Annotated in this window: 43 protein-coding genes, 1 tRNA gene and 4 pseudogenes (2 of these 48 cut by a window edge); 30 read left to right on the top strand and 18 right to left on the bottom strand. The window is 63.0% G+C overall.

The window, feature by feature from the left end:
- The 6 genes from BTE28158_RS18190 to BTE28158_RS18165 all read left to right on the top strand — a co-directional run.
- Positions 1 to 1,294: the 3' portion of a hypothetical protein gene (locus tag BTE28158_RS18190; RefSeq protein ID WP_151048729.1), read on the top strand. 512 nt of this gene lie to the left of the window's left edge; the window shows 1,294 of its 1,806 coding nt (coding positions 513–1,806); its start codon lies off the left edge, out of view; its stop codon occupies positions 1,292 to 1,294.
- Between the two features lie 360 nt (positions 1,295 to 1,654).
- Positions 1,655 to 2,272, top strand: coding sequence for a hypothetical protein (locus BTE28158_RS18185; protein WP_151048728.1), 618 nt, complete (start codon positions 1,655 to 1,657; stop codon positions 2,270 to 2,272).
- Between the two features lie 192 nt (positions 2,273 to 2,464).
- On the top strand, positions 2,465 to 3,652 hold the full coding sequence (gene halA / locus BTE28158_RS18180) for an anti-phage Hailong system effector protein HalA (protein WP_151048727.1): 1,188 nt from the start codon (positions 2,465 to 2,467) through the stop codon (positions 3,650 to 3,652).
- Positions 3,652 to 4,344 (top strand): anti-phage Hailong system nucleotidyltransferase HalB, encoded by a 693-nt coding sequence (halB, locus tag BTE28158_RS18175; protein WP_151048726.1) that lies wholly within the window; start codon positions 3,652 to 3,654, stop codon positions 4,342 to 4,344. The genes halA and halB overlap by 1 nt, the downstream gene beginning before the upstream one ends.
- A 309-nt stretch (positions 4,345 to 4,653) precedes the next feature.
- Positions 4,654 to 5,769, top strand: coding sequence for a DUF262 domain-containing protein (locus BTE28158_RS18170; protein WP_151048725.1), 1,116 nt, complete (start codon positions 4,654 to 4,656; stop codon positions 5,767 to 5,769).
- Between the two features lie 35 nt (positions 5,770 to 5,804).
- Positions 5,805 to 6,251, top strand: coding sequence for a HEPN domain-containing protein (locus BTE28158_RS18165; RefSeq protein WP_151048724.1), 447 nt, complete (start codon positions 5,805 to 5,807; stop codon positions 6,249 to 6,251).
- A 40-nt stretch (positions 6,252 to 6,291) separates the two neighbouring features.
- On the opposite strand, the gene BTE28158_RS18160 is transcribed toward BTE28158_RS18165, so the two are convergent.
- Both BTE28158_RS18160 and BTE28158_RS18155 read right to left on the bottom strand, forming a co-directional pair.
- Positions 6,292 to 7,737, bottom strand: a complete 1,446-nt coding sequence (locus BTE28158_RS18160) for a tyrosine-type recombinase/integrase (RefSeq protein ID WP_151048723.1) — start codon at positions 7,735 to 7,737, stop codon at positions 6,292 to 6,294.
- An 89-nt stretch (positions 7,738 to 7,826) separates the two neighbouring features.
- Positions 7,827 to 7,901: transfer RNA gene (locus BTE28158_RS18155), tRNA-Arg, on the bottom strand.
- A gap of 205 nt (positions 7,902 to 8,106) precedes the next feature.
- Between BTE28158_RS18155 and BTE28158_RS18150 the strand changes: the two are divergent.
- The 10 genes and pseudogenes from BTE28158_RS18150 to BTE28158_RS18105 form a co-directional block, all read left to right on the top strand.
- Positions 8,107 to 8,649 (top strand): annotated as a pseudogene (locus BTE28158_RS18150) (site-specific integrase); the annotation flags it as partial.
- A gap of 329 nt (positions 8,650 to 8,978) precedes the next feature.
- Positions 8,979 to 9,554 (top strand): terminase gpA endonuclease subunit, encoded by a 576-nt coding sequence (locus BTE28158_RS18145; protein WP_311767592.1) that lies wholly within the window; start codon positions 8,979 to 8,981, stop codon positions 9,552 to 9,554.
- A gap of 9 nt (positions 9,555 to 9,563) precedes the next feature.
- Positions 9,564 to 9,770, top strand: coding sequence for a phage head-tail joining protein (locus BTE28158_RS18140; RefSeq protein ID WP_151048721.1), 207 nt, complete (start codon positions 9,564 to 9,566; stop codon positions 9,768 to 9,770).
- Positions 9,767 to 10,875: pseudogene (locus BTE28158_RS18135) on the top strand (phage portal protein); the annotation flags it as partial. The gene BTE28158_RS18140 and the pseudogene BTE28158_RS18135, both read left to right, overlap by 4 nt.
- Positions 10,871 to 11,221, top strand: a pseudogene (locus BTE28158_RS18130) (DNA adenine methylase); the annotation flags it as partial. The pseudogenes BTE28158_RS18135 and BTE28158_RS18130, both read left to right, overlap by 5 nt.
- Positions 11,222 to 11,430: 209 nt before the next feature.
- On the top strand, positions 11,431 to 20,799 hold the full coding sequence (locus tag BTE28158_RS18125) for a hemagglutinin repeat-containing protein (RefSeq protein WP_151048720.1): 9,369 nt from the start codon (positions 11,431 to 11,433) through the stop codon (positions 20,797 to 20,799).
- A gap of 5 nt (positions 20,800 to 20,804) precedes the next feature.
- Complete coding sequence (locus BTE28158_RS18120) at positions 20,805 to 21,431, top strand: Imm5 family immunity protein (protein WP_203249539.1); 627 nt, start codon at positions 20,805 to 20,807, stop codon at positions 21,429 to 21,431.
- 46 nt (positions 21,432 to 21,477) lie between these two features.
- The gene (locus tag BTE28158_RS18115; protein WP_151048718.1) at positions 21,478 to 21,720 is read left to right on the top strand and encodes a hypothetical protein; all 243 of its coding nucleotides are present in this window, start codon (positions 21,478 to 21,480) and stop codon (positions 21,718 to 21,720) included.
- 70 nt (positions 21,721 to 21,790) lie between these two features.
- Positions 21,791 to 22,456: an immunity protein Imm33 domain-containing protein gene (locus BTE28158_RS18110; RefSeq protein ID WP_151048717.1), complete on the top strand. Its 666-nt coding sequence runs from the start codon at positions 21,791 to 21,793 to the stop codon at positions 22,454 to 22,456.
- Positions 22,457 to 22,524: 68 nt separating this feature from the next.
- The gene (locus BTE28158_RS18105; RefSeq protein ID WP_151048716.1) at positions 22,525 to 24,285 is read left to right on the top strand and encodes a ShlB/FhaC/HecB family hemolysin secretion/activation protein; all 1,761 of its coding nucleotides are present in this window, start codon (positions 22,525 to 22,527) and stop codon (positions 24,283 to 24,285) included.
- Between the two features lie 299 nt (positions 24,286 to 24,584).
- Here BTE28158_RS18105 and BTE28158_RS18100 read toward each other — a convergent pair whose 3' ends face one another.
- Positions 24,585 to 24,767, bottom strand: a complete 183-nt coding sequence (locus BTE28158_RS18100; protein ID WP_006478164.1) for a rubredoxin — start codon at positions 24,765 to 24,767, stop codon at positions 24,585 to 24,587.
- Positions 24,768 to 24,964: 197 nt separating this feature from the next.
- Between BTE28158_RS18100 and BTE28158_RS18095 the strand changes: the two genes are divergently transcribed.
- The 5 genes from BTE28158_RS18095 to BTE28158_RS18075 all read left to right on the top strand — a co-directional run bounded on the left by BTE28158_RS18095 (position 24,965) and on the right by BTE28158_RS18075 (position 32,777).
- Positions 24,965 to 25,369 carry a DUF4399 domain-containing protein gene (locus BTE28158_RS18095; protein WP_059600451.1) on the top strand — a complete coding sequence of 135 codons (405 nt, stop codon included), beginning with the start codon at positions 24,965 to 24,967 and terminating at the stop codon, positions 25,367 to 25,369.
- A gap of 162 nt (positions 25,370 to 25,531) precedes the next feature.
- On the top strand, positions 25,532 to 27,481 hold the full coding sequence (locus BTE28158_RS18090; RefSeq protein WP_059600343.1) for an ATP-binding cassette domain-containing protein: 1,950 nt from the start codon (positions 25,532 to 25,534) through the stop codon (positions 27,479 to 27,481).
- 223 nt (positions 27,482 to 27,704) lie between these two features.
- Positions 27,705 to 29,687 (top strand): DNA topoisomerase IV subunit B, encoded by a 1,983-nt coding sequence (locus tag BTE28158_RS18085; protein ID WP_151048714.1) that lies wholly within the window; start codon positions 27,705 to 27,707, stop codon positions 29,685 to 29,687.
- A gap of 62 nt (positions 29,688 to 29,749) precedes the next feature.
- The gene (gene parC, locus BTE28158_RS18080; protein ID WP_151048713.1) at positions 29,750 to 32,071 is read left to right on the top strand and encodes a DNA topoisomerase IV subunit A; all 2,322 of its coding nucleotides are present in this window, start codon (positions 29,750 to 29,752) and stop codon (positions 32,069 to 32,071) included.
- A 247-nt stretch (positions 32,072 to 32,318) separates the two neighbouring features.
- Complete coding sequence (locus BTE28158_RS18075; protein WP_059600346.1) at positions 32,319 to 32,777, top strand: CopD family protein; 459 nt, start codon at positions 32,319 to 32,321, stop codon at positions 32,775 to 32,777.
- A 62-nt stretch (positions 32,778 to 32,839) separates the two neighbouring features.
- Here the strand turns inward: BTE28158_RS18075 and BTE28158_RS18070 are convergent, their stop codons facing one another.
- The gene (locus BTE28158_RS18070) at positions 32,840 to 33,724 is read right to left on the bottom strand and encodes a LysR family transcriptional regulator (protein ID WP_151049698.1); all 885 of its coding nucleotides are present in this window, start codon (positions 33,722 to 33,724) and stop codon (positions 32,840 to 32,842) included.
- Between the two features lie 112 nt (positions 33,725 to 33,836).
- Between BTE28158_RS18070 and BTE28158_RS18065 the strand changes: the two genes are divergently transcribed.
- Positions 33,837 to 34,283 (top strand): multidrug/biocide efflux PACE transporter, encoded by a 447-nt coding sequence (locus tag BTE28158_RS18065; RefSeq protein ID WP_059527391.1) that lies wholly within the window; start codon positions 33,837 to 33,839, stop codon positions 34,281 to 34,283.
- Positions 34,284 to 34,318: 35 nt separating this feature from the next.
- Here the strand turns inward: BTE28158_RS18065 and BTE28158_RS18060 are convergent, their stop codons facing one another.
- The 7 genes from BTE28158_RS18060 to BTE28158_RS18030 form a co-directional block, all read right to left on the bottom strand.
- Positions 34,319 to 35,533 carry a chromate transporter gene (locus BTE28158_RS18060; RefSeq protein ID WP_151049696.1) on the bottom strand — a complete coding sequence of 405 codons (1,215 nt, stop codon included), beginning with the start codon at positions 35,531 to 35,533 and terminating at the stop codon, positions 34,319 to 34,321.
- A gap of 210 nt (positions 35,534 to 35,743) precedes the next feature.
- Complete coding sequence (locus tag BTE28158_RS18055) at positions 35,744 to 38,083, bottom strand: bifunctional diguanylate cyclase/phosphodiesterase (RefSeq protein ID WP_151049694.1); 2,340 nt, start codon at positions 38,081 to 38,083, stop codon at positions 35,744 to 35,746.
- 216 nt (positions 38,084 to 38,299) lie between these two features.
- Positions 38,300 to 39,181, bottom strand: coding sequence for a PhzF family phenazine biosynthesis protein (locus tag BTE28158_RS18050; protein WP_151049692.1), 882 nt, complete (start codon positions 39,179 to 39,181; stop codon positions 38,300 to 38,302).
- A 13-nt stretch (positions 39,182 to 39,194) separates the two neighbouring features.
- A complete protein-coding gene (locus BTE28158_RS18045) occupies positions 39,195 to 39,653 on the bottom strand; it encodes a RidA family protein (protein ID WP_034208050.1) in 459 nt (152 codons plus the stop codon).
- A gap of 42 nt (positions 39,654 to 39,695) precedes the next feature.
- Positions 39,696 to 40,877, bottom strand: a complete 1,182-nt coding sequence (locus BTE28158_RS18040; protein ID WP_059600352.1) for an aminotransferase-like domain-containing protein — start codon at positions 40,875 to 40,877, stop codon at positions 39,696 to 39,698.
- A 152-nt stretch (positions 40,878 to 41,029) separates the two neighbouring features.
- Complete coding sequence (locus tag BTE28158_RS18035; protein ID WP_124626763.1) at positions 41,030 to 41,938, bottom strand: DMT family transporter; 909 nt, start codon at positions 41,936 to 41,938, stop codon at positions 41,030 to 41,032.
- A 58-nt stretch (positions 41,939 to 41,996) separates the two neighbouring features.
- Entirely contained in the window at positions 41,997 to 42,689 is a 693-nt protein-coding gene (locus BTE28158_RS18030) for a VOC family protein (protein WP_151049690.1), read from the bottom strand.
- A gap of 233 nt (positions 42,690 to 42,922) precedes the next feature.
- On the opposite strand from BTE28158_RS18030, the gene BTE28158_RS18025 reads away from it, so the two are divergent.
- From BTE28158_RS18025 to BTE28158_RS18010, 4 genes are all read left to right on the top strand, one after another.
- Positions 42,923 to 44,383: an aminotransferase-like domain-containing protein gene (locus BTE28158_RS18025; RefSeq protein WP_059600355.1), complete on the top strand. Its 1,461-nt coding sequence runs from the start codon at positions 42,923 to 42,925 to the stop codon at positions 44,381 to 44,383.
- Between the two features lie 158 nt (positions 44,384 to 44,541).
- Entirely contained in the window at positions 44,542 to 46,440 is a 1,899-nt protein-coding gene (gene htpG / locus BTE28158_RS18020) for a molecular chaperone HtpG (RefSeq protein WP_151049688.1), read from the top strand.
- An 8-nt stretch (positions 46,441 to 46,448) separates the two neighbouring features.
- Positions 46,449 to 47,045: a chorismate--pyruvate lyase family protein gene (locus BTE28158_RS18015; protein WP_124905514.1), complete on the top strand. Its 597-nt coding sequence runs from the start codon at positions 46,449 to 46,451 to the stop codon at positions 47,043 to 47,045.
- On the top strand, positions 47,045 to 47,521 hold the full coding sequence (locus tag BTE28158_RS18010) for a DNA-deoxyinosine glycosylase (protein ID WP_151049686.1): 477 nt from the start codon (positions 47,045 to 47,047) through the stop codon (positions 47,519 to 47,521). The genes BTE28158_RS18015 and BTE28158_RS18010 overlap by 1 nt, the downstream gene beginning before the upstream one ends.
- Before the next feature lie 42 nt (positions 47,522 to 47,563).
- Here the strand turns inward: BTE28158_RS18010 and BTE28158_RS18005 are convergent, their stop codons facing one another.
- Positions 47,564 to 48,379 carry a hypothetical protein gene (locus BTE28158_RS18005; RefSeq protein ID WP_151049684.1) on the bottom strand — a complete coding sequence of 272 codons (816 nt, stop codon included), beginning with the start codon at positions 48,377 to 48,379 and terminating at the stop codon, positions 47,564 to 47,566.
- Between the two features lie 118 nt (positions 48,380 to 48,497).
- Positions 48,498 to 48,693, bottom strand: a pseudogene (locus BTE28158_RS33095) (hypothetical protein).
- Positions 48,694 to 48,891: 198 nt separating this feature from the next.
- On the opposite strand from BTE28158_RS33095, the gene BTE28158_RS18000 reads away from it, so the two are divergent.
- The 4 genes from BTE28158_RS18000 to BTE28158_RS17985 all read left to right on the top strand — a co-directional run bounded on the left by BTE28158_RS18000 (position 48,892) and on the right by BTE28158_RS17985 (position 52,741).
- Positions 48,892 to 49,809 carry a class I SAM-dependent methyltransferase gene (locus BTE28158_RS18000; RefSeq protein WP_151049682.1) on the top strand — a complete coding sequence of 306 codons (918 nt, stop codon included), beginning with the start codon at positions 48,892 to 48,894 and terminating at the stop codon, positions 49,807 to 49,809.
- Positions 49,810 to 50,009: 200 nt separating this feature from the next.
- Complete coding sequence (locus tag BTE28158_RS17995) at positions 50,010 to 50,252, top strand: DUF3311 domain-containing protein (protein WP_059600360.1); 243 nt, start codon at positions 50,010 to 50,012, stop codon at positions 50,250 to 50,252.
- Complete coding sequence (gene mctP / locus BTE28158_RS17990; RefSeq protein WP_059600361.1) at positions 50,249 to 51,799, top strand: monocarboxylate uptake permease MctP; 1,551 nt, start codon at positions 50,249 to 50,251, stop codon at positions 51,797 to 51,799. Before BTE28158_RS17995 ends, mctP begins: the two co-directional genes overlap by 4 nt.
- Positions 51,800 to 52,228: 429 nt before the next feature.
- Positions 52,229 to 52,741 carry a hypothetical protein gene (locus BTE28158_RS17985; RefSeq protein WP_151049680.1) on the top strand — a complete coding sequence of 171 codons (513 nt, stop codon included), beginning with the start codon at positions 52,229 to 52,231 and terminating at the stop codon, positions 52,739 to 52,741.
- A 53-nt stretch (positions 52,742 to 52,794) separates the two neighbouring features.
- On the opposite strand, the gene BTE28158_RS17980 is transcribed toward BTE28158_RS17985, so the two are convergent.
- The 5 genes from BTE28158_RS17980 to BTE28158_RS17960 all read right to left on the bottom strand — a co-directional run.
- Positions 52,795 to 53,247, bottom strand: a complete 453-nt coding sequence (locus BTE28158_RS17980) for a VOC family protein (RefSeq protein ID WP_059527353.1) — start codon at positions 53,245 to 53,247, stop codon at positions 52,795 to 52,797.
- Between the two features lie 246 nt (positions 53,248 to 53,493).
- Positions 53,494 to 54,447, bottom strand: coding sequence for a transaldolase (tal, locus tag BTE28158_RS17975; RefSeq protein ID WP_124903321.1), 954 nt, complete (start codon positions 54,445 to 54,447; stop codon positions 53,494 to 53,496).
- Positions 54,448 to 54,616: 169 nt separating this feature from the next.
- The gene (locus BTE28158_RS17970) at positions 54,617 to 55,828 is read right to left on the bottom strand and encodes a benzoate/H(+) symporter BenE family transporter (RefSeq protein ID WP_059600364.1); all 1,212 of its coding nucleotides are present in this window, start codon (positions 55,826 to 55,828) and stop codon (positions 54,617 to 54,619) included.
- 57 nt (positions 55,829 to 55,885) lie between these two features.
- Positions 55,886 to 57,061 carry a vWA domain-containing protein gene (locus tag BTE28158_RS17965; RefSeq protein WP_124626783.1) on the bottom strand — a complete coding sequence of 392 codons (1,176 nt, stop codon included), beginning with the start codon at positions 57,059 to 57,061 and terminating at the stop codon, positions 55,886 to 55,888.
- 21 nt (positions 57,062 to 57,082) lie between these two features.
- Positions 57,083 to 57,671 carry the 3' portion of an AAA family ATPase gene (locus BTE28158_RS17960; RefSeq protein WP_151049678.1) on the bottom strand. 254 nt of this gene lie beyond the right edge of the window, so 589 of the gene's 843 nt are visible here — the last part of the coding sequence; its start codon lies beyond the right edge, outside the window — the gene reads right to left on this strand; its stop codon occupies positions 57,083 to 57,085.

Raw genomic sequence — 57,671 nt, 5'->3', positions numbered from 1 at the left:
TCAGGACCTTAGCGCCCTGCAGAACCGAGCGGCCCAGGGCGGGGCCAAGCTGGGAGCAGCGGATGCGAACGCACTGGCCAACGGGTACGCCCAGCAGGCCGGGGCGAATGTTCGCCAGCTCGTCAGCAACGGTATTGTCGACCAGCCAGCCGGCAATCAGTTACTAGGGGCGCTCCAGGGCGCTCGCGGTCTCAATGATGCCCAGGTCTCGGGGATTCGAAGCATGCCCGGATTGCCCCAGGGCGTGGGGGATGCGGTAGCGGACGCGATCCAGCAGAAGCAACGAACCCTTGCGATGACGGCAGCGGTCTCGGTGTCGAGCAACCCGCTCCTTAGCGTGGCACGGATGGCCGTTGATAACGGGGCGCTGCATTTCATTCCCGGTATCGGCCCGCTCCTGGACCTCAAGTCGATCCGCGAGGGAATCACCGGACTCCTCGGGGGCCGCGAGAATCGCACGGCGAACATCGCCAGCGCAATCGGGCAGGCAGACAACGCGGGAGCGTTCCTGGCCCAGCAGGGGCACGGGCAGGCGGTCCAGAGTGCTGCGGGACTGGCACAGATGGCCCGGAGCGCCCAAGCAGCCCGAGCAACGGCCCAAGCAGCGCAACAAGCAGCGGCGGTCAACGGGCAGGCCAGCGCGTTTATCGGTCGAGGTATGCAGGCAGCCCAGCAGCAGCGGGCGACCCTTGCCCAAGGACCCGCACAGCAGCTCGCAGCGGCCCAAGGAGCGGCCCAGGCAGCAGCGGCCCAGCAGCAACGGAACACGCTCCAAGCTGCTACCCGGATGCCGCTTGGCGGCGGATACCAGACCCTCCTCCAGGGCGGGCAGTCCGGTCTCAACCTGACGCCGCAGCAGGCCAACGCGGGGCTTCGGATCCTCTCGAATCACCCGGTGCTTGGTCCCATCGCTAACGAGATGCGGCAGACGGGCGGTGTCGCTGATCCGACGCGGTTCTACGCGCTGCAGAACGGGCTAAGGGGTCTCCAGGGCAACGGAGCAATCCCGCAGGCCGCGTCCCCGGCACTCCAGGCCGCACAGCAAGCCCAAGCCTCTACGGTCCGCAACCCGGCAGCCTACGCCGCAGCCGTGACCCGCAACCAGAAGATGGTCGACACAGCCGTGACCAACGCCCCGAGTCCTCGGTTGGCCCTGGTTGCGCATCAGATGGGAGGCACGGCCTCCGCGACCACGAAACAGCAGGCGCTTGATACTGTGATGAAGACCGCCAGCCTGAGCGAACAGAAGTACCTACAGACGTTCGTGCAGCCGTTGGTCAAGTACGGGACCTGAAGCCTGACCAGCTACAGACATCGATGCAGACCATCAACAGTGGTCAGCACTGTAGGTCTGTCGTGGCACTTCCCAGCGAACCCCGAGACCAGTCCATGTCATTGTGCTGACTCGGAGATGCTTTGGACTGCATAGCTTTTGTTAAGTGTGAATCCGATAACGGTCAATCACTTATGGGTGGTCTCTTGCCTGGGACATGGAATTCCCAGGGTTCCCGTGGGGTCTGTGGTCTCCCTAGTCTCTCCCGTTACCTGGGTGCCCCCTTTCTTATCTTATAGACGAAACATCGGAGAGGCCCGTCCCGTAAGGGTTGGGCCTTTTGAGAATTGCTGTTTAACAGCGAAATTTGAGAATTTTTGAATGAAGATCGACAACGAAGAATTACAGGCGGTAAGTGCCGTAGCAATGGAGACTCCCCCCTACGCCGCGCCACGATATGCGGCAATCGGGGGTGAATACAAGGCGGTCCCCAAGGAGCGCCTACGGGCGGCAGGCTGGAAGATCACGAAGACCATGCCGCCCGTTACCCAGGTTGTGCCAGATACTTGGGTTGACATGGAGACCGGCGAAATCATTACCAAGCTGGAAGCGCGGAAGCGTGGCATCAAGCTTCCGGGGGCGCGGTCGACCTCTGAAAAGGCCCTGGCACTTGGCGAACGCTTGGCAGGCTGCACGCCGAGCGAACGCCCATTTGTCCGCTACCTGCTGGAGATGCGCAACCATCGCGGCGGATTGATCCGACCTCTGAGGGACCTACTGGACCTCTGGATTGCCCGGGAATGCCCCGGCATCCGGTCGACCGACAAGGCTCGCAAGCAGAAGCAACTGCAGTCCATCATTGAGCGCCGGAAACTGATGGTCAGTGATGTGACGATGGCGAAGGACCTCCAAGTTTTGAATCCGAATATTACGAAACAGGGGATTCTGGAGGAGGGAGCGACGGCCTACGCAAAGTGGGCAGCGAGACCGAGGCCCTGAGCCGCATGCGTTCGCTACGCTGAGGTTACCGGCCATACCTTTGGCGCGACGGCACGCGGGGAGTTTGCACGAATCCCGTGATGGGCTGAGCGGTGCCTAGGCGGCAATGTTCGCGTAAGGTGGTAGCCGAAGACGAAGAGGTAGAATCCCAAGCTTCGAGGCAGACCAACAACAAGTCGAGAGATTTGCAGAATGACAACCCCGAACACCCAGCCAGCAGGCAAAACGGGAACCAAGGCGAACGCTGCTGCCGGTAAGTCCGCACGTCCGCGAAACAACAGTAAGGCAAATGGCGGGCAAAAAGGGCGCGTCAGTAACAAACGACGCAACAGCTTTTGGGACCCGCTTTATTCCCCTCAATTCCGCGGAACAGATAGTGACTTCGATTGGGATACAACGAATATTAGTGGGATAAAATATTCGGAATGTACGGCCGACGCGCTTGCTGAGACCATGCGCGATAAGACTAGGACGAGATGGGCCGTGAAGGGCTTTGCCTTCGAAAATTGCGACTTTCGCGGAAATTTTGTTTCAATGGGGCTGTCATTTAACGAGTGTCGTTTTTCTGCTTGCGACCTCGGTGGGTCGACTTGGAAAGACGTCAAATTTTCAAAGTGTGTCTTTTCTCGCAGCTCTTTTTCGTTGGCGACATTTGATCAATGTCAGTTCATTGATTGCACATGGGAAGACATCGGCATATCAGGTACGGAATCGAAATTCTTTAATACCATAATAACGAATCCTTGGGATTTTATTATGGCTGCTTGCACCAATACAGATAGAGGTGTGTTGGAGCAGCGAGGTAATACAACGCCTGCATACCAAACTATGCGTCTCGAAGAGACTAAGGTTAAAATTGCGAGGGTGATTCTCTCTAACAGTGAAGGTAACGGCGATGATAGTGTTTATTACAACGCCGTTAAGACGTATCTCACGCAATCGCTGATTTCTAGGCGAACGCGTGCCATGTACGAAATGCAGACGAATAGATCACTACCTAGGCGGATCAGTTCGGCCGGATCGTTTCTGTTGGCTGCAATAGAACTCAGTATCTTGAGATTGTCTGGGGCGATCAATGCCTGGGGCTTCAGTCTTGCGCGTCCCGCGCTTGTAGGTTTGGCTATTATTTTATTGTTTGCGGCGATCTATCGATTGACCGGAATAACATGCGATAGCAGTGACGTCGTTATGGCATGTACGAACAAATTGGCACTTATGACGTCGTTTGATGTGTCTCTCCTTGTGGGATACACAAAACACGCAGGTGAAAAAACTACGTGGCTGGCGCAGTTGGTTTATGGGTGCAACGCGTTAATTGGCCTCTGGTGGTATGCTGTTTTTGTTCCTACGGTAATAAATCGGATTAGTAGGGTGCGCTGATGTCGATTTTAGCGTTGGCTCTTTATGGTAGTCGTGCTCGCGAGGATCAGCAGCCGGAATCGGACGTCGATCTTTTTGCGGTAACTGCTGATGCTGACTATCGGATGATTGTGCAAAACAACATTAATATTGCCTGCTATCCGCGTGCGCTTGCAATCAATCGTGCGTCGACGGGGGACTTGTTTATGCTTCACATCGTGCGCGAGGCAAAGACGTTGCTCGACACGGGTGGGGAAATGGACGTTCTACGGCAGTCCTTCAAATATCGGGATAATTACAAGCCTGAGATTATTCACGCCTCGGATGTTGCATGGTTTATGCTGGATAATGCTGGGAGTTTTAGGAATTACGCTTTTTTCAATAAGCGCGTTGCGTGGTGCGTTCGCACAATTTTGATTGCCCTGTCGGCGGAAGCTCGAAATCCGGTATTTTCGGCCAAGCTGCTTGGTGAGTTTTCCGAGTCACATGATGCATTTCAACTAATTTGCGCGAAGAGTAGTGCCCAATATAACCCAGCCTGCCTGCAATCCCTGGCATTGTTTCTTCGGAGGTTTGGGCATCCTAATCCAGTGGCCGATACCTGGAGGGACGCGACAGGTTACGCTCTACATTTCTCGCGAACAAATAACGTTATGGGATTGAAAACGGTGGCTGCGATTCGGGGCTCCGCCTCAGCAGAAGAATACCGATAGCGCCTCGAATCACTAGTCTCCTGATGACTGGCAAGTCGTTTTCTGCCTCGGGAAGGCGGATGTCATCAGCGTACCGGTTCTGTAGCCTTCCCGAGTCATCCAGCCAGCATCTCAAGCGAGTACCCCTTGCCGTAGGTTGCGTCTACCCCGGGAGTCGTATGCCCGAGAAGCTGAGCCTGAACGAGTAGCACGACAGGCCCGGCCCTTTGAGGCCGTATCACGTGACCCGCCGACGAGTGAAGGTACGCTTTGCGCATTTGATAGGTGTGCGGCAAGCTACAATGTGGTCCCTGTCGGAGAAAAAAGCGAATGTCGAACGATCTTTTCCAGCCTCTCCAGTCGGAGGAGGAAGTCGAAGACCTTGACGAGATCAACGAGGTCATCCCAACCACGTACACCATCACCTCGTACGGTGCCGACTACCCTGTTGACGGGCTAGTGAAGCGCCTCGAGCAAGGCGACATCGTTGTCCCGCTATTCAACATCCCAGCGGGGCCTGGCCAGCAAGCGGTTGGTTTCCAGCGAGAGTTCGTGTGGACGCGCCCCCAATGCGATCGTTTCATTGAGTCCCTGCTGCTGGGGCTTCCGGTACCAGGAATCTTCCTGGTTAAGGAGCCGAGTGGGAGGCTCCTGGTACTGGACGGCCAGCAGCGTCTCCGGACGCTCCAGTATTTCTGCGGCGGACTAATCCAGGGTAAGGAGTTCGTCTTGGAAAACGTACAGGAGAAGTGGCGTGGGCGAACGTATAAAACGCTTGAAGTCGATGACAGGCGCAGGCTCGATGACAGCATCATTCACGCTACTATCGTGCGGCAGGATGAGCCGTCAGACGACCTGAGTAGTATCTATATGATATTCGAGCGCCTCAACTCGGGGGGGACGTTCCTGCAACCTCAAGAGATTCGGGTGGCGCTGTATCACGGGGAGCTAGCCACGTTACTCAGTTCACTCAACGAAAACGAGTCGTGGAGAGCACTCTACGGGAAGAAAAGCGCACGCCTCAAAGACTTGGAACTGATCCTTCGGTTTTTTGCGCTGTACTATCACGCGAAGTCTTACAAACGCCCGATGAAGGAGTTCTTGAACCGGTACATGGCGTCCAACCTCAATCTCCAAAATGTCGGAGAGGAGACGCTGCGCCCGCTCTTCGTGGCGACGACGGAAGCCATTCACAAGTCCATCGGAGTACGCGCCTTCCGTCTAAAAGCGGCCATCAATGCGGCTGTGGCTGACTCGATAATGGTTGGCGTTGCCCGTCGATTGGCGTCGGGTCCAATTTCCAATCCGGATGACTTCAACGCCGCATACGAGTCGTTGCTCCAAGACGCTGAGTACCTGAAGACTATTGGCAGATCGACCGCAGATGAGGAGTTTGTCCGGCTTCGGCTGGAACGCTCTACCAACGCTTTCGCGAAGGTCAGATGAGCGGACGAGGGGAGGTTCACCGCCTCAGAACTCGCTTGGACGCGACTTTTGCACGCGCCCCTGATCCAACAGCCGATCCTGAATTTCAGGCTGACTTCGCCAAATATCTTTGCGTGTTGGTATCGGGCTACCTCGAGAGCGCACTTTGCGCGTTGCTTCTAGGTTACGCGCAGACGCGGAGTTCCCGGGAGGTGGCGTCATTTGTGGAGCGTCAGCTCGGCCCGTGGACAAATCCGAAGGCCGAGAAAATCATCGACTTGTTCGGGGCCTTTAATCAAGATTGGCGCGATAACCTGACGGCCTATCTTGTCGATCAGCGGAAGGACAGTGTCAACAGTTTGGTAGCTCTTCGGCACAAAATCGCGCATGGTGAGTCTGTCGGCACGAGCCTTTCGCAGATCAGATTCCATTACCGGAATGCCAACGAAGTTATTGACCACGTGGCGGATCTGGTTGATCCCAAGGGTGCAGCGGGGGCGTAACGCCCTTAGCTCGAGCGTTTGCATCCATTGGCGTCGGGTCCTAGTCACGCAGCGTCGAGGTTGCCTTGTTCAACCAATCCGCCAACATTTCCAGAGGATAGCCCTCGCCGTAGTTCGCACCCATACCGGGGGTCTTGTGACCGGTTATCTGGTCCCGGACCGAACCTGGGCAACCAACGGCGCGGAGGAGGTCTTCCATGCCGTGCCGGAGCGAGTGATTCCCTAGCTTGGTGCCCTTGAGGCCATCGCGGTTACGCACCCACTTGACCAACGAGGCGCTTACGGAGTCGGCTTTGCACTGGTCGGCGTTGGTGTACGCCGGAAACAGGAAGGGGGAGTCGCCTGCGAGCCGCAGCGCCGCTTGTACGGCTTCCTGTGCCCGGGGCGTCAACGGTACCTCCCGCACTGAACTGTCGTTCTTCAGCGTGCGCCACGGATGCTTGCGGAGGTCTAGATAGGGAACGGCGGCGCTCAGGCGCACGTCGGTACCAGCCATACCCACAATCTCGGCCAACCGGGCACCGGTCTCAGCCACCAGCGTCAGAATGCAGCGGAGTTGGTCGGGGCCTTTCGTGGCAGTGTGGTTGTCGATAGCGCGGTAGAGGTGCCGGTACTGGTCGACCGTGAATGTCTCCCGCTTCTCCACGTCCTCGCCCGCCTTGGGGATCTCGACATTGGAGAACACGTTGTCACCACCTAACTCGTTCTCCCGGATCGCCAGATTAAACGCGGCGGTGAGCGTGCGTAGGTAGCGCTCAACGGTAGAGGTGCGAATCGGCTTTCCAGCTCTGGAATGCTTGCCAGCGAGCAACCAAGCCACGAATGCGTTTGAATCTGACCGTCTGATGCTCCGCATATCGCGACCCTCTACACTTGCCCTAGGCGTACCCGAGCGTTCCCCCAGGAAAGCGAAGAGGTAGTTAAACACCAACCGGGCATCCGCTTCCGTATCGGGACGCGTCTTGACGTATTGGTCGAGGCAGTCGGCAAGGGTGACCCTGAGTCGGCCCTGCCTCATCTGGAAAGCGGCGGCGTGGACCGGCGACAGGTATTGGTCTAGTTGTCGACCTTCGGTGATGTGTTCACTCTCCAGGACCGATTGGGGTACCTGCGCCTCTATGAGGTCCTCAAAGGCCCATAGTGCACCCTCGGGGGTGTCCTCAAGGTTGGCCGGATCGATGCCGTACTGCGTCAGCAACTCGCGGGCTTCCTGCAGGTGCCCCGCCCGAGTGGGATTGCGCAATCGCTCCCAATCTTCGTCAGTCTCCTTGACCAACTGGGCGACCTTTGGCGCTGCGACTCGAGGGTCAGCGGTTTGCAACGAGACCACGTAGTGAGTCTTACCCGCGTATTTAGATCCAGCGGGGAGCAGCGGCTTGATGTCGTTAGGGATCCGGCGCTTGAAGAGCAGCAGGGAGCTACCCGTCTTGGGCCGAGTGTATTTGAGCTTCACGGAGACAATAGAGGAGAGACGCAGCAACGACATGTAGTACCCATTGTAGCAACCAATGTAGTACCTACAAACGACCTTGAAAGCCCGTCAGGCAAGCCAGATAAGGCTTTGCTGGGGAGCTCTGGTCCCCCCGACAGGAATCGAACCTGTATCTAGCGCTTAGGAGGCGCTTGTTCTATCCATTGAACTACGGGGAGCGGATAGTTTGAGCGGGATGGACTGAACCCTTATAGATCAGGCTCTTGCCCTTGTCCCGTGTGCCTTTCCGGGATTTTCGTCGTCGTGCTCGTGACGCGAAATGACTGGATGTGAAGCATAGTTTAACGCCCTGCCTGCTACAAATCGACCCTGTAGCAGCGTACGTGGATGACGCATTGCTACAGTCCACAGACGGGGTGTTTCATGGCTTCGATCCTCAAGATCGGCGACCGCTGGCGTGCTCAAATCCGCCGGCGGGGACAGAGTATAGCAAAGACGTTTCGAACCAAGGGCGCGGCCGAAGCATGGGCGCGAGAGATCGAGGGCGGTATCGACAAGGGGCAAGCCGCCGTCGACGAGCAGACAATCACGGTCGGCGAGTTGGTGCGTTTGTATCGAAACGCTCGCAACGATTCCGGCCGGCCGGTCGCCGAGAAGTCGAACGAAGACTACATGCTGAAGCGGCTGGAAAGTCACTTTGACGATGAGGTAGCGGCGAAGCTATCGACCAAGCGGCTGGTCAAGTTTGCCCAGGAGCGCAAGAAAGAGGGCGCGGGGCAGTACACGATCGACATGGACATATCCAAGCTCGGGACGGTGTACAAACACATGGCGTCGCTACTGGATCTGCGGTTGCCGCATGCTCCGAGCATCGCGCGGCCGACGCTCGATCACCTGCAGCTCATCGGGCCGGGGAAGCATCGCGACCGGCGGCCGACGCGTGAAGAGATCGTGAAGATCTTCGAGTGATTTGCTGAAGGGTCGGGCATCGCATACAGCTTATCGAGCCATTTGCGTACGCTGTCAGTTTCCTTGGCCTTGGACATGGCAGTGCTTGTCTCGATGCGTCGGGTCAAGTCGCGGACGGCCCCGCGAATTGCCTGAACGCGGGTCGGATAGGTCGCCATGCCCTCGTGATAAGAGCACGGTGAAGCGCCGCCGGCAGTACCAATGGTGTAATCGATCCCGTAGATCCAAACGCCTTCGGCAATCAGCGCGACCCGAATTTCTGCGGGGCTTCGACTGGTGCGTTGTTGCTTCGGCGCGGACACGATGTCCGTCGGTGTATAGACGCCGTGCCGAAGGCGTCGATCGACTCGACGCGTAACAACAGCAAGGCCGCGAAATACGGCCTGCGACCGTTCATGGTCGGAGTCAGCAAGGCGAAAGACCTGATCCTGGACAACCGGCTGAAGCTGGACGGCGACGGGCCGGGGCGGATGCACTGGTACGTCGGCGTGCGGTCCGATTACCTCTCGCAGGTCACGGCGGAAGTGAAGGTGCCCGGGCGCGTCGGCGGCAAGCGGGTCTGGCAGAAGAAGGCTGGCGCACGTAACGAAGCGCTCGACTGCGAAGTGTATGCACTGCACGCGGCGCGTAGTGTGAAAACCCACCTGCTGACCGAACAGCACTGGTTGCTGGAACAGCATCGTATCTCGCAGGTGACGTTGTTCGACGCAGCGCCGGTGATCGAAGCGTTACCGCTCGCACAACCGTTCGAGCAACCCCCGGATCCGCCGAACGAATCGGCCGCCGAGCCGACGGCGGTCGTCATGACGGCACCAAAACCAACCGAAGCCCCGCCTCTGAGCGGGGTTTCGCGCATTCAGGGCCGGCGTGTCGGTCGCTCGACGTACCTGAAACGCCGATAGGAGAAACACATGGCTTACACGATGGCGGACCTGCAACGCATCCAGTTGGCGATCGCGAAGGGCGAGCTGGAGGTCCAGTACGCGGATCGCAAGGTGCGCTACCGGTCGATTGCCGAGCTGCGCGATGCGCAGACCGAGATCATTCGGGCGCTTGACGGCGCGACCGGCCGCTCGCGGCTCATTCGCCCGCGCCATGCCGGCAAGGGGGTGCGATGAGCCGCGCGTATCCGGTTCTCGCGCAGCGCGGCTTTGTCGTGCCGACCCGAATGCATCGGTCGTGCAGAACCTGCCGCTGATGCGTCACCGCGCGCGGGACGCGATCCGGAATGATCCGTGGGCGAAGACCGCGATCGCCCGGTTGGTGTCGAACGCCATTGGCACCGGCATTCAGGCACATCCGCGGCATCCGGACGCGGACGTGCGTCGTGCGCAAAAGCAACTTTGGGACGACAGCTCGAGCGAGCTGGACCCGAACGGCGACCATGATTTGTACGGATTGCAAACGCTCGCAGCGCGGGCATTTTTCAGCGACGGCGAGGTGCTGGTGCGTCGCCGTTTACGCCCTCCGAATGCCGGGCTGGCGGTGCCGATGCAGATCCAACTGTTCGAAGGGGACATGCTGCCGGTCACGAAAAACGAGCCGATTCCAGGCGGCGAGATCATCAACGGTGTCGAGTTCAACGAAGACGGCGAGCGCGTCGCGTATCACCTGCTTCGCCGGCATCCGGGTGAGTACAACCGGTTTGCCGGCGATGCGGTGCAGACCGTGCGCGTGCCGGCCGACGAGATCGCGCACGTGTTCCACGCGCTGCGGCCCGGTCAGGTGCGTGGCGTGCCGGAACTATCGACGGTGCTGCTGCGGCTGCATTCGCTGGACAACTTCGACGACGCGGTGCTGTTCCGGCAGGAGGTGAGCAATCTCTTTGCCGGCTTCATCGTGGAGCCGCAGGCGGAAGTCGGTCCGCTCGGCGATCCGGTCTCAGGTGCGCCGATCGACTTCGACGTCGACGGCTTCTCGCCGGTTGTGTCGCTGGAGCCGGGCGCAATGCAGGAGCTGGCACCCGGCGAGGACGTGCGATTCGCAACGCCGCCCGGCGCAGGTGCCGACTATGCGCCGTTCATGCGTCAACAGCTGATGGCCGCAGCGGCATCGGTCGGCATGCCCTATGAGGTGCTGACGGGCGACCTGCGCGATGTCAGCGACCGCGTTCTGCGCGTGTTGCTCAACGAGTTCCGGCGCTCGATCGAGCAGCTGCAGCAGAACGTGTTCATCCACCAGTTCTGTCGGCGGATCTGGTGCTGGTGGGTCGACGCCTGTGCGGCTCGCGAACACATTCGTCGAGCGGCTCGATTGGGCCGCATGCATCGAGCGATACGACCGGGCACACACGCTGTTCTATCTCGATCCGCCGTATTACGAGACGGAAGGGTATGGCGTCGCGTTTCCGTTTGCCGAGTACGAGAAGATGGCCGCGAAACTGCGTTCGATCAAGGGACGTGCGATCGTAAGCCTGAACGACCATCCCGACATTCGGCGCGTATTCGATGGATTCCATATCGAAACCGTGCCGATTCAGTACACGGTCGGCGGAGGCAAGGGTGTCGAGAGAAACGAGCTGATTATCTTCAGTTGGGGCGACGCGGCGCAGCCGGCTGGGCTCTTCTAATCGCGGGCCATCGTGTCGAAAGACGCGATGGCCAATTGCTCAAAAATTCTAATTGCAAGCGCGTCCGTGCCCCGATCATTGTCGCGTTTACCCGACGTTTGACAATTGTTGACCCGCTCGCCGAGACGCGGCTGCGTGGGTTGCGAGAAGATGCCGCCATCCGATAATCCGTAGGGCGCAGTCGCTCAAGTTGCGAGTAGACCAGAAAAATGAATCAAAATAACTACCGTTTGGTGTACAGCCGTGTACGCGGCATGTTGATTGCCGTCGAAGAGACAGCCAATGCGTCGGGCAACGCGGGTCGTGGCGAGACGCGTGGGGCGGCGGTTGAGCGCGAATCGATTGTGCGATTTGCCCTCCGGAGCATCGCATTGGCATCCCTGATTGCGGTCGGCGCGACGCCGATATGGGCTGATGCGCAAATTGTCGGTGGCGGTGTGCATGCGCCCTCGGTGATCCAGACGCAAAATGGATTGCCACAAGTCAATATTAATAAGCCGGGAAGTTCAGGTGTTTCTTTAAACACCTATAATCAGTTCGACGTGCAGAAACCCGGCGCGATACTCAATAATTCGCCGACGATCGTCAACACGCAACAAGCGGGATATATCAACGGGAACCCGAATTTCGGACCCAACGATTCTGCGCGGATTATTGTTAATCAGGTTAATAGCAATAATCCCTCGGTTCTCAGGGGGTATGTTGAGATAGCGGGCCCCAAAGCCGAGATTATCTTATCGAATTCCGCTGGCCTCCTGGTCGACGGTGGCGGTTTTATTAATACCTCGCGCGCTGTCTTGACAACCGGGGTGCCGTATTACGGTGCTGACGGTTCGGTAGCTGGCTTTAATGTAAATCGCGGCCTCGTCACCGTGTCCGGCGCGGGTTTGAATGCGGCCAATGTCGATCAAGTTGACATTATCGCCCGTGCGGTTCAGGCAAATGCGGCGATTTACGCGAAAAATCTGAACGTAATCGCCGGTCCGAACCAAGTCAATCACGATACGCTCGCCACGACGCCGATTCAGGACGGCAGCCCTGCACCGGCAATCGCAATTGACGTTGGTCAATTGGGCGGAATGTACGCCAATAGGGTGTTTCTTGTCGCTAATCAGAATGGTGTCGGCGTGGCGAACGCCGGCACGATTGCCGCGCAGGCCGGGGATCTGACGCTCCAGTCGAACGGGCAGCTTGTGCTGTCCGGCAAGACGATCGCAAGCGGCAATCTTACGGCGAACGGTAGCGATGTCCAGAATACGGGGACGACCTACGCGCAGCAGAGCGCGAACGTAGCGGCCAGCGGGACGCTGTCTAATAGCGGCACGCTCGCAGCGCAGCAGAATACGACGATCAGCGCCGCAACCGTCAGTTCAACCGGCGCACTCGGCGCAGGTGTGAACAACGACGGTTCCGTGAGCCACAGCGGCGATCTGAGCATTACCGCGTCCGGCCAACTGAACGCGACGGGCCAGAATCTTGCCGGCGGCAACGCGACGCTCACTGGCAGCAGTGTGAACCTTGCAGGCGGCCAGACGGCCGCTAACGGCGGCATGACGCTGAACGCCAATGCCGGCGACCTCAACCTTTCCAGCGCAACGACGAGTGCGCAGGGCGCGCTCAACGCGAGCGCCGCCGGGGCGCTTATCAACGACCACGGCAATCTTTTGAGCCAGAGCAGCGCGACGTTGACGGCAGGCAGCGTTTCGAACCAAGGCGGCACGGTATCGTCCCAGGGGCCGTTGTCGGTGCAGTCGGCCGGACAGATCGCAAATCAAGCCGGCACACTGGTGTCGCAAAGCACGGCGGACGTCCACGGTGGTGCGATCCTGAACCAACAGGGCATCATCCAGAGCGCGGGCCGGATGAGCGTCGGCGGCGCATCCTTGGATAACTCGGCCGGGCGCGTGACGTCCCTCAATGGCGACGGCCTGTCCATCGCAACGAGCGGCCAGCTCACGAACGCTGCGGGTACGACAGCGAACGGCGCACAAGGCGGTGTGATCGGTGGTGACGGCTCTGTCACGATTCAGGCGGGCAGCCTCGCGAACCATGGATCAATCAGCGCGAACACCGATTTGGCTGTCGGTGCGCAATCGGTCGACAACGGCAACGGTTCGCTGGCGGCAGGCCAGAATGCGACGATCGATGCCGGCACAGCGCTCACTAATGCAGCAGGCAGCATTTCCGCAGGTGCGTTGGCAAACGTTCGCGCGGCCAGTCTGGACAACAGTGCAGGGGCAATTCAGGCCAGCCAGTTGTCGCTGACGGCGACCAATCTCAAAAATCAGTCGGGCTCGATCACGCAGACCGGCTCGGGACCGGCAACGATCGCGGTTTCGGGCACGCTGGACAATAGCTCGGGAACCGTTCAAACGAACAGTACCGACCTCAGCCTGACGCCGGCCGCATTGATCAACGACCACGGCAAGATCGCGCATGCCGGCAGCGGCACGTTGACCGTCGGCACGGGTGCTGTCTCGAACCAAGGCGGCATGATCGCGACCAATGGCGCGATGAAGCTGACGGCCGCCGCCGTGTCGAATCAAGCGGGTGTGCTGTCGGCTCAGCGGCAGGCCGCGCTCGATGTGCAGTCGCTCGACAACAGTGCGGGCGGCTATATCGGCGCAGACAGCCTTGTGCTGAAAGCGCAATCGGCGATTAACAATCGCGCCGGCACGGTCGAAGCCAGTAACGGTCTCAGGGTGTCCGGTGACAGCCTGTCGAACGACGGCGGCTCAATTAAGCAACTCGGCTCAGGCGCGTTGTCGGTCACGGCGACGAACGCGTTGACCAATACGGCGAACGGCACGATCGGCGGTAACGGCGACGTCTCGGTCAACGCTGGCAGCGTCGACAATTCCGGCGGCTCGCTGCTCGCATCGCAGTCGTTGTCGGTGCAGTCGAATGGCGCGCTCGCGAACGCGGCGGGCCTGATCCAGTCGAACGGGAATCTGAAAGTCCGCGCGCAAGGTGCGGTGAACAACCATGCGGGTCAAATCGAAGCGAATGGCGTGACGTCGACGCTCGACCTGTCTGGAGCCAGCATCGACAATAGTGACGCGCGCATCGCCAACATCGGCAGCGGGGCAACGACGATCGACGGCGGTGCATCGATTACGAACACGAATGCGTCCGGTACAGCGGGTGCCGGTACGATCGGCGGCAACGGTGACGTCACGCTGACTACGCAGGCTCTCACGAACGCGCAGGGCGCCCAAACGCTCGCCGGCCATGATCTGACACTGAACGTCGGCAGCAGCGCGAACAACAATGCGGGTGTCCTGTCGGCAGGGAACAACCTGAACTTTGTTGGTCCGAACGCTACGCTGTCGAACCAGAATGGCTCGGTTCGCGCAAATGGTGTCCTTTTGGTGCAAGCCGCATCGGTCGACAATACGTCGGGCAAACTCGGCAATGACGCGGGTAGCGGCGGCAGCGTATCGATTCAAACCGGCGCTCTGTCGAACCAGGGTGGTGCGATTGGTAGCGATCAGGATCTGTCGTTGACGAGTGGCACGTTGACCGGTGACGGGTCGATCGTCGCGGGCCGCAACGGTGTAGTGACGCTTGGCAGCGACTATACGCAGACGGCAGCGAACAGGCTGCACGCGAATGGCGACCTGACGTTTTCCACGTCGGGCAAGCTGACGAACCAAGGCGTGATGGACGCCAATGGTGCGCTCACGGTGAATGCTGCGAACGTCGACAACCAGAGCGGCGCGGACCTGAATTCCGCGAACACGACGGTCAACGCCAACGGCGGCACGATCAATAACGCGGGCCGCATTGAAGGCGATGCGGTCACGACCAACAGCGCAGCGCTCAACAATACTGGAACCGTGATCGGTGGCAACGTCACGTCGAACGCGGCCACGATCACCAACACCGGCGCCGCTGCTGTCTTCGCCGCTGCGAACCAGCTGAATCTGTATGCGACGAATCAGTTGTCGAACACCGGCGGCGCAAACCTGTACAGCGTCGGCGATATCAATATCGCGGCGAACGGTCAGCGTGATGCAAATGGTTTCCTCGCGAACCGCACGCAAAACGTGCTGAACGACCAGTCCACGATCGAAGCGCAGGGCAACATTGAACTGGCTGCCGGCACGTTCACCAATACGCGTCCCGCACCGACGGTCACGACCGAAACGACGAGCACGTCTAGCAAGCACGAAACCAAGCGCCAGAAGTACATCGTATGCGCGACGATGAATGCAGATCCGAACGGGGGCTGCTCGCAGGCGATGTGGGTGAATGGCTACAAGACGCCGTTGACTTCAACCTATAGTCCTTCGCAAGTCGTGTCGCAAACGTCCGGGCCGAACGCGACCGACAAGGTGCTCGTCGTGAACGTGAACGGGCAGCAGCAGACGATCTACTACAACACGCTGACGACGAATGCGGACGGGACGGTTACGGTCAATTATTGGGATGCGTATGACCCGCACGTGAACTATGTGCCGGATTCGGAGTATGTGACCCGCAGCGACGGCCATAACGGCTATCAACGAGTCGAGATCTGGCGCGATACGACGACCACTGTCCAGCAGGACAAGGTGACGAGTCAGGCGCAGCAAGCGCAGCTCGTGGCCGGCGGCAGTATCACGATGGCGAACGTCGGAACGATCAACAACAATTACAGCGCGATCACGGCGGGCAAGTCGATTCAGATTGGCAGCACCCAGCAAGGCGGATCCGTCGGTAGTGGCAGCTATGGCGGCACGACGGTGAACAACGTCGGTCGTACGCTGTATCAATACCAGCGCGACGACATTACGTCGATGTACGCGTGGAACGAAGACACGACGCAGGATCGTGGCACGATCGTCGAGCCGTCCATCGTTTATACGCCGGTCGCAATCGGCGGCACCGGCGGTACGATCATCGCGAACCAATCGGTGTCGATCAACGCGCAGAACGTCAATAACCAGAACGTCGCCGCGCAAAACTCGGCCACCGGTGCGACGGGCGGTACGCTCGGTAGCAACGCCGCCAATCAAGGGGTGTCGGGCGGCAACCAGACCAAGGTCGGCACCGCAAGCGGCACGACGACGGTCCCCGCACTGCAGTCGGTCGCGAGCGCCAAGGGTGCATTGTCGATTACGTTGCCGACGAGCGGCATGTATTCGATCAATCCCGCGCCGGGGCAGCCGTATCTGATCGTGACGGATCCACGCCTGACCAGCTACACGAAGTTCATCTCGAGCGACTACATGCTCGGGCAGTTGAACCTGAATCCGGCGAGTATCGAAAAGCGGTTGGGCGACGGGATGTACGAGCAGCAGATGGTGCGCAACCAGATCACGCAGTTGACGGGACGCACCTTCCTGCCGGGCTACGCGAGCGCCGAAGATGAGTATCGCGCGTTGATGACCAACGGCGTGAACTACGCGAAGGAGTTCGGCCTGGTGCCGGGCATGGCACTGACGGCCGCCCAAATGGATGCGCTCACGAGCGATATCGTGTGGCTGGTCGACCAGACCGTGACCCTGCCCGATGGCAGTACGACGCACGTGCTGGCCCCGGTCGTCTACATGGCGCAGACTCACGCGAATGACCTGCAACCGACCGGTGCATTGATCGCCGCGGACGATGTCGAGATCCATACGGCGGGTAGCACGACGAATTCGGGCGTGATCAAGGGCGGCACAAAAACCGTCCTGACGGCGACGGATATCTTGAACCGTGGCGGCACGATTTCGAGCAGCGCCAAGAACGGCACGACCGTCGTGTCGGCGAGCAACGATGTCGTCAACGCGTCGGGCCAGATTTCCGGCAACCGGGTTGCCGTGATGGCCGGCCGCGATATCGTCAACACGACGCTGGTCGATGCCGTAGGCGCAACCGGCGCATCGGGCGCGAGCAAGGTCAATACGAGCTTAATCGGCCAGCAGGGGACGATCTCGGCGACCGGCGATCTGGCCGTACAAGCCGGTCGCGATCTGACGCTTCACGGCGCGAATTTGTCGGCTGGCGGCGATGCGCTGGTGACGGCGGGCCGGAATATCAACGTCGATACGGTTCAGTCGACCACGAACCAGTCGATGTATCTGAACGATCAGCATCATTGGGAAGAGTCGACGACGAAGAACGTGACGAGCGGGATAACCGCTGGCGGCGGCTTGGCGATGCAAAGCGGCAACGATACGACGCTCAAGGGTGCGACGGTTTCGTCCGGCAAGGATCTGTCGGTGATCGCTGGTGGCAACCTGACGGCGACAACCGTCGCGGATACGGCGAAGCTTGATAACGTCGCGGCGGACAGTAATACGCGAAAAGAAACGGATCACAACTACGACGAGCATGCGGTCGGCACGCAATTCACGGCGGGCGGAAACGCGACGCTTGCGGCTGTGAGTGCCGACAAGTCCAAGGGCAACGTGACGTTGACCGGCTCCGCTCTGACGGCGGGTATGACGGACGGCGTCGAGAACGGTTCCGGCGCGGCAAATATCGCTGCGACGGGCAACGTCACGATCAACGAGGCCCGCGAGGAACACGACAAGTACCAGTCGGTGCAAGTCCAACGCGGCAGCTTCGTCAGCAGCACGAAGACCGATGGGATGACCGACACGCACGCTAATGTAGGCGTCGGCAGCACGGTGTCGGGCAACACCGTCAACATTCAGTCGGGGCATGATCTGACTGTTCAGGGCAGCACGGTCGTCGGCACGAACGACGTGAATCTCGCCGCGACGAACAACGTCAACATCACGACCTCGAAGGATGCGGTCTCGCAAGACAGCTACTACCGTGAAACGCATTCGGGTTTGGGAACGAGCGGGCTGACTGTCAGCATCGGCACGCAGTCGCGGAAGGAAACGGATCATGCATCGTCCGTCACGAACAACGCGAGCACGGTCGGGTCGCTCAACGGTAACCTGAATGTCACGGCCGGCGATACGCTGCACGTGACCGGTAGCGATCTGATCGCCGGAAAGAACCTGACCGGCGCGGCATCGAATATCGTGATCGACTCGGCGACGGACACCGCGAACAAAACGCATAGCCAAGAGACGAGCAGCAGCGGCGTCACGCTCGGTTTGTCGGGTAGCGTCGGCGATGCGATCAATGGTGCTTACCAACAGGCGCAAGCCGCCAAGAGCGGCAGCGGCGATAGCCGCGCTACTGCGCTGCACGCGATCGCAGCGGCCGGCAATGCTGCGATGGGCGTCGCCGGCCTGACTGGCGGTGCACTTGCGGGCGGTGGTACGCCGAGCATTGGTGTCCAGGTGAGCGTCGGATCGAGCCATAGCCGCTTGGACACGTCGGAAAACCAGACGACGCAGCGCGGTTCGAACCTCGGCGCAGGTGGTACGACTTCGTTGGTTGCGACGGGCAATGGCACGCCGGGTAGCGGCAACATTACGGTCGCTGGCTCGAACGTGTCCGGCAAAGACGTGCTGCTCGCTGCAAAGAACCAGATCGACCTGCAAAACACGACGAACACCGATTCGACGCGTAGCTCGAATTCGTCGTCGGGCAGCAGCGTTGGTGTGTCGATCGGTACGAACGGCATCGGCGTTTCGGCATCGATGTCGCGCGCGCACGGTGACGGCAACAGCGACGCGGCGATGCAGAACAATTCGCACGTGACTGGTGCGAACAGCGTCACGATGGTGAGCGGAGGCGATACCAACATCATTGGTTCGGACGTGTCGGGTCGCGCGGTCACGGCCGACGTGGGCGGCAACCTGAATATTCGCAGTGTGCAGGATACGACCGTCAGCAGCGCGCATCAAAGCAGCGCCGGAGGCGGCATCAGTGTCAGCACAATGGGCGGCGGCAGTGCGAGTTTCAGCTCACAGCATGGCAGCGCGAACGGCAATTACGCGGGCGTGAACGAACAGGCAGGGATTCAGGCGGGCGACGGTGGATTCAATGTGAACGTCAAGGGCAATACGGACTTGACGGGCGCAGTAATCACCAGCACGGCCGATCCGTCGAAGAACACATTGACGACGGGGACGCTGACGACGAGCGACATCGCGAACCATTCGACCTACAACGCCGACAGCAGCGGCTTTAGTGCCGGCGCAGGCTTTGGCGTGACCGGCAAGGCGATCGGAACTGGATCGGTGAGCGGCTCGGGTGGTGTGACGCCGATGATTTCGCAGTCGGATAGTGGAAGCGAGAACGCGACCACGCGTAGCGGCGTCAGCACGGGCACGATCATCATCGAGAATCAGGCCGGTCAGACGCAGGACTTGGCGAACCTGAATCGCGATACGTCGAACCTGAATGGCACGGTGTCGAAGACGCCGGACGTGCAGAACCTGTTGAATCAGCAGGCGGACCTTATGAACGCCGGACAGGCAGCTGGTCAGGTCGTCGCGCAAGGTATCGGTGCCTATGCCGATACGAAGCAAAAGGAAGCCCAACGCGAAGCCGATGCAGCCAAGGCTGCTGGTGACGCGACATCACAGGCCGCGTATCAGGCTGAAGCCGATTCGTGGGCGGAAGGGGGCTCAAACCGCGTGCTGTTACATACGGCAGGGGGAGCCGCGCTTGCAGGGTTGGGCGGTGGTAACGTGTTTGCAGGGGCCGCAGGAGCTGCACTGTCGGCAACGGTGGCGGGGAAGTTGAATAGCCTTGCTGATGCAGTCGGCAACAGTACAGGTTCGCTACTGGCAGGCAACGTTTTGTCGAACGTCCTTGCAGGAGCCGGCGGCGCACTTATTGGCGGTACATCGGGTGCGTTTACAGCATCGAATGCCGACTTGTATAACCGTAGCCAATGCAATGTCAACGGAACTTGCAGCACGGGAAGCGAACTCCTTGACACAATCAAGCAGGCGAAGGATAGCTTTGTCAATTGGGCTAAGGAAACGTACGGGCACCCGGTTGACGATATTACTCGCTGGGGCGGGCAGCTCCTTGGAATGGCGCAGGCTGACACTAAGGCAACAATGTCGCAGCCCGCGTCGACTCAAATAGCGAGAGGCACGGCGAACGGCCTCAATGGGGTCATTGGAGCGAAAGGTGGCGAACCGCCTGCCGCAAATCCTGGAGTCGTACTTGTCGATTCGACTGCGGGTCAAGTTGGCAGTATTGCGCAGGGGGCTTCTCGCGGCGCACCGCCTAACGCCATGCTCTCTACAGGTAACAATCAAGATTCGTCCGGATCAAACGGCGGTGACACGTCGACGAACATCACGGGTAGTTCGCAAGCCCTTTACGATAAGCTGCCGGCACGACTTCAAAACAAGACTGTAGCTACAGACGGAACGACGAACACGATTAGTGGATACGGTGCAAATCTTCCAGACGGTTATACTTACGTAGACCCAAGCAGTGTTGCTGACCGCGCGGCTGAAATCGGTCACACACTTCGTCCTGCCGGGGCGATGGATCAAGGCGTGGCAGGCCAATACAGTGCTTCGCACGCTGAAAAGCAATCGATTGTAAACAATCCTGATGCAGCCCAAGTGGATGTGTCCCGTGCGATGTGTACTGATTGTCAGGCGTTTTACCAAGCCGAAGCCGCAAAGCAAGGCCGGCCGCTGATCGTCTCTGATCCCAGCGTAACTCGTACATTCATGCCAGATGGGCGAATCATTTCGACGCCACGGAAGTGAAGAATATGACAATGCCACCGCGTTTGACCCAAGAGCTTGAACTTGCGCTTCGATGCATTACGCAAGACGGTGAGCTTCCGGCCAGCAGCCGAAAAACCATTCTCCTTGTGATTGAGGAGCTGTCATCCAAGGAGTCGCACGACGCAGGGTACTTGCGACGCGCACGACTCGCGCATATTTGCGCAAGTAAGGTTTTGCACGTAATTAGGCCCTATGAAGACGTGCTGCAGAGCGCGCAGCAGAATTTAGAAAAAGGGGTGGCAGCGCTTCTGGGTAAGTATGACCTGAAGATTTTGAGAGCAGAAAATGGTGAATTCCATACAAAAGTGATAGACCTGCTTGAGAATGGAGAGGCGGCATTTTGCTCCGTTTATGCTGGCATGGCATCATTTGCTGCTATCAATACAATCCTTTTTGATACCAATTTCGATATTGTTGGCGAAAGCGAAAAGCAGGTGCCGCCAGATGATTGGGATGCGAGTTTTTATGCGGCGTTGGCCACGTCGGGAAGTGCAGTTTGGGAGAATAAGGGTGGTATTGACGCTCGGCGGATGTATTGGGGGTGGTATTTAAATGTGGCTATCCCTTACGCATGGGATGTTATTCGCCCGCTGATGACGACGGATGTCTGACCGATTTTCATATTTCCAAGCGTTCCTTGAGGTGGGATTAATAGAAATGCAAAATAAACACCTCGTTAAGGCAATTATTGATGTGGCTGTATTTTTGGAGTTCTCTGGCGAAGGAGTTCTTGATCCGGATGCATCAATTGAAGCAATGGAGCAATTGGTTGAGGAGTTGCGGTGCATGCCTGAGCACGATAAAAATGAGGTTGCTGAATGTATTCGTGGTTGGGCTAATGACTACGCCGAGCGGGCGGACTTTGTAAATGATCTGCCCGAAAATTTAGGGTTGGAATAAATGGGGCATGGTACGACATTTGACCGGCAATGAAAATGTACGCGCGTTGGCTGTCTCTGGGTGACTTGTCATGATTTTGCGATCGAATTTCAACAAATCATTAAATCATCAAAATTTTGTTGCATCAGCGAATGGTGATTGCCAGTCGACTGTTGGATCTTTGTTTTCATATTTCCAAAACGAGATTCGCCTTGGGAAGAGATTCAATGCCGGTGAGACCGTTCAATTCGGATGGATGATTTTAATGTTGAAGAGCGACGATTGCGGCGATTTGGAGTTGTGGGAGCCGGATTTTGGTGCTATGCCGATAAATTGGGAATTTTCCATAAATAAAACTCTTAGGGATTTGTATTTGCAGAGGGAGTTGTGCGCACAGGCAGGTGCTGAGCCCGATTTCCCGTCGCTCTTGCAGAGGAGCATCGTCTCTCCCGCCTTCTTATTGGCAAAGGAGTTCGTTATGAATCGCGAGTCGCAGCAGGACGGTGATTCCGGATGGTTCTTCTTGGAAAGTGGTGGGCAAGGTAATGAAGGGAAATTTTGTTCGCTATTTGAGGTTGCAATAAATGTCCCATGGGTTGTGCCATTTCTAGCCCTGCCGCCCGGGGTAAGTGTTGCGTGTAATTATAATGCGATTGAACTTGGGATAGGTGATCGGGTTGTTTCGTCGAGTGATAACGAATTTCTGAAAAAACTTTTGGGTGGGTGGCGATCTGGGGAATATAAGACATTTCATTGATTGATATTTAATATTGATTTATTAAAGACTGATGGCCGCGTAGATGCGGATCAGAAAGTAATCCTAAAATGAAAAATACAATACGGCTGGCGGCATTGCCATTCCATGTCTTGGTGTCGTTATCAGTGCAAGCGCAGCAGACCCCGACGCCTGCCGACCAAGCCGCCGCCGCACGCGCAAACGCGGAACAGGACCGGCAGGCACAACAGCAACGCGACGCACAGCAGCGCGACGCTGCGTTGCGTGCCCCTTCAGTGCGGTCGGAAGTGCCGCACGCCGAAACCTACCCGCCATTGCCGAGCGAACAGCCGTGTTTCCGTGTTGACCGTTTCGCGCTCGACGTGCCGGATTCGCTCCCCGATGCCGCAAGGTCGGCCGGTGCATCCGCGCTGCCGATGGATCGCTTCGCCTTCGCGCGCGAATGGCTCGCCCACTATGCGGGCCAGTGTGTTGGCAAGCAAGGTCTCGATACGATCGTTAAGGGGCTGTCTCGGGAAATCTTGGCACGCGGCTACATCACGACGCGCGTATTGCTGCCGGAGCAAGACTTGACGACGGGAACGTTGAAGCTTGCGTTGGTGCCGGGCACGATTCGGCACGTGCGTTTCGCTGACGAGAAATTGCGCGGCACTTGGAAGACCGCATTTCCAACCGGCGATGGCGAAGTGCTGAACCTGCGCGATCTGGAGCAGGGTCTGGAGCAAATGAAACGCGTCACCAGTCAGGACGTATCGATGCAAATCGTTCCGGCAGACCAACCGGGCGAAAGCGATGTGGTCCTGGACGTGAAGCGCGGCAAGCCGTGGACTATTGTTGCATCTATCGATAATTCGGGTACGCGTGCGACAGGCAAACTGCAGGGCAATCTGTCGATCGGCATCGATAACCCGTTGGGCTTGAACGACGTGTTTAACGTCGGCGTCAGTCAAGACCTCGAATTCGGTGACAAGCGCCTTGGGTCGCACGGATGGAATGGCTTCTATTCGATTCCGTGGGGCTACTGGACGGCGACGCTGGCCGCATACACGAACACGTACTATCAGCAGATTGCCGGCGTGAATCAGACGTTCGTCGCGAGCGGCAATTCGAAGACGATCGATTTCAAGCTGGCTCGCGTGTTGGCGCGTAGTCAGAACGATGTACTCGGTGCATACGTCCGTCTGTCGCGCCGCTTCGGCGAAAGCTTTATCGAAGACACGGAAATCACGCAGCAGCGGCGCAACAACACGGTGCTCGAATTCGGCCTGACCGATCGTCACTACTTCGACGGTGCCCAGTTTGACGGTACGTTAGCCTATCGTCAGGGCGTCGGCGGATTGGGTGCGCGGGACGACATACTCGCGGCAGGCGGCGGCCCGACCTACCGTTATCGAATGGCGGTGCTCGATGCGAATCTATCGGTGCCGTTCGCGGTCGCAAAGCAACCTTTCCGCTACGTAACAAGCGTTCACGGTCAATACACGGGGAACACGCTGTACTACATCGATGACCTGACCATCGGCAGCCGATACACGGTGCGCGGCTTCGATGGTGAGACGATGTTGGCGGCTGCGCGCGGCCTGTATTGGCGTAACGAACTGCAGATGCCTATCGGTCAAACAGGGCAAGCGATTTACGCGGGACTGGATTATGGCCGGGTATGGGGGCCACAACCGGTCGCGCTTGTTGGTACGCAATTGGCCGGCGCGGTGATCGGCGTCAAGGGCAGTATTGGCACGCGCTATGGCGCATACGGATACGATTTATTCGCCGGTACGCCAGTGTACAAACCGTCCGGGTTCCCGACGGCCCGTGTGACGGTCGGGTTTCAGTTGACCGGACAGTTTTAGGCAAGAGACGGCGAGTTTGCGCGGATTTGGTCGTTTCGCAAAGCCCGCTACGAGCGGGTTTTTTCGCGTGCTAAAAATTTGCTACAGCAAAAGGTGGAAGTCTTGCGGGACAAGCCTTGCGCTTATCATTCCATCCCCTGAACTACGGGGAGAGCCATGTTCGCAGTTTCGCGTACAGAAGACGCGAACGGGACGGCGATGTGGACAGCGCGCAGAGCATAGCAAACGCGCGGCGCCTCGGCGGACGGAATGCGTGCCGATGCGCGCCGCGCGCGCTCGATCGTGTCCGGAAGCCCGAATCAGAAATCGACGACGACGAAATCTTCCTTGCCCACGTCGCACAGCGGGCAGCGCCAGTCGGCGGGAATGTCGGCGAAACGGGTGCCGGCGGGGATACCCTCGTCGGGCAGGCCTTCCGCTTCGTTGTAGACCCACCCGCAAATCAGGCAGACCCAGCTCTGGTATTCGGTTACTTCGCTCATGTGGTGCTCGGAATGATGAAGATCTGTGATGCCGCACGCCGTGTGTCCGGCGGACGAAAGGCGCAATGGTACCGGAATTTCGCCGAACGCCTCCGCAACGTCGTTTTAAACGTGCGCATCGCGAACAATTTCCATCATCGCGCGGGCCGGGCACGCAGTGTATGCTTCGTGAGCCTTTCAATCTGAAGGAGAAAACGATGCTCAACAAGAAGTGGATCGCAGGTGCGGTATGTGTCGCGGCATTGGCCGTGTCGACGCTCGCGCGTGCCGAGGCGCGCGTGTTCTTCGTCGAGCCGAAGGATGGCGCGACGGTGTCGAGCCCCGTGCACGTGAAGTTCGGCCTCGAAGGCATGGGGCTCAAGCCGGCCGGCGACATGACGCCGGACACGGGCCACCATCACCTGCTGATCGACGGCCAGCCGGTGCCGAAGGGCGACGTGATCCCCGCGACAGACCATTCGCTGCACTTCGGCAAGGGCCAGACCGAAACCGATGTGAAGCTGCCGCCCGGCCAGCACACGCTGACGCTGCAGCTCGGCGACGGCGCGCACCGCTCGTACGGTCCCGAGCTGAGCTCGACGATCTCGGTCAACGTAAAGTAATCGCATCTTCCGCATGCGGGCACCCGGCCGGGAAGGTGCGGCCGGATGCCCGCCACGGCACGAAATGAACCGCGCACCGGCCTAGTCCGTCCGGCCATCCCGGCGCAGGCGCCCGCCACCGGTACAATGGGCGCTTCCGATTTCTCTCTTCGCCGCCTCCCCATGTCGCTTTATTCCATTACCGGCGCGCAACTCGCGTTCGGTCACGTCGCGTTGCTCGATCACGCGGATTTCTCGCTGGAGGCCGGCGAGCGCGTCGGCCTGATCGGTCGCAACGGCGCGGGCAAGTCGTCGCTGCTGAAGATCGTCGCCGGGCTGGCGAAGCCCGACGACGGGCTGATTACGCGCCAGCAGGAGCTTGTGACCGTCTACGTGCCGCAGGAGCCGGAATTCGAACCGGGCGCGACCGTGTTCGAGGCCGTCGCATCGGGGCTCACGCACACGCGCGAAGTGCTCGAAGAATACGATTCGATCGCGCACCGCCTTGCGGAGACGCCCGAAGGCGCCGAGCACGACGCGTTGCTCGCGCGGATGAACGCGCTGCAGTCGTCACTCGATGCGCACGATGCGTGGAATTGGCGTACGCGCGTATCGATGACGCTCGCGCAGATCGGCCTGACGGACGGCGATGCGCAGGTCGACGCGCTGTCGGGCGGGATGCAGAAGCGTGTCGCGCTGGCGCGCGCGCTCGTGGTGCAGCCCGACGTGCTGCTGCTCGACGAACCGACCAACCACCTCGACTTCGACGGCATCCGCTGGCTGGAAGAACTGCTCGTCGCGCAGCGCGCGGGCCTGCTGTTCATCACCCACGATCGCGCGTTCCTCGACCGCGTCGCGACGCGCATCGTCGAGCTCGATCGCGGCCGGCTGCTGTCGTATCCGGGCAATTTCTCCGCGTACCAGACGCGCAAGGCGCAGCAGCTCGAAGTCGAGCGCGTGGAAAACGAGAAGTTCGACAAGCTGCTCGCGCAGGAAGAAGTTTGGATCCGCAAGGGCGTCGAGGCGCGCCGCACGCGCAGCGTCGGCCGCATCGCGCGGCTCGAGCAGATGCGCAACGAGCGCGCGGAGCGCCGCAATTCGCAGGGCAACGTGAAGCTCGACGTCGCGCAGGGCGAGAAGTCGGGCAAGATCGTCGCGGAGCTGACGGACGTGACGAAGCGCTACGGCGGCCGCGCGGTCGTCGAGCGCTTCTCGACGACGGTCATGCGCGGCGACAAGATCGGCTTCGTCGGCCCGAACGGCGCGGGCAAGACCACGCTGCTCAAGCTGATCCTCGGCGAGCTGAAGCCCGACGAAGGCACGGTGCGCACCGGCACGAACCTGCAGGTCGCGTACTTCGACCAGATGCGCGCGCAGCTCGACCAGGAAAAGAGCCTGGCCGACACGATCAGCCCCGGAAGCGAATGGGTCGAGATCGGCGGCGTGCGCAAGCACGTGATGAGCTATCTCGGCGACTTCCTGTTCGCGCCTGAGCGCGCACGCTCGCCGGTGAAGTCGCTGTCGGGCGGCGAGCGCAACCGGCTGCTGCTCGCGCGCCTGTTTGCGCGTCCGGCCAACGTGCTGGTGCTCGACGAACCGACCAACGACCTCGACATCCCGACGCTCGAACTGCTCGAAGAGCTGCTGGCCGACTACGACGGCACGGTGCTGCTCGTCAGCCACGATCGCGCGTTCCTCGACAACGTCGTGACGTCGGTGATCGCGGCCGAGGGCGACGGCAAGTGGCGCGAATACGTCGGCGGCTTCACCGACTGGCAGATCCAGAGCGAGCGTTCGCAGCAGCTCGCGCAGCAGGAGGCGGCGAAGCGCGCGGTGAAGGAAGCGGCGCCGGTCAAGGAAGACGCGGCGAAAAGCGCGGCCGGCCGCAACGCACAGCGCACGGTGAAGCTGTCGTTCAACGAGCAGCGCGAACTCGATGGGCTGCCGGAGAAGATCGCGGCGCTCGAGGAAGAACAGAAGACGATCAATGCGCAGCTCGAGGATGGTTCGATCTTCGCGAAGGATCCGCAGGAAGGCACGCGCCTGACCGAACGGTTCGCGGCGATCGATGACGAGCTCCTCGCCGCGCTCGAGCGGTGGGAGACGCTCGAGGCAAAGCGCAAGCCGGTCTGACGCCCCGTGCGCCGTGTGAGTGATCTTGCTACGGCGCGCCACGCGGAACCAGTAAAATACCGCGCGTCCCGGGCAGCGCAGCGAATGCCGCGCGCCCGCTTTCGGAGCAGTCCAAGCACACCGTTGTTTCGATTCGCTTTTTTACGGAACTCAACGTTTTGTCCACGACGTTGTCCACACGAAGTGTGGACAACGTCCCGATGAATGACGAAATTCAGCGCCTATGTCAACGAAGAAGCCCAGCGCGGCCTATAGCGAAGCATCGATCAAGGTGCTCAAGGGCCTTGAGCCGGTCAAGCAGCGGCCCGGCATGTACACCCGTACCGAAAATCCGCTGCACATCATTCAGGAAGTCATCGACAATGCCTCCGACGAGGCGCTCGGCGGCTACGGCAAGCAGATCACGGTCACGCTGCATACCGACCAGTCGGTGTCGGTCGAGGACGACGGCCGCGGCATCCCGTTCGGGATGCACCCCGAAGAGGGTGTGCCGGTCGTCGAGATCGTATTTACGCGCCTGCACGCGGGCGGCAAGTTCGACAAGGCTGCAGGCGGCGCGTACACGTTCTCGGGTGGCCTGCACGGCGTCGGCGTGTCGGTGACGAACGCACTCGCGACGCGTCTCGACGTGACGGTCTGGCGCGACGGCAAGATCGCCGAGCTCGGCTTCGCGGAAGGCGACGTCGTGAAGCCGCTCGCGACGCAAGGCGCGGGCCGCGGTGAGAAGAAGTCCGGCACTCGCGTGCGGGTCTGGCCGAATCCGAAGTACTTCGATTCGCCGAACCTGCCGCTTGGCGAGCTGCAGCGTCTGCTGCGCTCGAAGGCCGTGCTGCTGCCGGGCGTCGAGGTGGTGCTCGTCAACGAGAAGACCGGCGAACGCCAGGCGTGGAAGTACGAGGACGGCCTGCGCGGCTACCTGCTCGACGAGATGAACGGCAGCGAGCTGCTGATCCCGCTGTTCGAGGGCGAGCGCTTCGCCGATGCGCGTGCGACCGACGAGACCTTCGCCGAAGGGGAAGGCGCGTCGTGGGTCGTCGCATGGAGCGAGGAAGGATCGCTCGTGCGCGAGTCGTACGTGAACCTGATCCCGACGCCGGCCGGCGGCACGCACGAGTCGGGCTTGCGTGACGGTCTCTACCAGGCGGTCAAGAGCTTCGTCGAACTGCACAACCTGCAGCCGAAGGGCGTGAAGCTGCTCGCGGAAGACGTGTTCGCGCGCGTGTCGTTCGTGCTGTCCGCGAAGGTGCTCGATCCGCAGTTCCAGGGGCAGATCAAGGAACGCCTGAACAGCCGCGACGCGGTGAAGCTCGTGTCGTCGTTCTCGCGTCCGGCGCTCGAACTGTGGCTGAACCAGCACGTCGAGCACGGCAAGAAGCTCGCCGAACTGGTGATCAAGCAGGCGCAGGCGCGCACACGTGCGGGCCAGAAGGTCGAGAAGCGCAAGAGTTCGGGCGTCGCGGTGCTGCCGGGCAAGCTGACTGATTGCGAGACGGAAGATATCGCGCGCAACGAGTTGTTTCTCGTCGAGGGCGACTCGGCGGGCGGTTCCGCAAAGATGGGCCGCGACAAGGAATACCAGGCGATCCTGCCGCTGCGCGGCAAAGTGCTGAACACGTGGGAAACCGAGCGTGATCGCCTGTTCGCGAACAACGAGGTTCACGACATCTCGGTCGCGATCGGCGTCGATCCGCACAGCCCCGACGACACCGTCGACCTGTCGAATCTGCGCTACGGCAAGATCTGCATCCTGTCGGACGCGGACGTCGACGGCTCGCACATCCAGGTGCTGCTGCTCACGCTGTTCTTCAAGCATTTCCCGCAACTGATCGAGCGCGGTCACGTGCATGTCGCGCGGCCGCCGCTGTTCCGCGTCGATGCGCCCGCGCGCGGCAAGAAGCCCGCGCAGAAGCTCTATGCGCTCGACGAAGGCGAACTCGAGGCGACCCTCGACAAGCTGCGCAAGGACGGCGTGCGCGAAACGCAGTGGAGCATCAGCCGCTTCAAGGGTCTCGGCGAAATGAGCGCGGAGCAGTTGTGGGACACGACGATGAACCCCGACACGCGCCGCCTGATGCCGGTGAAGCTCGGCGAACTCGACTACGAGGCGACCGTCGCGCGGATGACCATGCTGATGGGCAAGGGCGAGGCAGCCGCGCGACGCGGCTGGCTCGAGGAAAAGGGCAACGACGTCGAAGCGGACATCTAAACCCGCGCGGCCGGGCATGACGCCCGGCCCGGCCTCACGCCACTTACGAATACGGAATTCAGATGGACGACAATACTTCCGATCTCTTCGCCGGGTCCGACGCACCGGACGCCGAAGCGCTGACGCTCGGCAACTACGCGGAGCAGGCGTATCTCAGCTACGCGGTCAGCGTCGTGAAGAGCCGCGCGCTGCCCGACGTGTGCGACGGCCAGAAGCCGGTGCAGCGCCGGATCCTGTTCGCGATGAACGAAATGGGCCTCGGCCCGGACGCGAAGCCGGTGAAGTCGGCGCGCGTGGTGGGCGACGTGCTCGGTAAATACCACCCGCACGGCGACCAGTCGGCATACGATGCGCTCGTGCGTCTCGCGCAGGATTTCTCGCTGCGCTATCCGCTGATCGACGGGCAGGGCAACTTCGGCTCGCGCGACGGCGACGGCGCGGCAGCGATGCGATACACCGAGGCGAGGCTCACGCCGATCTCGAAGCTGCTGCTCGACGAGATCGACCAGGGCACGGTCGACTTCATGCCGAACTACGACGGCTCGTTCGAGGAACCGAAGACGCTGCCGAGCCGCATGCCGTTCGTGCTGCTGAACGGCGCATCGGGCATCGCTGTGGGTCTCGCGACCGAGATTCCGTCCCACAACCTGCGCGAGGTCGCGGCGGCGGCGGTCGCGTTGATCCGCAATCCGAAGCTCACGCACGCGGAGCTGATGAACCTGATCCCCGGCCCGGACTTCCCGGGCGGCGGCCAGATCATCTCGAGCGACACCGAGATCGCGGCGGCCTATGAAACCGGCCGCGGCAGCCTGAAGGTACGCGCGCGCTGGAAGATCGAGGATCTCGCGCGCGGCCAGTGGCAGCTCGTCGTCACCGAGCTGCCGCCGAACACGTCGGGCCAGAAGGTGCTCGAGGAAATCGAGGAACTCACCAATCCGAAGCTCAAGCTCGGCAAGAAGACGCTCACGCCCGAGCAGCTCAACACCAAGAAGGCGATGCTCGACCTGCTCGACGCGGTGCGCGACGAGTCGGGCAAGGAAGCGGCGGTGCGGCTCGTGTTCGAGCCGAAGTCGCGCACGATCGACCAGACCGAATTCGTGAACACGCTGCTCGCGTATACGAGCCTCGAGTCGAACGCGACACTGAACCTCGTGATGATCGGCGCCGACGGCCGGCCAGGCCAGAAGGGGCTGCTGACGATCCTCGACGAATGGGTGAAGTTCCGCCAGCTCACGATGACGCGCCGCTGCCGCCATCGTCTCGCGAAGGTCGACGACCGCATCCACATCCTCGAAGGGCGGATGATCGTCTTCCTGAACATCGACGAGGTGATCCGCATCATCCGCGAGTCGGATGAGCCGAAGGCTGCGCTGATGAGCGCGTTCGGCCTGAGCGACCGCCAGGCCGAAGACATCCTCGAAATCCGCCTGCGTCAGCTCGCGCGGCTCGAGAAGATCAAGATCGAGAAGGAACTCGAGGCGCTGCGTGACGAGAAGGCGAAGCTCGAGGAACTGCTCGCGAACGAAAGCGCGATGAAGCGGCTGATGATCAAGGAGATCGAGGCCGACGCGAAGCAGTACGGCGACGACCGCCGCACGCTGATCCAGCAGGAAAAGCGCGCGACGTTCGAGGCGAAGGTCGTCGACGAGCCGGTGACGGTCGTCGTGTCGCAGAAGGGCTGGGTGCGTGCGCTGAAGGGGCACGGGCTCGACCCGGCCGGCTTCTCGTTCAAGGCAGGCGATCACCTGTATGCGGCATTCCAGTGCCGCACGCCCGATCGACTGATCGCGTGGGGCAGCAGCGGCCGCGTGTACTCGGTCGACGTGTCGGTGCTGCCGGGCGGGCGCGGCGACGGCGTGCCGGTGACGTCGTTGATCGAGCTCGAATCGGGCTCGCACCTGATGCACTACTACGCAGCGCCGGCCGACCAGCAACTGCTGCTCGCGTCGAGCAACGGCTTCGGCTTCCTCGCGAAGGTCGGCGACATGGTGAGCCGCGTGAAGGCCGGCAAGTCGTTCATGACCATCGATGCGGGCGCGGTGCCGCTCGCGCCGATGCCCGTGCTGCCGAACGCAACGCAGGTCGCGTGTCTGTCGAGCGGCGGTCGACTGCTGGTGTTCGGGATGGACGAGATGAAGACGCTGTCGGGTGGCGGCCGCGGCGTGATCCTGATGGCGCTCGACGACAAGGAAACGCTCGTGCAGGCGCTCGCGATCGACCCGGCCGGCGTCGTGCTGATCGGCACCGGCCGCGGCGGCAAGGCGCAGGACGAAACGCTGTCGTACGCGGGGCTCGCGCCGCACGTCGGCAAGCGTGCGCGGAAGGGCCGCGCGCCGGAAACGAAGCTCAAGGTCGTCACCGAGCTGCGTCCGCTGCTCGGCTGACGCCGCATCCGTTGGCCGGCTCGACCGGTATCGAAGGCCGCACCTCCGCTTCGGCGGGCGTGCGGCCGATTCTTTTTTGCGCGACGCATCCAGGCAAGCGCGAGTGGCGCCATCACGCGGAACTTGCAAAATATTGTGAAATTCCGCCAGGGGTCTGAACCGAGCGGCTGCGCGCGGGTCGAACGTCGCTCGAGACCGCGCGTGACGCGGCTGTTCGTTGCACTTAACTCATACCAGGATTGCCGCCATGTCCCACGCTGTTGCCGTCGCGCTGTTTCTTCATCTGCTGGCCGTCGCCGTGTGGGTGGGCGGGATGGTCTTCGCGCACTTCTGCCTGCGCCCGGCGCTGTCCGACCTGACGCCGCAGTTGCGACTGCCGCTGATCGAGGGCGTGTTCGGCCGATTCTTCAACTGGGTGTCGGGGTCGGTGATCGTGATCCTGCTGTCCGGCGGTTTCCTGCTCACGGCATTCGGCGGCGCGCACGCGACGTGGACGCTGCATGCGATGGCGGGGCTCGGTGTCGTGATGATGCTGATCTTCGGCCACATCCGCTTCGCGCTGTTCCCGCGCATCCGCCGCGCGGTGCAGGCGCAGAACTGGCCGGACGGCGCGCGCGCGGTGAACACGGTGCGCCTGCTTGTCGTCGTCAACCTCGTGCTCGGCGTCGTGACGATCGGCGCAGCCGTGCTGTCGCGCGGCCTCTGAGCGCGAACGCCTGACCTTGCGGCGCCGTTCGCCGCCCGCCGCCGGCGCGATGCCGCGCGCCGCTATGCGGCCAGCATCGCGTCGAGCAGCCACGCGCCGGCCGGGCCGAGCGGCCGGTTGCGCGACCACACCGCATCGACCCGCACGCGGCGCGGCCAGCCACGCGAGCGCAGCTCGCAGAGGCGCTCGCCCGCGAAGTGCTCGACCATCCAGCGCGGCAGCTCGGCCCAGCCGAACCCCAGCACCGCCATCTCCAGCAGCATCAGGTAGCTCGGCGCGAGCCAGCGCTGCGTGCCGATGACGATCCGGTCGTCGGCGCCGCGATCCTCCGGTTTCACGTACGTGTTGAGGCGCAGCTCGCGCGCGTCGCGCAGCGCAGCATGCGGCACGTCAGCGTCGCCGTAGGCCGCCAGCGCGTGCGTGTGCCCGACGAACAGACCGATCTCCGATTCCTCCGCCACCGTCGCCGCGCCGATATCGGGCGGGTAGGCGGCGCGCGCGGCCATCAGCCCGAGCTGGGCGCGGCCCTGCTGGATCAGGTCGAGCACGTCCTCGTGTTCGGCAATCTGGCATTCGAGTTCCAGCGTCGGAAAGCGCCGCTCGAGCGCCATCAAGGTTTCCTCGTAACGCTTCGATTGATACGTATCGGACACGACGAGCGTCAGCCGTGCTTCCTCGCCCTGCGCGAGCCGCGCGGCGGTGCGGTCGATCGCCGCGCCGGCCTCCAGTGCGCGCTGCACCTGCGGCAGCAGCGCACGTCCGGCGTCGGTCAGCGTCGGTGCGCGCGTGGAGCGGTCGAACAACTGCACGCCGAGATCGATCTCGAGGTTCGCGATCGCTTCGGACACCGTCGACTGGCGCTTGCCGAGCTTGCGCGCGGCGGCCGTGAACGAGCCGAGCAGCGCGGCTTCGGCGAAGGCGAGCAGGGCTTCGGGGGCGTGGCGCATGCGCGGGTCTCACAGCGTTATATCGGTAAAACCGATGATATCAAACTGGATTCATGCATTTACGCCGATCAAAATGGCCGGCATACGCTTCACAAACGAACTGGAGGGACCCATGAAACAGATGAACAAGACGGTGACGGAGCGCCTCGTTCACGCGCTGACGTTCGAACTGGTGGCGATCGCGCTGTGCGCGCCGATCGGCGCGTGGTTGCTCGACATGCCGGTGTCGCACGTCGGCGTGCTGACGGTGATGGTGTCGTTGATCGCGATGGCCTGGAACATGACGTTCAACACGCTGTTCGACCGTTTCGAGCGCCGCGCCGGCCTCACGCGCACGCTCGGGATGCGGATCGCGCACGCGGTCGTATTCGAACTCGGCCTGGTCGCAATGGTGGTGCCGGTTGCCGCGTGGTGGCTGAACGTGAGCCTGGTCGAGGCGCTGCTGCTCGACCTCGGCATCGTGCTGTTCTTCCTGCCGTACACGTTCTGCTTCAACCTCGCGTACGACGCGTTGCGTGCACGCTGGGTCGCACGCCGCGTCGCCGTGCAGGCGAGTTGAACGGCCAGCCGTCGGCGGTGGTGGAGGGCGTGCCGTCAGTGCGCGATGGCGGCCCATAACAGCCACGCGCCGCACACGATCGCGACCGCACCATAGACGGCGTACACGGGCACCTTGAAGCGCGTGAAGCACAGCGTCGCAAACGCGCCCGTGAGCCAGTAGACGGGATCGGCCGGTTCGCGGTGGAGGATCCTCACGACGGCGACGACGAGAAAACCCGTCGTTGCCGCGCGCAGCAGGCGCATCCCGTGCTCGAAGCGCGAATGGCGCTTGAGCCGGAGCAGATGGTTCTGCGCGAATGCGACGAGACACCCCGACGGAATGAACAGCGCGGCGGTCGCGAGCAGCGCGCCGGTCCAGCCGTCGGTCAGGTAGCCGAGGAACGGCACGACGTTCAGCAGCGGGCCGGGCGACACCGGCGACAGCGCGAACGCGAGCGTGAAGTCGTGATCGGAGATGCCGGTGGCCGGCGACACGAACAGCGTCTTGAGCACGGGCAGCGCGGAGAAGCCGCCGCCGAACAGCGTCATGCCGGCGCCGGCGAGCCGCGGCCACAGCAGCGTCTCCTGGTAGTCGCCGGGCAGCGGCAGCGCGAACAGCGCGACGAGCACGGCGAGCAGCACGAGCAGGTTGCGGTCGCGTTTCGACAGCGTGAAGTCGACCGAGTCGTGTTGCGACGGCCCGGTCAGCCAGCCGGCTGCAAACGCAGCGAAGAGAATCCCGACGAAGGCGGCCGGACTATGCGCGAAAGCGAGCAGAATCGTCGATAGCGCGGCGATTGCCTGTTCGAGCCGTGTGCTCGCGAGCGTGCGCAACTGCTTGACCCACGTGACGCCGATCAGTGCGGCGAGCACCATCCCGAAGTGATTGATCAGCATCGGCGCGGCAAGCGAGCGCACGATCGGCGTGCGGTAGAAGATCGCGAACAGCGTCATCAGCAAGGAGAACGGCAGCACGCTCGCGATGCCGGCGATCCATGCGCCGGTGCGGCCGTGCAGCGTCTGGCCGACCTGCACCGCGACATTGCAGCCGACGGGGCCTGGCACGAGCCATGCCAGGGCGACGAGATCGGCGAACACGTGCGGCTCGATGCGCTGCAACCGGTCGACGTAGTGGCGTTCGAGCTGCGCCATCATCGAAAGCCCGCCCCAGGACACGGCGGAAATGCTGGCCACGACCTTGAACAAGGCCCAAAGGGATGCCTGTGCCTGTTCGACACGTTCGGCCGCTTCGACTTCGACGGTTGTCATGACTGTGCTGTTGGCGCTGGGCCTGGTCTTGCGCGTGGAAACGTGCCGGCAGCCCGCCGACACGATGGCCCTCCCGATTGTCCGCCGCGCATCGTGACACTGCCATGCGCGAAAACGCTAGTTAATGAACTAAACAACCGGATCGGAAACCGAAATAATCGGTGTGCTGCGCAACATTGCCGCGCGGGCTGCGGGCTGCGGGCTGCGGACTCAGGCGCCCGTGCTGCCGGTCGCGCGGTGCGTGAGGACGTTCGGCAGGTCGCCGCGCACGCCGAAGCGTGCGATCAGCGCAGGGATCGCGTCGGCCGGCACGGGGCGCGAGAACAGGAAGCCCTGCGCCTCGATCTCGCCGAGCGCGGACAGCCATGCGATCTGCTCCTCGGTTTCGGTGCCCTCGACGACGACCGTCAGGCCGAGCGAGCGCGCGAGATGCACGATCGACGACACCATCACGCACACGCTGCGATCGTTCGGGATCGCCTGCACGAACGAGCGGTCGACCTTCAGCGTATCGACGGAGAAGCGGTGCAGGTACGACAGCGACGAATACCCGGTACCGAAATCGTCGAGCGCGACCCGGATGCCGAGCTTCTTCAACGCGACGATCTTCTCGGAGACGAGCTCCGGATATTCCATCATCGCGGTCTCGGTGATCTCGATTTCGAGCCGGTTCGCCTCGATGCCGGTGTCCTGCAGCGCCTGCGAAATCGTCTCGATCAGGTCGCCGCGCCAGAACTGCACCGGCGAGATGTTGACCGCGAGCGTCAGCGTGTCGTGGCCATCGTCGCGCCAGCGCGCGATCTGTTCGCACGCGGTGCGGATCACGAAGTCGCCGATGGGCACGATCAGGCCCGTCGATTCGGCAATCGAAATGAATTCGTTCGCGGAGATGATCCCGTGCTCGGGGTGATCCCAGCGCGCGAGCGCCTCGAAGCCGGTGATCGTGCGGTGCGTCAGGTCGATCTTCGGCTGGTAAGCGAGGAACAGTTGCCCCTCGGCGAGCGCGACGCGCAATTGCTGTTCCCAGCGCATCAGGTGGTCCGCGCGATGCGACAGGTGCGGCGCGTAGAACTGGTAGCAGTTCTTGCCCGCGTCCTTCGCGCTGTACATCGCGAGATCGGCCTTCTTCAGCAGGTCGATCTCGCTTTCGTTCGCGACGGTGTGCAGCGCGATGCCGATGCTCGCGTGCAGCACGAACGAACTGCCGCGCACGTCGAACGACTCGGCGAACATCCGGATGATCGCTTCCGCGAGCCGCACCGCGCGCCGTTCGACGTCGTCGCCCTTCATCACGACGACGAACTCGTCGCCGCCGATCCGTGCAAGCGACCCTTCGTCGCCGACGGCATCCGACAGGCGCGACGCGGTCATCTGCAGCACGATGTCGCCGGCGTTGTGGCCGAGGGTGTCATTGACGGTCTTGAAGTTGTCGAGGTCGATGAACAGCAGGCCCAGCCGCGACAGGCTGGCCGGCATCGACACGTCGTTGCGCAGCCCGCGCAGCGTCGCGTAGCGGTTCGCGAGGCCGGTGAGGAGGTCGTACTCGGCGAGCTGGGTCATCTCGCGCTCGCGGCCGAGCAGCTTGCCGATCAGCCCCGTCGCGACGCCGAAGAACGCGAGCATCGCGAGCGTGATGAAGCTCGTCATCAGCAGATAGACGTTGCGCGTGTGGTAGTAGTCCGCGAATTCTTCGGACTGCGACAGCCCGACCATCACCGCGAGCGGGTAGCCGTCGAGGTGGCGGTACGACACGATGCGCGTCACGCCGTCGATCGGGTCGATGATCGTGCCTGTCACGCGCTCGGAGATCGGGTAGACGCCCGATGCGGAGAACGCGCCGGGTGCGTTGTTGAGCGAGCCGGTGCGCCGCGCGAGCACGGCGCCCGTGTCGGACACCACGGCGATCACGCCTTCCTTGCCGATCGCCGCGTTGTTGTAGAAATCGTTCGTGAAGTAGCTCGGGTCTTCCGACACCACGACGATGCCCGCGAAGCTGCCGTCCGGATTGTTCAGGCGCCGCGTCATCTGCAGCGTCCAGTGGCTCGACACGCGGCCGAGCACGGGCTTGCTGATGTACAGGCGGTCGTCGTTGTGCGCGAGGTGGACCTTGAAGTGCTCGCGGTCGGCCAGGTTGATCGGCTTCGGATGGAGTTCGGCCGTGTTCGCGAACAGGATGCCCTTCGCGTTGACGAGCGAAACCTGGATCAGCGTGTCGCTCGGCACGACGCCTTTTTCGACCGCGCTCGCGAGGTTGAAGCGCGCGGGCGATTTCTCGAACTCGAACTTGACGAAGCGGGTGATCTGGTCGACCTGGTGGATCGCCTTGACCGTGTGCTGTTCGAGCGCCGACGACAGGATCGCCGCCGAGGCCGCCGCTTCCTTGTACGCGCTGTCCTTTTCGACCGACAGCCGCGCGACGATCACCGCCCACAGCAGCGCAAGCGCCAGCATCCCGAGCAGCGGGATCGCGAACAGCGCGCGCCGGCGCGACTTGCGCGGCGCGCGCAGCGGTCGGGTCGGCGGCGTGTGGTTTGACCGGGCGGAGCTCATCTGAGAGGGCGGCGTCCTGCTCGCATGCGTCATCCGTCTGGATGGCTGGCTATGGTTCGGGTTGTCCCGACGTCTGTTCGTTCGCGGGACACGCAACCATGGACAGACCTCCGAAACAACGGATTAGGCCCGATATTACTGGCTGGAACGCTTTTGCGATAGTTGGGCGAATCGTAGGGCGCCGGACGGGCCGGCGCCATCGCACATCGCGAAATGTTAAACAGGAGACCGGAAGGTGCCGTCGACGACCGTGACGACGTGGCCGCCGATCCACGTGGTGCCGTCTTCGTCATAACTGACGGAGATGCGGCCGTCGCGGCCGATCGCCGTACCCTGGCGGGCCGTATACGACTGGCCGGGGCGGCGCTCCTGCCGCGTCAGCAGCCCGGCCAGCGCGGCGTTGGCGCTGCCGGTGACCGGGTCCTCGCCGAAGCCGAAGTTGCCGCCCGTCATCAGGCAGCGGATTTCGAATGTCGCGGGGCCGCCTTCGGCATGCGGCGCGTAGACGGCGAGGCCGTCCACGCCATAGCGGCGCGTGAGTGCCTCCAGCGCGGCCGGATCGGGCGACAGGCCGACGCACGCGTCGGCCGACTTCAGTCGCACGACCAGCCACGGCGCGCCGTTGTCCACCGCACACGGCTCGGCTTCCAGGTCGATCGAGTCACTGCGCAACGCGGCAGCCAGCGCCGCGTAGTCCGAACGGTCGAGCGGCGTGACGCGGGCAGGCGGCGCGGCGAACGCCCAGCCGCCGGCCTGCTCGCGCAGCGCGACCCGGCCGACCCCGCACTGCTGGATCAGCCGGCCCGGCGTGCGTGGCCGCGCGCCGCTTTCCAGGAACGCATGCGCGGTGCCGAGCGTCGGATGGCCGGCGAACGGCAGTTCACCGGCCGTCGTGAAGATCCGCACGCGGTAGTCGGCGTCCGGATCGGTCGGCGTGCAGACGAACGTCGTTTCCGACAGGTTCGTCCAGCGGGCGATCTCGAGCATGGCGTCGTCGCCGAGCGAATCGGCGTCGAACACGACGGCGAGCGGGTTGCCCTTGAACGGCACCGACGTGAAGACGTCGACCTGCTTGAAGCGGACGAGACGACCGGTCATATTGATGCGCCCGTTACGCGACTTCGGCGATCAGTTCGATCTCGACGCACGCGCCGAGCGGAATCTGCGCGACGCCGAACGCCGAACGCGCGTGCTTGCCTGCGTCGCCGAACACTTCGGCGATCAGTTCCGACGCACCGTTCGTCACGATGTGCTGTTCGGTGAAGTCGAGCGTCGAGTTGACGAGGCTCATCAGCTTCACGATGCGCGTGACCTTGTTCAGGTCGCCCGTGTGCGCGTGCAGCGTCGCGAGCAGGTCGATCGCGATCGAGCGTGCGGCCGCCTTGCCGTCTTCCGTCTGCAGATCCGCGCCGAGCTTGCCGGCCCAGACCTTGCCGTCCTTCTTCGCGATGTGGCCCGACAGGTAGACCGTGTTGCCGCTTTGCGCGCTCATCACGTAGGCGGCGGCGGGTGCGCCGGCGGTCGGGAGTTCGATGCCGAGCGACTTCAGTTTGTCGTAGACGTTAGCCATGGGTTCGATTCCTCGTTGAGAGTCGTGACAGGAAAAAGGGGATCAGAGACGCTCGCGCAGCAGCTTGCCGAGGCGCGCGACGCCTTCCTCGATCTTCTCCGGCGGCACCGTCACGAACGACAGGCGCAGCGTGTTCTGCTGCGGGTCGTTCGCGAAGAACGGCGCGCCCGGCACGAAGGCGACGTGGTTGGCGACCGCGGCCTCGAGCAGCTTCATGCTGTCGATCTGCGCGGGCAGATTGACCCAGATGAACATGCCGCCGTCCGGGCGGTTCCACGTGACGCCTTCCGGCATGTGGCGCGCGAGCGACGCGAGCATCGCCTCGCATTGCGCGCCGTACAGCTGGCGGATCGTCGGGATGTGCTCGTCGAGGAAGCCGTCCTTGATCACTTCGTGCGCGATGCGCTGCGTGAGCGTCGGCGTGTGCAGGTCGGTGGCCTGCTTGGCCTGCACGAGCTTGAAGTGGAGCTCCTCGGGAGCAATGATGTAGCCGATCCGCAGGCCCGGCGCGAGCACCTTCGAGAACGTGCCGAGGTGCACGATATGGTCGGGCGCCATCGACAGCATCGTCGGCAGCGGTTCGCCCTGGTAGTTCAGTGCGCCGTACGGGTCGTCTTCCAGCACCGGGAACGGGCTCGACTGCGCGAACGCGGCGAGCGCTCGACGGCGCTCGACGGGCAGGCGGCGGCCGGTCGGGTTCTGGAAGTTCGGCTGCGCGTACAGCAGGCGCGCACCTTGCGTCAGGTCGGGCGTGAGGCCTTCGGGCAGCAGGCCCAGCTCGTCGGTCGGCACCTGCACGTAGCGCGGCTCGTACAGCGAGAACGACTGCAGCGCGCCGAGGTAGGTCGGGGTTTCGACCAGGATCGGGCTGTCCGGATCGATCAGCGCCTTGCCGAGCAGGTCGAGCGCCTGCTGCGAGCCGGTCGTGATCAGCACCTGCGACACGCGCACGCTGTAGCGCTCGGCGATCCATTCGCGCAGCGGCAGGTAGCCTTCGGTCGCGCTGTACTGGAGTGCGGCGGCGGGCGCATCGCGCAGCACGCGGTCGGCCGCGGCGCGCATGCGTTCGGCCGGGAACGTCGCGGGAGCGGGCAGGCCGCCTGCGAACGAGATGACCTCGGGGCGTTCCGTGACCTTCAGGATCTCGCGGATCGCAGAGCTCGTCAGCTTGCGGGCGCGTTCGGAAAGCTGCCAGTGCGGCGGATGCAGGTCGCTCGGATTCATAGTCTCCTCGTTCGGATATCGTGGTCAGTCAAGAAAGGTCGATCGGGCTGATCGCGTCGACGCGGCCGGGTGGGTGCGCGGGAGCGCGATCGGGCCGTCGCGGCCGGGTGGGCAAAACCGTTCAGGCAAAACGAACATTATGGCGCACCTCATCAACCGGCGCGAGCGGCGCGCGGGGCCGTGGCCACCGCCGAGCGCCGGCCCAGCATCACGGTCGCGATCACGGCGGCCGCGAACAGCCAGGTCGACGGCGTCACCGTCTCGCCGAACAGCAGCGCGGAAAAGGCGATCGTGAAGAAGATCTGCAGCAGCTGCACCTGGCCGACGCGCGCGATGCCGCCCATGGCGAGCCCGGCGTACCACGCGAAAAAGCCGATGAATTGCGAAAAAAGGGTCACGTAGCCGAATGCAAGCCACGTGCGCAACGCGAGCGGGGCAGGGTGCGCGACGTGCTGCGTCCATGCGAGCCAGCCGACCGGCAGCACCAGGAACGGCGCGGACACGACGAGCGCCCAGCAGATCACCTGCCAGCCGCCGATCTGGCGCGCGAGGCGCGCGCCTTCCGCGTAGCCGAGCGCGCCGATGCCGACGGCGACGAGCATCAGTGCGTCGCCGGCCTGCACCGTGCCGCCGCCGTCACGTAGCGCGAACGCGATCACGAGCGCGCTGCCCGCCAGCGCGCTGGCCCAGAACGCCTTCGACGGCCGCTCGTGCGACAGCCACGCCGCGTACAGCGCGACGAACAGCGGCTGCAGCCCGTTGACGACCGCGCCGTGCGAGGCCGGCACGGTTTTCATCGCCCAGGCGGAGAACACCGGATACGCGATGATCACGCCGGCCGACACGACCGCGAGGCTTTTCAGCTGCGCGCGGGTCGGCAGCCGTTCGCGGCGCCACCACAGCAGCAGGCCGGCCGGCACCGACGCGGCGAGCGCGCGGCCGAGCCCGTTCAGTAGCGGGTTGAGTTCGGAGACGACGATCCGCGTCATCGGCAGCGTCAGGCTGAAGATCATCACGCCGATGAGGCCGAGCAGCATGCCCCGGGTTTCGCGCGAATTCATGAAATGGGTGTCTCCGTAATGCGGGGTTCGTGTAATCGGGGGGGGGCGGCAGGGGCGTTCAGCGCAGCGTGCGTGCGCCCTGCGGCGTGTCGAATTCGGCGACGAGCGCCGGCGGGCCGTCGCCGGTGTCGACGTCGAGCAGATGGCCGGCGCCGAGCCAGTCGAGCTGCTCGCGGATGACGTCCGCATGCGGGTGGATGCCCTTGAGCGCTTTCAGTGCGACGCCGTCGTTCGGCAGCGATTCGGCCGGATGGCGCGGGCTGTCCCACTGGATCAGCGATGGCACGAGGCCGTCGCCGACGCCTTGCCACGCGGGAAACGCGCCGTCGTCGGGCACCGTGAGACCCCAGCTCAGGTCGCCGCGCCGCATCGCGACGACCGGCGCGATGCGCGCCGGGTACTGGCTTTGCCACATCGCGAGCTGGCGCGGGCGGTCGACGCGCGCGACCCAGTGAGCGAGAAACGGGCCCTGCGCGAGCCGTGCGTGCATCGCCGGATCGTCGAGCGCGAACAGCCGCGCGCGCGGCGGCGTGGCGCCGTCGTCCGGGGCGGATGCGTCGGGGTCGATCGCGATCACTTCGAGATAGAGCCCGCCCCAGACGCCGAACAGCGCATTGTGGGTCCGCATCAGCGGGTGGCGGCCGCCGCCGGCCGGCTCGATGCCGAGCGAAGCGGCGACATGGCGCACGCCTTCGTCGAGCGTGCGCGCGGCGATCACGAGATGGTCGAGGGTCAGGGAGCGGGCTGGCATGAACGTCGGTCGGGAAGCGAAAGTGTCATGGTGGGCGGGCGATGCGCCGGACGGTTGCGGAACCGGCCGGTGCCCGGGCCGCGATGCAGGCCCGGCGGTGCGGCACCGCGTGCGGCAAGGCCGCGACGGCAGCCGCACGATCGCCATTCCGGTCAACTGTAATCGTCGGCACCGGCACAGTAACGGTACAATCGGCGCGATAGCCTTCGGTACAGTTGGAGCCGCCACCACCCATGTCCACCGTCCCACTCGCCCAGATTCCCGCGCCGCACGATACGGCCACGCTCACGCTCGTCGACCAGCTCGTCCAATGGGCGCGGCGCCGAATCGACGAACGCGTGTTCCGGCCCGGCATGCGGATGCCGTCGATCCGCAAGCTCGCGCTCGACAAGAGCGTGTCGCGCTTTACCGTGGTGGAAGCGTACGAACGGCTCGTCGCGCAGGGCTACCTCGACTCGCGGCGCGGCTCGGGTTTCTACGTGCGCGAGCGCACGGCCACCGGCCCGCAGCCGGCCGACAACGTGGTGCGCGTGGCCGAGGCCGCGCCCGTGCACAACACGATCGACGTCGTCTGGCTGCTGCGCAACATGCTGCACACCGTCAGTCCGGAAAAAGGGCCGGGTCTCGGCTACTTGCCGGGCCGCTGGCTCGACGGCGAGCTGATCACCGGCGCGCTGCGCGCGCTCGGGCGCCAGTCCGGCGCGCAGATGCTCGGTTTCGGCACCGCGCAGGGTTTCCTGCCGCTGCGCCAGCAATTGCAGACGCGGCTCGCGGAAGTCGAGATCGGCGCGAAGCCCGAGCAGCTCGTGCTGGTGTCGGGCATCACGCAGGCGATCGACCTGATCTCGCGGATCTACGTGCGGCCCGGCGATGCGGTGATCGTCGGCGATCCCGCGTGGTTCCAGATGTTCGGCCGCTTCGCGTCGCAGGGCGCGCAACTGGTCGGCATGCCCTATACGCCCGACGGCCCCGATCTCGACGCGCTGGAAACGCTCGTGCAGATGTGGCGGCCGAAGATGCTCGTGATCAATTCGGTGCTGCAGAACCCGACCGGCACGTCGCTGTCGGCCGCGCAGGCGTTCCGGATCCTGAAGCTCGCGGAGGCGTACGACTTCCTCGTCGTCGAGGACGACGTGTACGGCGACCTGTGCCCGCCGAGCTATCCGGCCACGCGGCTCGCGAGTCTCGACCAGCTGAAGCGCGTGATCTACCTGGGCAGCTATTCGAAGACGCTCGCGGCGAATTTGCGGGTCGGCTATGTCGCCTGCGCACCGGAGATCGCGAAGGCGGTCACCGACCAGAAAATGCTGGTCGGCATGACGACGCCGGAGCTCAACGAGCGCGTCTTGTACAAGATCCTGACCGAAGGGCATTACCGGCGCCACGTCGAGCGGCTGCGCGCGCGGCTCGACGGCGTGCGCGACAAGACCGCGCGGATGCTCGAGCGTACCGGGTTGCGGCTCTTCACGATGCCGGCGGCGGGGATGTTCCTGTGGGCCGACACGGGCGTCGATTCGGACGCGCTCGCGGCCGCCGCGCACGAGGAAGGGTTCCTGCTGACGCCGGGGAGCCTGTTCTCGCCGCAGCAGTCGTCGTCGACCTGGACGCGCTTCAACGTCGCGAACTGCGGCGATCCGGCACTGCCGGGGTTTCTCGCGCGCTATATCGAAGCGGCGGCGCGGCGCGCGTCGTGACGGGGGGCGGCACGCCGCCCCTTGAAATCCGCTCGCCCGTCCCCAGATACCCGCGCGAACCGCTTGCGCCAGGCGGTCGTCCTTGACGGGCCCGCCGGCATCGCGCGCCGGCCGCCCGCGCCACACCATTCAAGTTCATGTAAGAGGAAACAGCATCCATGGCACACGAAACGATGAGCTTTCAGGCAGAGGTCAAGCAACTCCTCCACCTGATGATTCATTCGCTCTACAGCAACAAGGAAATCTTCCTGCGCGAACTGGTGTCGAACGCGTCCGACGCCGCCGACAAGCTGCGTTTCGAAGGGTTCGCGGACAACGCGCTGTACGAGAACGATCCGAACCTGCGCATCCGCATCGGCTACGACAAGGCCGCGCGCACGATCACGATCGACGACAACGGCATCGGCATGAGCCGCGACGAGGCGATCGCGAACCTCGGCACGATCGCGCGTTCGGGCACCAAGGAATTCTTCACGAAGCTGTCCGGTGACCAGCAGAAGGACGCGGCGCTGATCGGCCAGTTCGGCGTCGGCTTCTACTCGGGCTTCATCGTCGCGGACAAGATCACCGTCGAGACGCGCCGCGCCGGCCTGCCGGCGAACGAAGCCGTGCGCTGGGAAAGCGCGGGCGAGGGCGATTTCACGATCGACGCGATCGAGCGCGCGCAACGCGGCACGACGATCACGCTGCACCTGCGCGAAGGCGAGGACGAACTGCTGTCGTCGCACCGCTTGAAGTCGATCATCCAGAAGTATTCCGATCACATCGCGCTGCCGATCCTGATGCAGAAGGAAGAGTGGGATCAGGAAAAGGGCGAGATGGTCCTGAAGGACGAGGACGAGACCGTCAACCAGGCGAGCGCGCTCTGGACGCGTTCGAAGAGCGACGTCACCGACGAGCAGTACACGCAGTTCTACCAGCATATCGCGCACGACCACCAGGATCCGCTCACGTGGACGCACAACCGCGTCGAGGGCCGCAGCGAATACACGCAGCTGCTGTTCGTGCCGGCGCATGCGCCGTTCGACCTGTGGAACCGCGATTACCGCGGCGGCCTGAAGCTGTACGTGAAGCGCGTGTTCATCATGGACGACGCCGAGCAGTTGCTGCCGCAATACCTGCGCTTCGTGAAGGGCGTCGTCGATTCGGCCGACCTGCCGCTGAACGTGTCGCGTGAAATCCTGCAGGAAAGCCGCGACGTGAAGGCGATCCGCGAAGGCGTGACCAAGCGCGCGCTGTCGATGCTCGAGGAACTCGCGAACGCGGAAGAGGACGCCGGCAAGGAGAAGTACAAGACGTTCTGGAGCGCGTTCGGCCAGGTGCTGAAGGAAGGTCTGGGCGAGGATCACGCGAACCGCGAGCGGATCGCGAAGCTGCTGCGCTTCGCCTCGACGCACGGCGACACCGACGCGCAGGACGTGTCGCTCGCCGACTACGTGTCGCGCATGAAGCCCGAGCAGAGCAAGATCTACTACGTGACTGCCGATACGTGGCAGGCCGCGAAGAACAGCCCGCACCTGGAAGTGTTCCGCAAGAAGGGTGTCGAGGTGCTGCTGCTGACCGATCGCGTCGACGAATGGATGCTGTCGTTCCTGCATGAATTCGACGGCAAGCCGCTCGCGAGCGTGGCCCGCGGCGATCTCGACCTCGGCGAGCTGAACGACGAGGAAAAGAAGGCGCAGGAGCAGGCGGGCGAGGCGATCAAGCCGGTCGTCGAGAAGATGAAGGAAGCGCTCGGTGACAAGGTGAAGGAAGTGCGCGTCACGTTCCGCCTGACCGATTCACCGTCGTGCCTCGTCGCGGACGATAACGACATGAGCGGTTACCTGCAACGGATGTTGAAGGCGGCCGGCCAGAACGCGCCGGCGATGCAGCCGATCCTCGAGATCAATCCTGAGCACGCGCTCGTGAAGCAGCTGAACGCCGACAGCGCCGATTTCGGCGACTGGTGCCACCTGCTGTTCGACCAGGCGTTGCTGGCCGAAGGCGGGATGCTCGACGATCCGGCGAGCTTCGTGAAGCGGACCAACGCGCTGCTGCTGTCGCGCTCCGCGTGAACGCGCGGATGCGATTCGACGGCGCACGGGCGGGCTGGCGCGAAACGCCCCGGCCCGGCTGCACGCTCGACCAGCGCGACTGGCTGACGCGCGGTGGTTCGTTGACCGCGCATCTGGCGCGGCTCGGCGGTGTGAGCGTGCGCGTGACGCGCGAGGCCGTCGACTGCGCGTGGTTCGACGAACCGGACGCGCTCGACAGTGCGCCGCGTGCGCCGATGTGGGTGCGCGAGGTGATCCTGTCGGTCGACGGCATGCCGTACGTCGCCGCGCACAGCATCGCGCCGCTCGCGGCCAGCAAGGGCGTGTGGCAGGCGATGCGGCGGTTGCGCACGCGGCCGCTCGCGGAGCTGCTGTACAGCGATCCGCAAGTCGAACGCTCCACGCTCGTCAGCCGGCGCGTGATCGCCGGTCATCCACTGTATGCGCTCGCGAGCCATGCGTTGCAGGGTGCGCGGGCGCCGCATGCGTTCGCCGCGCGGCGCTCGGTGTTCCAGCGGCACGGCAAGCCGTTGATGGTCACCGAGTGCATGCTGCCTGCGCTGTGGCGCCATCTCGATGCGCACGGCGACGGGCCGCGATCCGTCGGGCCGCGCGGGGCGGCGTGATGCTGCAGGGCTTTGGGCCGGTCGTCGCGCCGCATACGCACACGATGATCCTCGGCAGCTTTCCGGGCGAGGCGTCGCTCGATGCGGCGCAGTACTACGCGCATCCGCGCAACCAGTTCTGGCGGTTGCTCGGTGCCGTGCTCGGCGAGCCGGGGCTGCACGAGCTTGTGTACGACGCGCGGCTCGAGCGCGTGCTTTCGCACGGCATCGGCATCTGGGACGTCCTCGATGCGTGCCATCGACAAGGCAGCCTCGATTCTGCTATCCGGAATGCGAAGCCGAACGACTTTGCGTCGTTGCGCGAGCATGCGCCGTTGCTCAAGCGCGTGTGCTTCAACGGCAAGACGGCAGGGCGGTTTGCGGAGGTGATCGGCGAGGCCGGATACGACACGCTCGTGCTGCCTTCGTCGAGCCCGGCGAACGCGATGCTGTCGTTCGAGCAGAAGTTGGCGGCTTGGCTAGCGCTTTGCGCGTGATGCCCACACACATTGTCGGAATGGGGGCCGAGTAACGGTTGCTTATTTGTTCAACAGGCCTTCCACGTTCGAAAACTCGTCAGTTCTTGACTCGATGGCGCGACGAGCCTCTCTGACGAAATAGTCTTCCGAGGTTTGATTATCGATATCTTCGAGCACCTTTTGTTTGAACTCGTCGAAAGATTCACAGGTCCTCAGGGCGATTGATATGGCAACAAGTTGTGTCTGCAGATAGTGAAGATGACCGGTCAAGCGATTTTCAAGCTCGAATAATTTGTCTGGAATTTCTCCATAGGGCAAGTTTCTCCACGAGTCTCGCTTATGCTGATCAGCTTCGATCTGATTGGTCGCCATATCTACTGCGTATTTGTCGTAGACGTCGAGCGACGTACGCTTAATGGCGAGTGGTTGACCTGCTTTGTACTCGCGTCGTGCGCGAAGGCGTTGCTCATTCTCAGGTCGGCAAGTGTAGTCGTGAAGTGCTTTCAATGCCCACTCCGGACATTGCCGGCTACTAGGTTTTCCCGGTTCGATTAACCATGCTTGAATGCTTCGGACAGACACGTTCTTGGCCGTCAATTCCGAAATAATTGTAGCTACCTGTTGTCTGTCACCGGAGAAGTCGTTTTCGACGAGGCAACGCATCTCGTTTCTGCGGCGCTCACCGAGGTGATTCTCCCAAAGCTCATCCCTGAGAATTTTCAGTTCCGCTGTGCTGAATTTTTTCTTCGAACCAGCCAGTGGGCGGATCGTGAGGTCGGCCGAGGATTGAATATTTCGCGCAAATTCGATCTCGAAAACTGTTTGAGATTCGATGTGAGTAGCGCGGCTCGATAAATAGACATATGACCAGGTCATTACACCACCGGTAATCGAAATTGACTTGCGCACATTGTGCGCGCACAATGTGCGCAAGTCAATCGTGAAGCGTGTGTTTTGAGTCTCCGGCGAGGACGCGGCCAGCGCTCCCGCCCGCTCAATTTTCTTTATCTGATCTCCATTCGGGCTTCTCGCGCTTGATCCAGCACACGACGATCGGTAGTGCGGACAACGTCGCAGTGCACATGCCGTACGTGAGAGGGTGACTTGTGGAGCGGCAGTAGCGACACGCTCGCAATGACTCCGATCGCGAACCGGGGCGGCACGACCCAGCCCAGCCAAGCCACAGGCAACCCCCATTCTCAGCGATAGCGTTTCGCCGGAAACCAGATCTTCCTGCAGCTCGAGGTCATGTGTCCTTCATCGATCACCGAATGCAGCGTAGCGCCAACCGGATTCGAAGTCATGCAGGGCATGCGGCACGGCCACGATCCCCCGCCAATGCTATCCTCTCGTCCGCCAAAACCAGCTTCACCCAGCGAGATTCACACATGACCCGACTGATCAAGCGCGCGTCCGCCGAGGCGCGCGCGTTCAAGCAACGCAAGCCGGCCGCCTACAACGGCTCCGAAAAGCTCCAGCCGCCGCGCGTGAAGCGCCGTCCGGAGATCGACGAACACGACGACGTGCCCGTCTTCGAGGCGCCGCGCAAGCCGCGCTTCGCACCCGTCACGTTCTCCGAAGAGCGCGGCGTGCGCTTCCTGCACTTCGGTACCGAATGGGTGCAAGGTGCGATGCGGATCTCGAAGCCGCTGCACATCGAGCTCGAATACGCGCAGCAGATGATGGCGTGGCTGCTGTTCCTCGAAACGCCCGAGCGGATCGTCCAGCTCGGGCTCGGCACCGGCGCGCTCACCAAGTTCTCGCACCGCTTCCTGCCGCACGCGAAGGTCGAGGCCGTCGAACTGAACCCGGCCGTGATCGTCGCGGCGCGCACGATGTTCGCGCTGCCGCCCGATGACGCACGCCTCGTCGTGCATGAAGCCGATGCATGGGATTTCGTCAACGATCCGGCCAACCGCGGCACGACGGGCGCATTGCAGATCGACCTGTACGACGCGACCGCCCGCGGCCCGGTGCTCGACAGCGTCGCGTTCTACCGCGCGGTGCGCGGCTGCCTCGCCGACGCGGGCGTCGCGACGATCAACCTGTTCGGCGACCATCCGAGCTTCGTGCGCAACATGAAGCACCTGAACGCGGCGTTCGACCATCGCGTGATCGCGCTGCCGGAAGTGCACGACGGCAACCGGATCGCGATCGCGTTCTCGGGCCCCGCGCTCGACGTGTCGTTCGCGCAGCTGGAAGCCCGCGCGAAGCTGATCGAGGACACGCTGAAGCTCCCCGCGCGCAAGTGGGTGAAAGCTTTGAAAGAAACGACCGGCGCGCGCGAATCCTCGTTCGCGATCTGACGCTCATGCACCGGTCGCATGCCGGTGCAACCGCTTGACTGGGGGGGCGGATCACCTCGGGTTCGCCCCTGCTTGACCGCTCGCTCGCGGCTCCTATACTGGCGCGAAGCCAGGGGAGCCGCAGCTTACCCGTTTTGCCCCTCCTCTCGCCGCCGTACCCGCTTGACAAGATCGATAACCGGGAAAGATGAGGAGACGTCATGGCTCACGATGCCGACGCCAATCGGGCCGCCAAGCGCTGGCTCTGGCTGCTGGTGCTGCCGCTGATCGCGATGGTCTGGGTGCCTTCGTACAGCAAGATCGAACCGCAATGGTTGGGTTTTCCGTTTTTCTACTGGTACCAGTTGCTGTGGGTGTTCATTAGCGCGGTGATCACCGCGTTCGTGTATTTCAAGACCAAGCACGCATGGAAGGCAGGCGGCACGCAGGGAGGTGCGCGATGAATCTCGGCGCGACCTTCGTCTTCGTACTCCTGTTCATCGGTGTCACCATACTCGGTTTTCTCGCCGCGAACTGGCGGCGCGGCGATCTCGCCCACCTCGACGAATGGGGACTCGGCGGCCGCCGCTTCGGTACGATCGTCACGTGGTTCCTGCTCGGCGGCGACCTCTACACGGCCTACACGTTCGTCGCGGTGCCCGCGCTCGTGTTCGGCGCCGGCGCGATGGGCTTCTTCGCGTTGCCGTACACGATCCTGATCTACCCGTTCGCGTTCGTCGTGTTTCCGAAGCTGTGGAGCATCGCGAAGCGGCACGGCTACGTGACGGCCGCCGACTTCGTCAACGCGCGTTACGGCAGCCGGATGCTCGCGCTCGCGATCGCGGTGACGGGCATCCTCGCGACGATGCCGTACATCGCGCTGCAGCTCGTCGGCATCGAAGTCGTGATCGGCGCGCTGGGTTTCGACACGACCGGCTTCGTCGGCGACCTGCCGCTCATCATCGCGTTCGCGATTCTCGCCGCATACACCTACACGTCGGGGCTGCGCGCGCCCGCGATGATCGCGATCGTGAAGGACATCCTGATCTACATCACGATCGCGGCGGCGGTCATCGTGATCCCCGCGAAGCTCGGCGGCTTCAGCCACATCTTCGCGTCGGTGCCGCCGGCGAAGCTGCTGCTGAAAGCGCCCGATGCGACGAGCCTGAACGGCTACAGCGCGTATGCGACGCTCGCGATCGGCTCCGCGCTCGCGCTGTTTCTGTATCCGCACTCGGTCACGGCGATCCTGTCGTCGGCGTCGGGCAACTCGATCCGCCGCAACATGGCGATGCTGCCCGCGTATTCGTTCGTGCTCGGCCTGCTCGCGCTGCTCGGCTACATGGCGCTCGCGGCGGGCGTGAAGGACATGCCGCAGTACGCGCCGTACTTCAAGGCGTTCGGCCCGAACTTCGCGGTGCCCGCGCTGTTCCTCGAGTATTTCCCGTCGTGGTTCGTCGGCGTCGCGTTCGCGGCGATCGGCATCGGCGCGCTGGTGCCGGCGGCGATCATGTCGATCGCGGCCGCGAACCTGTACACGCGCAACATCCACCGCGAGTTCGTGAACCGCAACATGACGCACGACCAGGAGACGCACGTCGCGAAACTCGTGTCGCTGATCGTGAAGGTCGGCGCGGTCGCGTTCATCCTCGGGCTGCCGTTGACGTACGCGATCCAGTTGCAGCTGCTCGGTGGGATCTGGATCATCCAGACGCTGCCGGCGATCGTGCTCGGCCTGTACACGCGCGTGCTCGACCATCGCGGCCTGCTGGCCGGCTGGGCGGCAGGCATCGTGTGCGGCACGTGGATGGCGATTTCGCTGAAGCTGGCCAGCTCGATCTTCACGATCCACCTGTTCGGTCTCGCGATTCCCGGCTATGCGGCCGTGTGGTCGCTGGTCGTGAACCTGGTGGTGTCGGTGGCGGTGAGCGTGCTGGTGCGCATGATGGGCATGGCGCACGCGGAGGACCGCACGCGGCCGGAGGATTACCTCGACGTCGCCGAGGGCTGAACGCCTCCCGGCTGTTGCAATTTCGACACGGCGCCCGCGACGCAAATCGCGGGCGTTTTGCATGGTCCGCCGTGAACGCCCCGTGCGGCCGTGCTTCCGTTTCCGTTGATCTCCAAGCGATTCTAGGATAGTCGCGCCGCGGCGAAAATCGGTGGAAGACCGATTGGAAGCTGCGCTTCCTGTTTGCCAGTATTGCGTCCCGCCCGGCCACGCCGGGTGATTCGATCTCGACACGATTCGACTACATGAGGGATGCAATGATGAAGATTGGGATGCTGGTGCTTGGCCTGTGGTGCGCCGCGCTTGCCGGTTGCGTGAACGCGTACTACCGGTGAGGCGAACGATGAGAGTCCTGTTGATGTGGGTGCTCGTCGCCCCGATCCTGCTCGCCGGCTGCGCGAACATGTATTACCGGTGATGGTGGGCCCGATGAAAACGATCTTGCCGGCCGCGCTGCTGTGCGCGATGCTCGCCGGCTGCATTTCAGTCTACGGTCCAGGACAGCGGTACGCGGCGCGCGATGCGCCGCCGCAGCGGCAGGATACGTCCGACGGCGCGCACGGCGCCGACGATGCGTCGGGCATCGTAATCGGCAATCGCAAGTATGACGAAGTATGGACGGCCGTCGCGCAGTTCTACGCGGACCACAAGCTCGCCGTGCGCGTCAGCGATCGCGATGCGGGGCTCCTGGCCGCCGCCTATGCCGATTATCCGAACGCAGGGAATTTCCTGGATTGCTCCGAGCTGAAGCAGACGTCCAACGTGACACACACGCTGAAGGTGGTGACGCGCATCGACGACGCCACGCAAGGCGTGACCGTGTCGATCGACGTCGCGGGCACGGCCAGCGTGGTCGCGGCCGGCAAGCAGAAGAGCGCGCGCGTCGCGTGCCGCTCGAACGGCACGCTGGAGCGGGCGCTGGCGGAGGCGCTGCGCAAGTAGCGAGGCCGCCCGGATCACGGCGCTTGCGCGGCGGTCCGGGCGGCGCGCGTGCGTTACTGCCCCGCGCGTTTCGCGAGATCCTCGCGTTGCGAGAGATCTTCGACGTTGACCATCCAGTGCACGCCGAAACGATCCTTCGCCATGCCGAAGCCGAGCGCCCAGAACGTCTTGCCGAACGGCATCGTCACTTCGCCACCGTCGGCGAGCGCATTGAACAGCTTCTGGCCTTCTTCGACCGTCGCCGGGTTCAGCGACAGCGAATAACCCGAATGCGTGCCGCCCGGCTGGCTGCAGTCGCCGTCCGAGCACATGATCATCGAGTCGCCGATCGTGAAGCTCGCATGCATCACCTTGTCGCTCATTTCCGGCGACATCGGATAGTCGGGATTCGGCGGCGCGTCCTTGAAGTGCATCTTGAACATCGTCTTCGCGCCGAGCGCCTTTTCGTAGAACTGAAGGGCCTCTTCCGCGCGGCCGTAGAACGTCAGATACGGTTGGACCTGCATCGTTGTCTCCTGTTGGCCGGGCCGGCGTGTCGGTGCCGGCCCGGGTACTTCCAAGATTGACCGGGAAGAGCACGCCGGGATGCGGCCGGCGCACTCGTGACGTGGATTGTAGTGCGCGCGCTTGACGATGGAATGAAAAATAAAAACGGCCGCGAACACGGAGTTCGCGGCCGTTCGTCACGCTTGCTGACGGCTGTTGTCAGGCTTGCTGACAGTTCAACTGACAACCGTCACGTGCAGCACGGTTCAGCGCAGTGCATCGATCAGCTTCTCGAGCTTCACCGCGTCGGCGGCGAACACGCGGATGCCCTCGGCCAGTTTTTCCGTTGCCATCGCTTCGTCGTTCAACTGGAAGCGGAACGATGCCTCGTCGATGGCGACGCGCTCGGTCGGCTTGTCCTGCAGCGCGTCCGGCGACAGCTTGCGTGCCACCGTATCGTTGCTTTCCTGCAGCTTCTGCAGCAAATCGGGGCTGATCGTCAGCAGGTCGCAGCCCGCGAGCTCGGTGATCTGGCTCGTCGTGCGGAAGCTCGCGCCCATCACTTCGGTGTTGTAGCCGAACGTCTTGTAGTACGTGTAGATGCCTCGCACCGACTGCACGCCCGGATCGTTCGCACCACCGTTCTTCGCTTCATCCCAGTCGGCCCCCGCCTGCTTCTTGTACCAGTCGTAGATGCGGCCGACGAACGGCGAGATCAGTTGCGCGCCGGCTTCCGCGCATGCGGCGGCCTGGACGAGCGAGAAAAGCAGGGTCATGTTGCACTTGATCCCTTCTTTCTGCAGCACCTCGGCCGCGCGAATGCCTTCCCACGTCGACGCGAGCTTGATCAGGATGCGCTCGCGGCCGATGCCGGCGGCTTCGTAAAGCTTGATGAGCTCGCGACCCTTGTCGATCGAGCGCTGCGTGTCGAACGACAGGCGCGCATCGACCTCGGTCGACACGCGGCCCGGGATCAGCTTCAGGATCTCGGTGCCGAATGCGATCAGCAGGCGGTCGATGATGAAATCGGTGCTTTCGTTGCGATGATCGCGGACGGTTTTCTCGAGGATCGGCTTGTACGCGTCCTTCTGGACGGCCTTCAGGATCAGCGACGGGTTCGTGGTCGCGTCCTGCGGCTTGTATTGCGCAAGCTGCTGGAAATCGCCCGTGTCGGCGACGACGGTCGTATATTGCTTCAGCTGGTCGAGTGCGGTAGTCATGGCGATTCGGGAGGAGGGCGCAAGGCGCCGGGGTTCTCACGGGCCGCGCGAGCGCGGCAGCGAAGCGAGGCGGCGCCCGGGCGCCACCTCCGATCCGCTATTCTAGGCCCGAATCGCGTCGTGCACGTTTCGGCGTGCCGTTTGCGGTGCGGGGCCGCGCCATGCGGCGCTACGCGGGGCGCCGCGCGTTCAGGATCACCTGCGTGACGATCCCCGCGACGAGCCCCCAGAACGCCGAGCCGATCGACAGCAGCGTGAGGCCCGACGCGGTGACCATGAACGTGACGAGCGCGGCTTCGCGCTGCTTCACGTCCTGCATCGCATTTGCGAGCCCGCTCATGATCGAGCCGAACAGCGCGAGCGCGGCGACCGACACGACGAGCGCCTTCGGCAGCGCCGCGAACAGCGCCGCGATCGTCGCACCGAAGATCCCGGCGACCAGGTAGAACGTGCCGCACCACACGGCGGCCGTGTAGCGCTTCGCGTGATCCTCGTGCGCTTCGGGGCCGGTGCAGATCGCGGCGGTGATCGCCGCGAGGTTCACGCCGTGCGAGCCGAACGGCGCGAGCAGCAGCGATGCGAGACCCGTGGTCGCGATGAGCGGCGACGACGGCGTCGAATAACCGTCCGCGCGCAGCACGGCGATGCCGGGCACGTTCTGCGATGCCATCGCGACGACGAACAGCGGAATGCCGATGCTGACGATCGATGCGATCGAGAACGCGGGCATCGTGAACACGGGCTGCGCGAGCGCGATGTGGAAGCGGCTGAAGTCGAGCAGGCCGAGACCGCCGGCCACCGCAGTGCCGACGATCAGCGTCGTGACGATCGCGTAACGCGGCGCGAGTCGCTTGACGATCAGGTAGGTGAAGAACATCGCGAGCACGAGCGCGGTCTGGAACTGCGCGGCGCGGAAGATCTCGATGCCGATCTCGAACAGGATGCCCGCGAGCAAGGCGGCCGCGATGCCGGCCGGAATGCGCCGCATCAGCGTGTCGAACAGCCCGCTCACGCCGACCGCGGTCAGCAGCAGCGCGCACACGACGAACGCGCCGATGGCCTCGGGGTACGGCACGCCGGGCAGCGACGCGATCAGCAGCGCGGCGCCGGGCGTCGACCATGCGACCACGACAGGCGCGCGAAAGCGCAGCGACAGGCCGATCGTCGTCAGCGCCATGCCGATCGACAGCGCCCAGATCCACGACGAGATTTGCGCGTCGGTCAGGTGCGCGGCGCGGCCGGCCTGAAACATCAGCACGAGCGAGCTCGTGTAGCCCGTCATCATCGCGACGAAGCCGGCGACGAGCGCGGAAACGGACGTGTCGGTGAAAAAGCGGCGGCCGCCGGCGCGGCCAGCGCTCGCGGTGGGCGAAGGGTTCATGCTATCTCCGGGGGGAGGCCGCTCTGACGCGGCCTTCGTGTCTGCAGGGCGGGTTCGTTATTTGCTGAGTGCGCGCATCGCGGTTTCGAGGCCCGCGAGCGTGAGCGGATACATGCGCTGGCCGAGCAGGTCGCGGATCACCGCGACCGATTGCCGGTACTCCCATAGCCGCTCGGGCTCGGGGTTCAGCCAGGCATGGTGGGGGAACTGGTCCGCGAGGCGGCGCAGCCAGACGGCGCCGGCTTCCGGGTTGTTGTATTCGACCGAGCCGCCGGGCTGCAGCACCTCGTACGGGCTCATCGTCGCGTCGCCGACGAAGATCAGCTTGTAGTCGGGCGTGAACTTGTGCAGCACGTCCCACGTCGCGGTGCGCTCCGAGTGACGACGGCGGTTGTTCTTCCACAGGTGGTCGTACACGCAGTTGTGGAAGTAGTAGAACTCCAGGTGCTTGAATTCGGCCTTCGCGGCCGAGAACAGCTCTTCGGTGCGCTTGATATGGTCGTCCATCGAGCCGCCGACGTCGAGCAGCATCAGCACCTTCACGTTGTTGTGACGCTCGGGCACCATCCGCAAGTCGAGCCAGCCGGCGTTCGCGGCCGTGCTGCGGATCGTGCCGGGCAGGTCGAGCTCCTCGGCCGCGCCTTCGCGCGCGAAGCGGCGCAGGCGCCGCAACGCGACCTTGATGTTGCGCGTGCCGATTTCGACCGAATCGTCGTAGTCACGGTACGCGCGCGCCTCCCACACCTTGACGGCGGTACGGTTGCCGTTCGACGGGCCGCCGATGCGCACGCCTTCCGGGTTGTAGCCGCCGTGCCCGAACGGCGACGTGCCGCCGGTGCCGATCCACTTGTTGCCGCCTTCGTGGCGTTCCTTCTGCTCGTCGAGCAGTTCCTTCAGGCGCTCCATCAGCTTGTCGAGCCCGCCCATCGCTTCGATCTGCGCCTTTTCCTCCGGCGACAGCTCGCGCTCGAGGCGCTTCTCGAGCCAGTCGAGCGGGATGTCGAACGCTTCGGACGGCAGCACGGACACGCCGTGGAAATACGCGCCGAACGCCTGGTCGAACTTGTCGAAGTACTGCTCGTCCTTGACGAGCGTCATCCGTGCGAGGAAGTAGAACGCGTCGATCGACGGCGAGATCAGGCCAGCCTTCAGCGATTCGAGCAGCGTCAGGTATTCCTTCACCGAGACGGGCAGCTTGGCTGCGCGCAGCGCGTAGAAGAAATTGAGCAGCATGGCCGGGCCTTCGCGGGTGGGTTACCGGTTGTGCCGGTTCATGTAGACGAGCCGCTCGAGCAGGCTCAGATCCTGCTCGTTCTTCAGCAGCGCGCCCGCGAGCGGCGGCACGATCTGCTTCGCGTCGGCGCCGCGCAGCGCGTCGGCCGGGATGTTCTCGGCGAGCAGCAGCTTGAGCCAGTCGAGGAGTTCGGACGTCGACGGCTTCTTCTTCAGCCCCGACACGCCGCGCAATTCGAAGAAACTTTGCAGCGCCGCCTGCAGCAATTCTTCGCGGATGTTCGGAAAGTGGACCGCGACGATCTTCTGCATCGTCGACGGATCGGGAAACTGGATGTAGTGGAAGAAGCAGCGGCGCAGGAACGCGTCGGGCAGTTCCTTCTCGTTGTTCGACGTGATGATCACGAGCGGGCGGTGCTTCGCGCGTACCGTCTCGCGCGTCTCGTACACGTGGAATTCCATCCGGTCGAGCTCGCGCAGCAGGTCGTTCGGGAATTCGATGTCGGCCTTGTCGATCTCGTCGATCAGCAGCACGCTCGGGTGCTCGGCGTCGAACGCCTGCCACAGCACGCCCTTGACGATGTAGTTCGAGATGTCCTTCACGCGTTCG

Origin of the sequence: Burkholderia diffusa (assembly GCF_902499115.1) — a bacterium.
Lineage (GTDB): Bacteria > Pseudomonadota > Gammaproteobacteria > Burkholderiales > Burkholderiaceae > Burkholderia > Burkholderia diffusa.
This window is presented reverse-complemented; position numbering and strand designations above follow the sequence as displayed.

Bases quoted from the DNA above. Each gene is read 5' to 3' on its own strand.
- BTE28158_RS18185 (WP_151048728.1), top strand. From the start codon at position 1,655: ATGAAGATCGACAACGAAGAATTACAGGCGGTAAGTGCCGTAGCAATG.
- halA (WP_151048727.1), top strand. From the start codon at position 2,465: ATGACAACCCCGAACACCCAGCCAGCAGGCAAAACGGGAACCAAGGCG.
- halB (WP_151048726.1), top strand. From the start codon at position 3,652: ATGTCGATTTTAGCGTTGGCTCTTTATGGTAGTCGTGCTCGCGAGGAT.
- BTE28158_RS18170 (WP_151048725.1), top strand. From the start codon at position 4,654: ATGTCGAACGATCTTTTCCAGCCTCTCCAGTCGGAGGAGGAAGTCGAA.
- BTE28158_RS18160 (WP_151048723.1), bottom strand. From the start codon at position 7,737: ATGTCGTTGCTGCGTCTCTCCTCTATTGTCTCCGTGAAGCTCAAATAC.
- BTE28158_RS18140 (WP_151048721.1), top strand. From the start codon at position 9,564: ATGGCTTACACGATGGCGGACCTGCAACGCATCCAGTTGGCGATCGCG.
- BTE28158_RS18125 (WP_151048720.1), top strand. From the start codon at position 11,431: ATGAATCAAAATAACTACCGTTTGGTGTACAGCCGTGTACGCGGCATG.
- BTE28158_RS18120 (WP_203249539.1), top strand. From the start codon at position 20,805: ATGACAATGCCACCGCGTTTGACCCAAGAGCTTGAACTTGCGCTTCGA.
- BTE28158_RS18115 (WP_151048718.1), top strand. From the start codon at position 21,478: ATGCAAAATAAACACCTCGTTAAGGCAATTATTGATGTGGCTGTATTT.
- BTE28158_RS18110 (WP_151048717.1), top strand. From the start codon at position 21,791: ATGATTTTGCGATCGAATTTCAACAAATCATTAAATCATCAAAATTTT.
- BTE28158_RS18105 (WP_151048716.1), top strand. From the start codon at position 22,525: ATGAAAAATACAATACGGCTGGCGGCATTGCCATTCCATGTCTTGGTG.
- BTE28158_RS18100 (WP_006478164.1), bottom strand. From the start codon at position 24,767: ATGAGCGAAGTAACCGAATACCAGAGCTGGGTCTGCCTGATTTGCGGG.
- BTE28158_RS18095 (WP_059600451.1), top strand. From the start codon at position 24,965: ATGCTCAACAAGAAGTGGATCGCAGGTGCGGTATGTGTCGCGGCATTG.
- BTE28158_RS18090 (WP_059600343.1), top strand. From the start codon at position 25,532: ATGTCGCTTTATTCCATTACCGGCGCGCAACTCGCGTTCGGTCACGTC.
- BTE28158_RS18085 (WP_151048714.1), top strand. From the start codon at position 27,705: ATGTCAACGAAGAAGCCCAGCGCGGCCTATAGCGAAGCATCGATCAAG.
- parC (WP_151048713.1), top strand. From the start codon at position 29,750: ATGGACGACAATACTTCCGATCTCTTCGCCGGGTCCGACGCACCGGAC.
- BTE28158_RS18075 (WP_059600346.1), top strand. From the start codon at position 32,319: ATGTCCCACGCTGTTGCCGTCGCGCTGTTTCTTCATCTGCTGGCCGTC.
- BTE28158_RS18070 (WP_151049698.1), bottom strand. From the start codon at position 33,724: ATGCGCCACGCCCCCGAAGCCCTGCTCGCCTTCGCCGAAGCCGCGCTG.
- BTE28158_RS18065 (WP_059527391.1), top strand. From the start codon at position 33,837: ATGAAACAGATGAACAAGACGGTGACGGAGCGCCTCGTTCACGCGCTG.
- BTE28158_RS18060 (WP_151049696.1), bottom strand. From the start codon at position 35,533: ATGACAACCGTCGAAGTCGAAGCGGCCGAACGTGTCGAACAGGCACAG.
- BTE28158_RS18055 (WP_151049694.1), bottom strand. From the start codon at position 38,083: ATGAGCTCCGCCCGGTCAAACCACACGCCGCCGACCCGACCGCTGCGC.
- BTE28158_RS18050 (WP_151049692.1), bottom strand. From the start codon at position 39,181: ATGACCGGTCGTCTCGTCCGCTTCAAGCAGGTCGACGTCTTCACGTCG.
- BTE28158_RS18045 (WP_034208050.1), bottom strand. From the start codon at position 39,653: ATGGCTAACGTCTACGACAAACTGAAGTCGCTCGGCATCGAACTCCCG.
- BTE28158_RS18040 (WP_059600352.1), bottom strand. From the start codon at position 40,877: ATGAATCCGAGCGACCTGCATCCGCCGCACTGGCAGCTTTCCGAACGC.
- BTE28158_RS18035 (WP_124626763.1), bottom strand. From the start codon at position 41,938: ATGAATTCGCGCGAAACCCGGGGCATGCTGCTCGGCCTCATCGGCGTG.
- BTE28158_RS18030 (WP_151049690.1), bottom strand. From the start codon at position 42,689: ATGCCAGCCCGCTCCCTGACCCTCGACCATCTCGTGATCGCCGCGCGC.
- BTE28158_RS18025 (WP_059600355.1), top strand. From the start codon at position 42,923: ATGTCCACCGTCCCACTCGCCCAGATTCCCGCGCCGCACGATACGGCC.
- htpG (WP_151049688.1), top strand. From the start codon at position 44,542: ATGGCACACGAAACGATGAGCTTTCAGGCAGAGGTCAAGCAACTCCTC.
- BTE28158_RS18015 (WP_124905514.1), top strand. From the start codon at position 46,449: ATGCGATTCGACGGCGCACGGGCGGGCTGGCGCGAAACGCCCCGGCCC.
- BTE28158_RS18010 (WP_151049686.1), top strand. From the start codon at position 47,045: ATGCTGCAGGGCTTTGGGCCGGTCGTCGCGCCGCATACGCACACGATG.
- BTE28158_RS18005 (WP_151049684.1), bottom strand. From the start codon at position 48,379: ATGACCTGGTCATATGTCTATTTATCGAGCCGCGCTACTCACATCGAA.
- BTE28158_RS18000 (WP_151049682.1), top strand. From the start codon at position 48,892: ATGACCCGACTGATCAAGCGCGCGTCCGCCGAGGCGCGCGCGTTCAAG.
- BTE28158_RS17995 (WP_059600360.1), top strand. From the start codon at position 50,010: ATGGCTCACGATGCCGACGCCAATCGGGCCGCCAAGCGCTGGCTCTGG.
- mctP (WP_059600361.1), top strand. From the start codon at position 50,249: ATGAATCTCGGCGCGACCTTCGTCTTCGTACTCCTGTTCATCGGTGTC.
- BTE28158_RS17985 (WP_151049680.1), top strand. From the start codon at position 52,229: ATGAAAACGATCTTGCCGGCCGCGCTGCTGTGCGCGATGCTCGCCGGC.
- BTE28158_RS17980 (WP_059527353.1), bottom strand. From the start codon at position 53,247: ATGCAGGTCCAACCGTATCTGACGTTCTACGGCCGCGCGGAAGAGGCC.
- tal (WP_124903321.1), bottom strand. From the start codon at position 54,447: ATGACTACCGCACTCGACCAGCTGAAGCAATATACGACCGTCGTCGCC.
- BTE28158_RS17970 (WP_059600364.1), bottom strand. From the start codon at position 55,828: ATGAACCCTTCGCCCACCGCGAGCGCTGGCCGCGCCGGCGGCCGCCGC.
- BTE28158_RS17965 (WP_124626783.1), bottom strand. From the start codon at position 57,061: ATGCTGCTCAATTTCTTCTACGCGCTGCGCGCAGCCAAGCTGCCCGTC.